A 56,829-nucleotide genomic window follows, 5' to 3' on the forward strand; every position below is an offset into this window, starting at 1 on the left:
CAACAGCGCCAGGCCGATGCCGGCGTCGCGCAGGAGCACTTTTGGCGACCAGCCCGTCAGCCGGCGCGTATCGATGGTTTCGCTGGCTTGTGTCTTTTCGAGTGCTTGCATCTTCAGTGCCTCGCCTGTTGCTGCTCGCCCTGGTAGGCATATTGCAGGATACGTTCTTCGGAGAATTCCGGCCGCGACAGTTCGCCGACGACGCGGTGCTGCGACATGACGATGATCCGATCCGATAGCGTCATCAGTTCCGGCAGCTCGGACGAGACGATCAGGAGCGCGAGACCACGTTCGGCAAATTGGCGAATGAGCGCATAGATCTCGGCCTTTGCGCCGACGTCGACGCCGCGGGTCGGCTCGTCGAGCAAAAGCACTTTCGGATTGCGCGCCAGCCATTTGGCGAGCACGACCTTCTGCTGGTTGCCGCCGGAAAGTGTTGCGGCATTCTTGGCCGGTCCGCCATATTTCAGCTTGAGCTCGGCGCCGAGCCTCTGTGTCACCTCGATCTCGGCTTTACTGTCGAGAATGCCTGCGCGCGAGACGTCCGACAGTGACGCGAGCGTCACATTGGCGGCGATCGGCATGTTGAGGATCAGCCCCTCCTCCTTGCGGTCTTCGGTCACAAAACCGATGCCGGCATTGATCGCCTCGCGCGGCGAGCGGAAGGAAACAGGTGCGCCTTCAAGGCGAAGCGCGCCGGAAAGCGGCAGTTCCGCTGCCGCGATCGCGCGCAAAAGTTCGGTACGTCCCGAGCCGACGAGGCCGGCGATCCCGAGGATCTCGCCCTTGTGCAATTGCAGCGAGATGCCTTCGGCATGCGGCGACTGCGGGTGGCGAAACTGGACGAGCGACAGCGCTTCTTCCGGCCGCGCCAGCGACACCATTTCGCTTGCCATCTGCTGTTGCAGCTTGCGGCCGACCATGGCGCGCACCAGTTCGTCCTGGTTGGTCTCAGCAATCGGCCGGGAGAACACGGTCTCGCCGTTGCGCAGCACCGTTACCCGGTCGCAAATGCGGAAGACCTCGTCGAGGTGATGCGAAACGAAGATGATCGAGACACCGCGGCTGCGAAGGTCATTTACGATCGTAAACAGCCGCTCGGTCTCGCGCGAGGTCAGCGTTGCCGTCGGCTCGTCGAGGATCAGGATGCGGCTTTGCGTCATCAACGCCCGCGCCACTTCGACAAGCTGGCGATGGGCGATGCCCAGCCGCTCGACCGGCCAGCGCACATCGATGTCGCTAAGCCCGATGGCATCGAGTGCGGCTCGTGCGCCAACGTTCATCTCCTGCCGTTTGACCACGCCGAAGGCGTTGCGCGGCAGATGTTCGATGAAGATGTTTTCCGCCACCGACAGATAGGGCAGCAGATTGAATTCCTGATGCACCACCTGCAGGCCATTGGCCTTGGCCTCGCGCGGCGTCGTCGGCGCGTAAGCGCGGCCGGAAAGGTTGATGGCGCCTTCGTCCGGGCGAACGATGCCGCAGAGCACCTTGATCAGCGTCGATTTTCCGGCGCCGTTTTCACCGATCAGGCCGTGCACTTCGCCCGGCTGGACGGACAGGCTGACGCCGTTCAGCGCCTTGGTACCGCCGAAAGCCTTCTTCACGTCGTGCAGCTCCAGGACCGGCGGCGTCAAAACGCCGGCCGCATCCGCGCGCACGGTTTCCACATTGATCATGATCTAGCCCTTTGAAATTCAGGCAGCCCGACAGAGAAGCGCTTTGCTTCGCCAAGACCGCTGTCCTGCCTAGGCCGCACCGGGCGTCGCCCGGCGCGGTTCGAAGCCGGCTAAGGGCTACTTCACGTCGTCCTTGGTCACGAGCTTGATGTCGGTCTTAACCCAGCCTTCGAGCTTGGGGCCGCCGGCAACGACGGCGAGCGCCTTGTCGATCGCGTTGGCCGCCATCTCGGAACCGAACTGGTCAACTGTTGCCAGCAGCTTGCCGTCCTTCAGCATGGGGGCAACAGCCGGCACGTTGTCAAAGCCGACGACCTTGATGTCGCTGCGGCCGGCAGCATCGAGCGCCTTGACCACGCCGATCGCCATGGAATCGTTGGCGGCGAGAACACCTTGAATGTCGGGATGTGCCGTCAGCATCGTCGAGAACACCGCATTCGCCTCTTCCGTTTCCCAATGGGCCGTGCGGGAATCGAGCAGATCGAGCTTGCCGGCGGCAATCGCGTCTTCAAAGCCGAGCTTGCGCTGCGCGGCGTTGTCAGCGCCCGGATTGCCTTCGAGGATGACGACCTTGCCGCCGTTGCCCAGATCCTTGGCGAGCGCATCGCCAACCAGCTTAGCGCCGCCGCGATTGTCCGGCCCGACGAAGGCGAGATCGACGCCGGCATCCTTCTTCGCCTGCTCGTCGAGTGAGACGTCGAAATTGACGACGACGATGCCGGCATCCATCGCCTTCTTCAGCGGCGCGACCATGGCGCGAGAGTCCGCCGGCGCAATGACGATCGCATCGACGCCCTGGGTGATGAAGTTCTCGACGCCGTTCAGCTGGCTCTCGAAATCGGTCTCGTTCTGCATGCCGATGGCCTTGAGCTCATAGTCGCCGCGCTTTTTGGCATGCGCTTCGGCCCCTTCGAGCATGTTCTTGAAGAAGTCGTTGGCAAGCGACTTCATGACCAGACCAACAACGGGCTTGTCGGCAGCAACAGCGATCGTCGGCAGCGCGGTGGCGACGGTAAGCGCGACGATGGATGCGAATCGGGAAAGTTTCATGGGTTCTCCTCCGGTGAAACGATGGTCCTCCAACCATCGATGAAACGTTTCATCGCGAAGTTACGCGAAAGCCGCTTCAAGCGTTAGAAGATCGAAACGTAACATCATTGTCAATATGAAACGTTTCATCATCCCACATTTTGTGCTGGCGGGCGCTACCGGTTCGCGGCATTCTCTGATCTAACAGGAGATGCGATGCCGGCTGCTCAAGGCGCCGACATTTGCCGTAAGATCTTGATCCGCTGCACGATTTCATCTGCTGCCGGTTCAAAACACGAGACTGGGAGCCAACCGTTTGAACCCGACGATCAAGGATGTTGCCCAGCGTGCCGGCGTTTCGGTCGGCACCGTTTCGCGCGTGCTTGCCAAGAACAAGACGGTGAACGAGGACATCCGGGTAAAGGTCGAGGCGACGATCGAGGCGATCGGCTACCGCCCGAACATCCTTGGCCGCAGCCTCCGGCTCGCCAAGACGGACATCATCGGCCTTGTCGTCCCTGACATTACCAACCCCTTCTTCGCCGAACTGGCCAAACACGTCGAAATGCTGGCCTCCGCCGAGGGCTATTCGGTCCTGCTCGCCAACACCCACGACGACCCGGAAGCGGAGAAGCAGCAGATCGAGACGCTGCTCGGCCGGCTTCCCGCCGGCCTGATCCTCGTCCCGGTCAGCAACAGCCTCGTCGACGGCCTGGTGGCCGGCACGCGGACGGTGACCGTCGACCGGCCCTTGAGCGGTCATGCACTCGTTGCCGTCGACAACCGGCAGGGCGGCTATCTGGCGGCAGACCATCTGCTCTCACTCGGCCATCGCCGGCTCGGCTATATCAGCGGACCGGGTACGACCGAAGTGTCGTCGGAACGGCGAGAGGGCTTTCTTCGCCGGCTCGAAGCGTTCAGGCAAACCCATGCCGGGGACTATGTCGCCCCGCAGATCGTCGAAGGCCACTTCGATTACCGGTCGGGCGAAGAGCTCGGCAAGCGGCTTTTGATGCAGCCCGCCGCCACCCGTCCGACGGCGATCGCCACCGCCAGTGACCAGCAGGCAATCGGCCTCTTGCGCGCCGCCGGCGACATGGGCGTGCGGGTGCCGAACGACCTGTCGATCGTCGGCTTCGACGACATCCCGCTCGCCTCGCTGGTGCTGCCGCGCCTGACGACCATCCGCCAGCCGATCGACGAGATGGCCCGCCTTGCGCTGGATGGCGTGCTCGGCAGCCACGCGCTGGAGGAGGAATACAAGCTGCAGCCGGTGCTGATGCGCCGCGGGTCCTGTGCCGCACCCTCAGGATCCTGACAACGGGTGCACGGCGGCAGGAGCGGCTGCAAAAATCCGCGCGGCTTTGCGGCAGCGCTGCACGCCAAGCTAGAGCCCGAACACCACCGCTCCTCCCGTGAGGCCGGCACCTGCCGCCGTCAACAGCAGATTTTCCCCGGCAACAAACGGCCTGGCCCGGTGCGCCAGCGAAAGTGACAGCGGGATCGTGGCCGCGGACGAGTTGCCATAGTCGGCAATTGTGCGCACCGTTCTTGACGGCTCGATGCCGAGGCGATCACAGACGGCGTCAAAGATCCGGGCATTGGCCTGATGCGGCACGAAGCGGCTGATCTCCACAGCAGCGCAGCCAGCCGCGTCCATGGCGCGCACAGCGCAGTCCGCCATCATCTCCACCGCCTGGGCGAACATTTCCCGCCCGTCGCGCATGGTCATCAGGACATCCTCGGCCGCCATGCCCGGCGAAAAAGGTTTGCTGCTGCCGCCGGCGGCGATCGAAATCAGGTCGTAGCGGCTGCCATCGGCTGCGAGATCGACACCGAGCAGCCCCGTTTTAGGATCGTCGGAAGGGGCAATGACGACGGCACCGGCCGCATCGGCAAAAAGCACGGCGCTTGCCCGCTCCGCCGGATTGATCCGGCGGCTGAGGATATTGGCGGCCACCACCAGGACCGGCTTTCCCTGTGAACGGACGAAACCGTCGGCAAGCGTCAGCGCGTAGAGAAAGCCCGAGCAGGCACCGGCAAGATCGATCGCGCCGGATTTGGCGAGACCGAGACGATAGGCGAGCAAGGGCGCTGAAGGCGGCAGCAGGTGATCGGGCGTCGAGGTCGCAAGCAAGGTCAGGGCGATATCGCTGCGCGGTATACCGGCATCATCGAGCGCCGCTGCCCCGGCGCCTGCGGCAAGCCCCGTCAGCGTCTCGCCGTCCTCGACCCAGCGTCGTTCGCGAATGCCGGTGCGCCGTTCGATCCAGCCGGGTTCCAGACCAAGCTTCGCCTCAATCTCGGCGTTGGCGACACGGCGCGCCGGCACCGCATGGCCGAAGCCTATCAGGCGTGACGATCGCGCGCCGCTCACGGCCGCCCCGCCGCAAACAGAGTTGCCGCCTCGTCGATGGCGTCGTAAGCCCGCCCCAGATCAGCCTCCGTGACGCAATAGGGCGGCATCAGGTAGATGACGTTGCCAAGCGGGCGGATCAGCAATCGGCGCTCGCGGAAAAAGGCGCGAAGCCTTGGCCCGACCTCGGAGAGGTAGCCGCCTGTCGGCACCCTGAGGTCAAGCGCGGCGATGGTTCCGGCCTGGCGGGCACCGCTGAACCTTGGGTCTCCGGCAAAGCGCGCCAGGAACCGGCGCTGCAGTTCGACCACGGTGTCGATGCGCGCGGACACCGGCTCTTTCGCCCACACCTGAAGATTGGCGAGTGCCGCAGCGCAGGCGATCGGGTTGGCGGTATAGGAGCTCGAATGAAAGAAGGTCTTGCGCCGATCTGCCGAAAGATGCGCCTCGAAGATCGCCACCGTGCAAAGCGTGGCAGCCAGCGGCAAGGCGCCGCCGGTCAGTCCCTTCGAGGTACAGAGAATATCCGGCGAAATGCAGGCTTGCTCGCAAGCAAACAGGCTGCCCGTCCGGCCCCAACCGGTCATCACCTCGTCGGCGATCAGCAGGCTGCCATGCCGTTCGGCGATCCGCTTCAACTCGGCAAGCACAGAAGCCGGGTAGGTCCTCATGCCGCCCGCGCCAAGCAGCAAAGGCTCGATCAACAGTGCTGCGACATCGCCTGCGGCGCAGAGCGCCGCGAAGGCATCGAGGGTCGCCTGTTCCTGACCCGGCTCCGGAAACGGCAGCCGGTCGACACTAAACAGCAACGGCGCGTAGGCGGCATTGAAAACACCGCGTTCGCCCACGGACATGGTGCCGATCGTGTCGCCATGGTAGCCATGTTCCAGCACGCAGATCCGGCGACGCGGCTGGCCCATATTGTGGAAGTAGCCGAGCGCCATTTTCAGCGCGACCTCCACTGCCGTCGAGCCGCTGTCGGAGTAGAACACGTGCGCGAGCCCGCCGGGGGCGATCTCGATCAACCCCTTGGCAAGCGCTTCGGCTGGCGCATGTGTATACTCGGAAAAGATGATCTGATCGTAAGCTTCCGTCGCTTCGCGGATCGCCTCCATGATGACGGGATGGCGATGGCCATGCGTGATCACCCACCAGGAAGAGATCGCATCGAGGATGCGCGCGCCGTCCTGATCGATAAGATCGGCCCCCTCAGTCCTTAAGATTTGCCGCATCGCCGGCTCCAGCGCATGCTGGGTGAAGGGATACCACACGGTGGCGTTTTTCATGCCGGCACCTCGCGAAAGTCGGTGATGTCGAAGTTTTCACGGAACGCCTGCCGCAGACGATCCGGCGTCAGGGGATCGAGCCGCGGCAGCCGCCCCAGCCGCCGAACGGCGCCCAGCTGTGAGATGACGGCCTCGCTGTCCGCCTGCTCATCGCCGATGAAGGCAACGCCGAAAACCGGGATCGCACGGCGAGCCAGCGCCTCGAGCGACAGCAGCGTGTGGTTGATGGTGCCGAGCCCGGTTCGGGCGCAGAGGATCACCGGCATTTGCCAGCGCGCAAAGACGTCAGCGTAGACTGTCCGCTCCGTGAGCGGCACCATGAGGCCGCCCGCGCCCTCGATGACGAGCGGCCGATCGACCGCGGGTGGCGAAAGCCGTTCGCACCGGATCTCGACGCCATCGATCCGCGCCGACAGATGCGGCGAGACGGGCGTGTTCAGCCGATAGACCTCCGGCAGAATACGGTCGGACGGGATACGGCCGAGGCGTTGCACGGTCTCGCTGTCGGTTTCCTCGTCGAGGCCCGATTGCACCGGCTTCCAGTAGCAGGCGCCAAGCGCATCGGTCAGCGCCGCTGAAAATATGGTCTTGCCGATGCCGGTATCCGTGCCGGTGACCACGAAACGGTGTGTCATGATCGCTCCTCTGCCATCGCGATCTTCAAGCGCTGCAGCATGCGTGCGATCATCGCCTCATCGACATTGAGCGTGATCGCCACTCGCAGCCGCGCCGTGCCTTCCGGAACGGTCGGCGGCCGGATCGCCCGGAGATCGAAACCCTCGGTCCGCAGGCGCGCGGCGATCCGGACGGCCCGATCGTTGTCGCCAACAAGGACCGGGAGAATTTGCGAGCCGCTGCCTTCGAACCCGAGCACTTCGGCCAGCATTCGGTTGGCGAAGGCCCGAAGACGATCGAACTCGGCCCGTCGCTCGGGCTCGTCCGCGACCATCGCCAGAGCCTCGCGGACGGCGGCAGCGATGAGAGGTGATGGCGCCGTCGAATAGATGAAACTGCGGGCGCGGTTGACGAGGTAGTCGCACAGAACAGCGCTCGCGCACACAAATGCGCCTGACACACCGAGGGCCTTGCCGCAGGTGTGCAGCATCACGACATTGTCTCGGCCCTCCAGCGCTGCCGTCAGACCGCGACCGTCGGGCCCGAACACACCGGTCGCATGCGCTTCATCGACGACCAGAAAGCCATCGTGCCGGTCCGCGAGCGCCGCAAGCGCGGGAAGCGGCGCCCGGTCGCCATCCATCGAATAGAGGCTTTCAACGGCAATCCACGGATGGCCGGTGCCTCCGCTGCCGCGCCACTTGCAAATCGCATCGTCGAATGCGTCGACATCGTTGTGGGCGACGGCCAGAGCGCGCGCTCTGCTCGCGGCAATGCCTTCATGCGCGCTCGCGTGAATGAGGGCGTCATGGACGATGATGTCGTCGCGCTGCGGCAATGTTGAAAACAAGGCCGCGTTGGCGGCGTAACCGCTGCCGAAGAAAAGCGCGCGTTCCGCTCCAAAGAACGCAGCCGCCTCCGCTTCCAGCATCTCGTGCTCCGCATGATTGCCACGCAGCAACCGTGAACCGCCTGACCCGACCGGCACGCCGCGCCCGATTGCAGCTGCCGTCGCCGCCTTGAGACGCAGCGAGCCGGCAATCGCCAGATAGTCGTTGGAGGTGAAGTCGATGCCGCTCGCGGCGATGAGTGCGCGGCGACGCCCCTTGCGATCGAGGCCGTGAAGCGTTTTCTCATAGTGGCTGAAGAGGCTCGCGGTCATTTGGCCGCGGCCTCCTTTTGCGCAAGCGCCATCGGCCTCAAACCGAGGCGGTGCAAGAGCGAGGCATCGTGGTCTTCTCCGGGATTGTCGGCGGTCAGCAGCGTCTCGCCGACGAAGATCGAATTGGCGCCGGCAAAAAAACAGAGCGCCTGCATCTCGTCGCTCATGTCGGTGCGGCCGGCCGAGAGGCGGACATCAGACGTAGGCATCAGGATGCGTGCAAGCGCAATGGTGCGAACGAAGTCGATCGGATCGACCGGCGCCGCATCGGCAAGTTTGGAGCCCGGAATGGGGATCAGCATATTGATCGGCACACTTTCGGGCGGCGCCGGCAGATTGGCGAGCGTCACCAGCATCGAGACCCGGTCGTCTGTCGTCTCGCCCATGCCTAAAATACCGCCGGCGCAGACCTTGATGCCGGCATCGCGGACGTTCGCCAGCGTCTCCAACCGGTCGGCAAAGCTGCGGGTGGTAATGATCTCGCCGTAGAAGCGTTCCGACGTGTCGACATTGTGGTTGTAGTAATCGAGACCGGCGTCTGCGAGCCGCTCGGACTGCTCAGGCGACAGCATGCCGAGCGTCATGCACGTCTCCAGCCCAAGCGCCCGGACGCCCCGGACCATGGCGACGATCGCATCCATGTCGCGTTCCTTCGGGCTGCGCCAGGCGGCCCCCATGCAGTAACGCGTGGCGCCACCGTCCTTCGCCTTTCGCGCCTCGGCCAGAACCCGCTCGACCTCCATCAACTTCGACGCCTTGAGCCCGGTCGGGTAATGCGCCGACTGGCTGCAATAGCCGCAATCCTCCGCGCAACCGCCGGTCTTGATCGATAGCAGACGGCTCATCTGGATGGCGTTTGGATCGAAATGCGCCCGATGAACGGAATGGGCGCGGAAGATGAGGTCGTTGAATGGCAGATTATAGATTTTCTGCGCCTCGGTCAGGCTCCAACCGATTTTTGTCGTTTCGACGGCCGCCAAGGCTGGCTCGATCGTCCTGTTTGCATCCAGCATGTTCCGTTCACTCCCCTGCTTGCGGCAAGCACTATCGATAGAATTTCATATTATCTATAATTTCTTTCGCGGCGATTGCGAGCAACCACCCAGCGGGGGAATTTATAAATCAACCCGCAATTAAAACGTGCATTCATATGACAGAACGAAGCGAAAGAGCAGTGAGAGCGCGGGGCAAGCGGATCGTCCAGATGCTCATTCGTTTTCGCAACACCCCGCGCAAGGCGCTGCAAATCGGCGCAATCACTGGCTTTCGGCATCCCAACAGGCTTGCGGATCACCGTTCTTTCGGCCATCCGGCGCCCGGTCCACAACATCAAAACACAACCATATTTAGCATCGACATTTTATAGATAATTTCGATTTTGGAGCGGCGCGTCCAGTGTTTACAACGGCACCTCTTGACAAGAACCGGTCCTGGCGCTCAGTTTGCAGCATTCACCAGGGGTGTCCCGACAAGGGGCTGAGATTCTGCTAGGCGTTTGCGCAGCGCAGTGACCCGTTGAACCTGATCCAGTTCATGCTGGCGTAGGGACGGTGCAGACATCGCTGCCGCAATCGCCGCATTTCGTGCGCGCATCGATCGGCAAGGCGTTCTTCCCTCCCTTCCGGTCCGTACTGGGTCTCCAACACTGGAGCCTCGGCATGCCTATCGCGACCCCGCCACCCTCACGCCGACGTCCCGCACGCCGCATGTGGATGCATCGATGAAGCGTATCCTCATCAAAGGCGCCGGCGTCGCCGGGCTGACATTGGCGCATGAATTGAGCGCCCGCGGCATCCAGGTGACAGTTACCGAGCGGCAGCCGGGGTTCGCAGGGGCGGCATCCTGGTTTGCCGGCGGCATGCTTGCGCCCTGGTGCGAACGCGAGAGCGCGGAGGAAGCCGTGCTGACGCGCGGCATCGGCGCGATAGACTGGTGGGACCGTACACTTCCGGGCGCAGTCTCCCGCAGCGGCACGCTCGTCATCGCTCCGCCGCGAGACGCGGCCGAACTCAAGCGCTTTGCCGCACGCACCTGCGGCTTCGAATGGCTTGACGCCGAGGCGATTGCGAAACTGGAGCCGGCGCTCGCCGGACGCTTCCAGCAGGCGCTGTTCTTTCCGGGAGAGGCGCATCTCGACCCGCGTCGGGCGCTTGTCCTGCTGCGGCAAAAACTGGCCGAGCGCGGCGTCAACTTCATTGGCGTGTCTGAGGACGACGGCGCACACGATCTGATCGCCGACTGCACCGGCGCGTCAAGCATCGACAGCATCAGCGGCCTGCGCGGAGTGCGGGGCGAAATGCTCTATCTTCAGACCGGCGAGGTGGCGCTGTCGCGACCGGTCCGGTTCATCCATCCGCGCATCCCGCTCTACATAGTGCCGCGCGGCAACGGTCTTTTCATGTGCGGCGCGACCATGATCGAAACGGCCGACGACGGACCGATTGCCGCCCGCTCGCTGATGGAGCTCTTGAACGCCGCCTATGCGCTGCATCCAGCCTTCGGCGAGGCGCGCCTCGTCGAAGCCGGAACCGGCGTCCGGCCCGCCTTTGCCGACAACCTGCCGCGCGTCACGCGCACCGGAAACACGATCACGATCAACGGGCTCTACCGTCACGGCTTTCTGCTTTCGCCTGCCATGGCTGCGGAAGCGGCCGACCTTGCCCTCGCCAGCGACCTGAAGGGAGATGCTGCATGAAACTGACCGTCAACGGCGAGGACCATGATCTCGCTGTCACCACGCTTGCCGAGCTCTTGGCCGCGCTCGACTTTGAAGGGGATTGGCTTGCCACCGCCATCAACGGCGAGCTGGTGCACCGAGCAGACCGGTCGGCACACCCGCTCAACGATCGCGATCGGATCGAGATCCTCTCGCCGATGAAGGGGGGTTGAGACATGCTGACGCTTTATGGCCAGGAACTGCGCTCGCGCCTGCTTCTGGGGACCGCGCGCTACCCCTCCCCCGCCGTGCTCGAAGACGCCGTTCGATCCTCCGGCACCGAGATCGTCACGGTATCGCTTCGCCGCGAAACCGCCGGCGGCCGCCAGGGCGGCGCCTTTTTCGAACTGATCCGTGCGCTTGGCGTCAACGTGTTGCCGAACACTGCCGGCTGTCATTCGGCGTCGGAGGCGGTGCTGACGGCCAAAATGGCGCGCGAGGTTTTCGCCACCAACTGGATCAAGCTCGAAGTCATCGGCCACCACGACACATTGCAGCCCGACGTCTTCGCGCTGGTCGAGGCGGCGCGCATCCTCAGCGCGGAAGGTTTTGAGGTCTTTCCCTATACGACCGACGATCTGGTCGTGGCCGAGCGCCTGGTCGAGGCGGGATGCAAGGTGTTGATGCCCTGGTGCGCGCCGATCGGCAGCGCCATGGGCCCGCAGAACGTCCCAGGCCTCAGAGCGATACGGGCGCAGTTCCCCGATATCCCACTGATCGTCGATGCCGGCATCGGTCGTCCTTCACATGCAACGACGGTGATGGAACTCGGTTTCGATGCGGTTCTGCTCAACACCGCCGTCGCCGGGGCGGTCAAGCCTGCCCTGATGGCCTCGGCCTTCGCACGCGCGGTCGAGGCCGGCCGCGAAGCATTCGAAGCCGGCATGCTCGAACCGCGCGATTTCGCCGTTCCCTCCACACCCGTCATCGGAAAGGCGGTATTTGCGTGAAACTCGATCCCTTCTACCTCATCGTCGACAGCGCGGACTGGATCGAGCGGCTGGTGCCGCTCGGCGTCAAGCTGGTGCAACTTCGTATCAAGGACCGCCCGGAAGCGGAACTGCGCCGCGAGATCGGCGCGGCCAAGGCAGTTTGCGACCTGCATGGCTGCCAGCTCATCGTCAACGACTACTGGCGCCTTGCGATCGAGGAAGGCTGCGACTTCGTTCACCTCGGGCAGGAGGATCTTGCCGAGGCGGATCTTGTCGATATCCGGGCCGCCGGACTGAAGCTTGGCCTCAGCACCCACGATGAAACAGAGCTGGAGACAGCCCTTGCCGCCAACCCCGACTACGTCGCGCTCGGACCGATCTACCCGACGATCCTGAAGCAGATGAAATGGGCGCCCCAGGGATTGCCGCGTCTTGCCGCCTGGCGCAACCGCATCCAGCCCCTGCCGCTTGTCGCCATCGGCGGGCTCAACATCGAACGGATTGCCGGCGTCTTCGAGCATGGCGCCGACAGCGCCGCCGTCGTCACCGATATCACGCGGAATGCCGACCCGGAGGGCCGGACGCGGGAGTGGATCGCAAGGACGGCCCCCTGGCGGCAAAACTGAACGCAGGCCCACGGCTCGCCCTCAGGCGATCGCCAGCTCCGAAAGCCGGGCCTGGCCGCGAGCCGTGGGTGCTCCCAACGCGTTCAGGAAACGACGGCGTTGTTACCTATGTCACGACGACGCAGCCGCTCGGCCAGCTCTGCGAAGACTTCCGTGCGCATCTTGCGCCGACGATGATCACCAAGGCCGCAGGGGGCGCTCGACGAGACAATCGCCCGTAATCTCGATTTTCGTTCAAGCCTGCGGCAGCGGACGGGCACCGGCGTCGAACCCGCGCCGGGCCGACAGCACGCCGGGGGCTGCGTCAATGTGCCTTAGCCATTGCAACCTCCAGTGCGTGAAGTGGGGGCGCGTCGGTAAGATTGGATTCAATCTTTTTGGGTAAGCTTCCGTTAGCTATTTCACACCTGTCGGCCGGCGATTGCCGTCGACCTTGTTTTGCGTACGGGTGCCCATGCGTCTTTCAGCTGCGACCGCGATCCTTTTTGCCGGCCTCATTGCGGGCTGCTCTTCCAGTTCGAGCCTGGACACCATCGCACCGCGGCCCTCCCGCGAAACGACCAGCTCCGTGGTGCTGTCGGCCGCACCGGTGCCCGCCGCCAATGTCGGTGCGAGGGTTGCGCCGGTAGCGCCGCCCCAGGACGTGCAGTCCGCACCGCCGCAGGAAATGCTCGCCTGGGCCGGCCCGGTTCCCGAGCCGGAAGCCTTCGCGCCCCAAGCCAATGCGACGACGACGATGGACACGCCCGTCCCTGGCGCGCGGCCGGTCGCCTTCGTGGCTCCGGCCAATCCGGTGACGCAGGCGATGCCGCAAAGCACGCAGGCGATGCCGCAAGGCACACCGGCAATGCCGCAAGGGCGCTCGCAGATCTACGGTCACCGTTTCCGTGACGCCAAGCCGATCAATTTCGGCCGCGCCAAGAATCCGCGCAAGATGGCAGTTCACGGCGTCGACGTGTCGCGCTGGCAGGGCGAGATCGACTGGCCGAAGCTGCGCACCCAGGGTGCGAACTTCGCCTTCATCAAGGCGACCGACGGCGGCGACCATCTCGACCCGATGTTCAGGAAGAACTGGCGCGCGGCCAAGGCGGCCGGCATGAGGCGCGGCGCCTACCACTTCTTCTACTGGTGCCGCACCGCCGGCGAACAGGCCGACTGGTTCATCCGCAACGTTCCGCGCGAACCGGGCGCCCTGCCGCCGGTCATCGACGTCGAATACAACGGCGAATCGAGCTGCAAGCGCCGCCTGTCGCCCGAGCGCGTACGTGAAAAGATGCAGGTCTTCATGGACAAGCTCGAAGCGCATTACGGCCAGCGTCCGATCATCTATACGGCACCGGATTTCTATAAGGACAACCTGCAGGGCGCGTTCCAGAAGTATCCGTTCTGGCTGCGCGCAGTTGCCCAGCATCCGTCCAAGGTCTACCCGAACCGCAAGTGGGTCTTCTGGCAGTATTCAGGCTCCGGTCTCTCGCATGGCGTCGACGGCAAGATCGACCTCAACGTCTTCCACGGCAGCGAAGCCGAGTGGCACAACTGGCTGGCGTCGCGCTGAGGCCGCGACCGGCCCTCACCGACCCTCGTCACGGCTGAGAAAAAGGAGCGTGCCGCCAAGCTCGGAGACAACGATCTGCCTCCTGTCCCAGACGAGCACGGAAACCGGCCGCGTCAGCCCGTCGAGGACAATTTCGCGGCGGCCGGTCGCCTCGTCGAACCGCAGCAGCCGGCCGCTCTCCGGCCGAAATCCTTGCTGCTGATCGTAGAGGCCGTGTTCAAGGATGAGCAATCGGCCTTCCGGGTCGAAGGCAACGGCCACCGGCGCGTTCAAGCCCTCGACATCCGGCCGCGGCGCCGCGTCCTCCCCTTTCTCCGAAATTGAAACGACCTTTCCGGCACCCGCCAGGAACGGAAAGCCGCCGAACAGGGTGACGACGAGGCGCCCATCCCGGAGCGCGATACCGGTCGGCACGGCGTCAACCTCGTAGCTGTCTTCGCCCTTGAACTCGGTTGGCGACAGCGTCTCCATCGCGGTCGCCTGTTGCCGCATGCGGCGGAAGCTCATAAGCGTCTGTTTGCGGCCATCGGCCCCAAGACGCTCCACGCTGTTTCGGGCAGAATCGACGACGTAATAGGCGTCGTCGGTCATGACGAGGTCGAACGGGTTCCAGAAATCGGCGCTGATGACGCGGCGCTCCCCGGCGCCATTGATGGCGACCAGCGCATGGTCATAGGGGCCCTCGTCAAAATTGGCCGGCGTCCACCCTTGAGCGACGATCAGGTCGTCACCGGCGCGCAGCACACGATAGGGGCCGGTCGGATCGCCGGTCACATCGAGGCCATGGGGAAAAGTTGGCCCGAACGCAACGAGTTCGCCACTCGGCATGCGCCGATAAAGCCGACCATTCACGAGATCGGTGACGAGAAGAGCGTCGCCGTCACGTGAAAGCCCGGCGAAGGCGGCGCCCGGCACGCGCACCGTTTCGAGCCTGTAGTCTGGCGCGACCAACGGCTCGGCGGCGGCGCCGACTGCCAGCAACAGAAAAGCCGTGGCGATCATCATTTGCCGGAATGCACGCATCGGAAGCCGCCATTGGCAGAGAACCGGAAGTCAGGATCATAGGCCAAACGATAGGTTGTCGTAAGATGCACCGGATCGCTGTTCCAGGACCCGCCCCGCAACACGCGATACGGCTTGGCGCCTGTGACTTCGGCCTTGGCCTCATAGGGCGCATAGAGGTCGCTGGTCCATTCCCAGACATTTCCGACCAGATTGAGTACCCCCTCACGACTGGCACCATCGGCGAAGGCCATGGCCGGCGCGGTCATCGCATAGCCGTCGCCGGCGTCGCCGGAGCAACAGGCCGTGGCACCCGCATTGACATGACGGTCCGTCGGCGCCGCGCCCCAGGGGAAAGCCTGACCCTTGGTTCCACGCGCCGCCCTCTCATATTGCTGCTCCGACGGAAGGGCGAGGCCGTAGTGGCGGCAAAAGGCGTCGGCATCCGCCCAGCTAACGCCGACGACAGGATGACCGTCCAAACCGAGAAGCGGATGGCCAGCATAGAAGGCCGAGCGATGACCCGTCGCGTCGACAAAGGCCCGATATTGACGGTTGGTGATTTCGGTGCGGTTGATGGTGAACGCACGACCCTGCAACAATCGGCGCGGGCGTTCGTTGACCGGGCCGTCATCGCTGCCGAAGACGAAGGGTCCGGCGGGAATTTGGACCAGCGGGTTGCCGGAGATCGGCCCGCTATCGGCGGCGACCGCCTCGGCCGCAAGCGTGATCGCCAGGACGGTCACCACCGCCCAAAGGTCAGAAGTCGACACGATGCTGCGTCTCACCATCGAAGAGAAACAACCGCTCAGGAGAGACCTTGATGCCGATCGGCTGGTCGATCTGGCCGGCGAAATTCTTGTCGGCGCGCAGGGTCAGCAATTGAGCGCCGAGCCGGAGGCTCACCAGCGTGTTCTCACCGGTAAGTTCGACAGAATAGATCGGCGCAACCAGATTGACATCAGGGTCCCCAGCGCCCGTCGCGTGTACATCTTCGGGGCGCACCCCGAGAACGGCGCGAGAAACGGTCGCCCGGCCGAGCCCGCCGGCCCGGAAGCCGGCATTTGTGAATACCCCGTCGTGCGCGTCCCCCGGGATCAGGTTCATCGGCGGAGAGCCGATGAACCCGGCGACAAAGAGCGTGCGCGGATCGCTGTAGATTTCCCGCGGCGTTCCGAGCTGCTCGATCACGCCCTTGTTCATGACCGCGACGCGGTGGGCCAGTGTCATTGCCTCGATCTGGTCATGGGTCACGTAGATCGTCGTGATCTGCAGCTCGTGCTGGAGATGTTTCAGCTCCGCGCGCATTTGTGTGCGCAGCTTGGCGTCCAGATTGGAAAGCGGCTCGTCCATCAGAAACACGCGCGGCGTGCGCACAATCGCGCGGGCGAGCGCGACGCGCTGGCGCTGGCCGCCGGAGAGTTCTTTCGGCAAGCGAGAGAGCATGGTCTCGAGTTCCACCCGGCGGGCGACTTCGGCGATCCGACGCTTGCGTTCCTCCGTCGGCACTTTGCGGATCTTGAGCGGGTAGCCGATATTCTCCTCGACGGTGAGGTGCGGATAAAGCGCATAGGACTGGAAGACCATGGCCACATCGCGATATTTCGGCAGGACGCCATTGATGCGTTCCGCATCGATAAAGATGTCACCCGATGTCGCCTCCTCGAGGCCCGCAACCATGCGCATCGTCGTCGTCTTGCCGCAGCCGGAGGGGCCAAGCAGCACGAGGAACTCCTTGTCCCGGACCTCGAGATTGAAATCGGTCACGGCGACGAATTCACCGAACTTCTTGGAGACATTGGTGAACGTGACGGACGCCATGGCCTTACCCCTTCACCGCCCCCAGGGACAGCCCGCGGACGAGATGCTTCTGAACGATGAACGCGAAAATGACGATCGGCACACAGGCCATGAAACCGGCAGCACTGATCTCTCCCCAATAGGTCTTGTATTGCGTCACCCGTCCGGCAATGCCGATCGGTAGCGTCTGCGACTGCTCGGTGAGCGTGATGATCAGGGAAAGCAGAAACTCGTTCCAGGAAATGATCAGACAGAAGATGGCGGTCGCTGCGAGCCCAGGCCGCGCGAGCGGCAGGGCGACATGCAGAAAGGCACCCCAGCGCGTATCGCCGTCGACGATCGCGGCCTCTTCCAGCTCGACGGGCAGGTCCTGGAAATAGCTCTTCATCATCCAGGTGGCAAACGGCAGGTTGAAGGCGGTGTAGGCGATGACGAGCGCCGACTTCGTGTTCAACATGTCGAGGGAGTTGAAGAACAGGTAGAGCGGGATGATGCTGACGATCGGCGGCATCATCCGCGTCGACAGGATCCAGAACGAGATCTGCTTGCGCCATTGCCAGGGATAGCTGAACCGCGCCAAGGCATAGCCAGCCATTGTGCCGAAGCCCACGGAAACGATTGTGGTTCCGACAGCCACGAGCAAGCTGTTCAAGGCGTAGCGCAGGAACGGCCGCTGGATGAACGCCTCGTCATAGTGCTTCAATGTCGGGTTCTGTGGCAGCCATTCGGGCGGCACGGCGAAGATGTCGATGTCGAACTTGAACGAATTCGCTGCGATCCAATAGACGGGAAACAGCGTCAGGATCAGCGCGACGAGGATCGTCAGATAGGCAGACAGGCGGATCAGCGTTTCCCGGATGCGGCTGCGTGTTCTGATCGTCGCCATCGTCGCCTCACTCCGCCAGTCGCATGCGTTTCATGAACCAGGTGCTGAGAACGATCGTCACGAACAGCACGAAGAGCGAGATCGCCGCGGCGTAGCCGGGGTCGGCGAAGCGGTAGGCGACCTGGTAGATGTACAGGCTCAAGACCTTGGTCCGGTCTGCCGGCCCTCCCCCCGTCAGGATGAAGACCAGATCGAAAAGGCGCAGCGCATCCATGACGCGCAAGAGCAGGGCAATGGCGATGACCGGTTTGAGGAAGGGCAGCGTCAGGTCCCAGAATTGCCGCCAGGACGAGGCGCCGTCGAGTGCTGCGGCCTCGTAGGGCTCGACCGGAAGGCTTGCCAGCCCCGCCAGCATCAAGAGGAAGATGAACGGCGTCCACTGCCAGACGTCGGCAACGATGATCGAAAACATCGCGAGGTTCACGTCGCCCGCCCATGCCTGCAATGGCAGGCCGAGACGGAACATGATTTCGTTGAGCACGCCGAACTGTGGCTCGTAGATGATCTTCCAGGTGATCGCGACGGCGATCGGCGGCAGCATCATCGGGATCATCAGAACCGTCTTCAGAAAGGTCAGGCGCCGGATGAACCTGTCGAGCAGCAGCGCCAGGCCGAGTCCGAGCAGGAATTCGAACGTCACCGCCACGATCGTGAAAACCACGGTGTTGCGAAGCGCGACGTGAAACTGTGCATCGGTGAGCAGTCGGACGAAATTTCCGGGACCGACGAACTCCCAGGGAAGGTCGGGGTTCGGACTGATCCGGTGGACGGCCGCATAGAACATGTAGAGACTGGGGAAGATCGTCAGCGCCAGCAGGATGAGCATGGTCGGGGCGAGCATCAGGTAGCGCAGGTGACGTTCCGCCCAATGCTCCAGGCGACCGCCCGGTTGAAGCTCAGGGATCTGTGTGCCGCTTGCGGTCCTTGCCATTCCCGAGATCCTCCTCACCCGAAGCGCGAGACCGCCGGATTGCCACGTCCCACCGATGGCGGCTGATGCGAACGGGGCCGAGCCACGTCCGCACCAGACCAGCGATTACTTGAGGCCGGTGATCTGCTCGACCGCCGCCTGGGAGTTCTTCAGCGCCTCCTCCGGGGTGATCGTGCCCGCGACCGCCTTGGAAAGCTCGATGCCGAAGGCATTTTCGATCTCCGGCCATTTCGGATGGCGCGGCCTTGGCGTCGAAGCCTGGATCGCCTCCATCAGCACCGGGTAGTGGCGGAATTTCTCCTGCTTGGTCAGATCCGCATCGGTGAAGACCGACGCCCGGACCGGCGGATTACCGCGCTCGGCGGAGATCTTGATCTGCTCGGGCGAAGTCGCCCAGACCATAAAGTCGAAGGCCTCCTGTTTGTTCTTGGAAGCCGACATGATGCCCATGGTCCAATGGCCGATTTCGGAGCTGCCCGGTTTTGTGCCGGCCGGGATAGGGCTGTAGGAAATCTTGCCGACCATCTTCGATTGGCTCGGATCCTCGAAGGTCGCAACCCAGTTTGGCCAGTTGATCGACGAGGCGGCGGTGCCGGCGGCGAGCGCCGTGCCAACCTCGTTGGCGTTGTAGCTCTCGATCCCCTTCGGAGAAACGTCGCGGAGCGCCAAGAATGTCTTCATGGCGGCCGCGCCTTCCGGCGTATCGATCGTCACCTTCGTGCGGTCCTCGTTGAACATGTTGGCACCATAGGACCAGAAGATCGGCATGAAGTCGGCCACGACAGGATTGCCCTGGCCGCCGCGGAAGACATAGCCGAAATAGCGACCGCCGCCGTCCTTGGTCAGCGTCTGGCTCGCCTTCAAAACGTCATCCCAGGTCTTGGGTGCGTCGACGCCGGCCTCCTTGTACTTGGCCGCGTCATAGAAAAACATCTGGGCATTTCCCACATAGGGCAGGCAGACATAGGGGCCTGTGTTGTAGGGATTGCGGCAGATCGCCAGCGATTTCGACAGGAAGTCGTTATCCGGGCCTTCCATGCCCGCTTGCTTGAAGTATGGCGTCAAATCCTCCAGATGTCCGTTCTCGGCAAAGAATGGAATCCACGGGTCATCCATGAGGATAATATCGAACACGCCGGATTTGGTTGCCCCTGCATTGGCACCCTGTTCGAATACATTGGCATAGGGCGCCTGGACGATCTCCACCTTCGTCCCCTTCATCTTGGAGTAGTCGTCGGCAGCGGCTCTCAGGCCGTCACCCTCGCTGCTCGATGGCACGAGGACCGTGAAATCAGCCCATGCGGTTCCGCTGATCGCAAGCGCGGACGCCGCGGCAGCCAAGACGAGAAACAGTTTGCGAACCATTGCACACCTCCCGTTTCGAGTTGCAGGTCAAAGGCACACTTCGCGGGTGGGCCTGACCTCGTCCGGCATGGTGGAGACGCGCCTCGACTTCCACAAACCATTCGACAGCAAGATGAAACGGAGGCCGGCATCTCCACTGGGCCGGTATTGCTCCCGCGATGAGATTACCACATCGGCGGCGATAATCAGAGAGGTTGCATTAGTAATTACTGTTATTTGAGATTCGCCGAGCGGCGGAGAATCGAACAAGCCCCGGAACAAGACGTTCCGGGGCTCGATCGCAGCTTAGCCGGGAGAAAGAGCTAAGCCGCCTGGACCTTTTTCGAGACGCGCGCCCATTCCGGGATCCAGTCGCGATGCGCGACGAGCAGATCGTCGACGAGCGACCAGATCTGGTCGAGATCGAGCTCGGCTGCCGTATGCGGATCCATCATCGCGGCGTGATAGAGATGCTCGCGGTTTTCGGTCACGAGCGCCTGCACCGTCAGTTCCTGGACGTTGATGTTGGTGCGGATCAGTGCGGTCAGCTGCGGCGGCAGGTCGCCGATGAAGGTCGGCTGGATGCCCGAGGCGTCGACCAGGCAGGGAACTTCGGCCGCGCAGTTTTCCGGCAGCGAGGTAATGCAGCCATTGTTCCTGAGATTGCCGTAGATGACGGAGGGCTCGCCGGTCCAGACCGAGTTCATGATCGAGGAGGCGTATTCGTGGCTCTCGGCCACTTCGATCGTCTCGGCTTCCTTGAAGGCGGCGGCCTGCCCCTTCCAGCGCTCGATCTGTTCGACGCAGCGCTTCGGATATTCGTCGAGCGGGATGCCGAACTTCTCGATCAGATCGGGGCGACCGTCCTTGATGAAATAGGGCGTGTATTCGGCGAAGTGCTCCGAGCTTTCGGTGACGAAATAGCCGAGCCGCGTCAGCATTTCGTAGCGGACCTTGTTCGGGCAGCGGGGGTTCCAGTGGCTGGGCTTCGGGAAGCGTCCCTCGCGGTAGCCGCGCACCAGATCCGGATAGAGATTGCGGAAGCTGCCGTCGGCCTGTTTGTGCTCGAAGGTCAGGTAGAAGGCCATGTGGTTGATGCCGGCGGCGCGGTAGCGGATCTCCGACACCGGGATATCGAGGTCGCGCGCCAGCTCAAACGCCGTGCCCTGGACGGAATGGCAGAGGCCCACTTGCCGGATCGTCGGGAACTTCTCGGATATCGCCCAGGTGTTGATCGCCATCGGGTTGACGTATTGCAGGAGAATGGCGTTCGGGCAGACCTCAAGCATGTCCTCGCAGATTTTCCAGAGATGCGGCACGGTGCGAAGCCCGCGCATGATGCCGCCGACGCCGAGCGTGTCGGCAATCGTCTGACGCAGACCGTATTTCTTCGGCACCTCGAAATCGGTGACCGTGCAGGGTTCATAGCCACCGATCTGGAAGGCGACCACGACGAAATCAGCCCCTTCAAGCGCCTTGCGCTGGTTGGAATGGGTCTCGATCTTTGCCTTGACGCCGAGCGTGCGCACCAGCTTGCCGGCGACGATTTCGCTTTCGCCAAGGCGTTGCGCGTTGACGTCCATCAGCGCGATGGTGGCGGCCGACAGCGACGGCCGCTGCAAAACGTCGCCGATGATGTTTTTCATGAAGACGGTGGAGCCGGCGCCGATGAAGGTGATCTTGGGTTGTCTGGTCATGGATTGCCTCTGCTTTCTAGCGATCATGCTGCCACATCGAAGGCGGCTCTCACGAGCCTTTCGGTGTAGGCGGTCTTGGGATTGGAAAGGATTTCGCTCACCGGCCCCTCCTCGACTATTTGGCCGTGCTGCATCACGACCACCCGGTGGCAGAGCGCACGCACGACCTTGAGGTCATGGGAGATGAAGAGGTAGCTCAGCCCCCGCTCGTCCTGCAGCTTGCGCAAGAGTTCGATGATCTGGGCCTGGACGGAAAGGTCGAGCGCCGAGGTCGGCTCGTCGAGCAGGATGAATTCCGGCTCGAGCGCTACCGCCCGGGCAATGGCAATGCGCTGGCGCTGGCCGCCGGAAAATTCGTGCGGAAAGCGCGACAGGATGTTGCCGGGCATGCCGGCGGCGACAAGCGCATCCACCACCCGGTCGAGCCGTTCCTTGCGGTTCTGACCGATGCCGTTGACCACCAGCCCCTCCTCGATGATCTGGCCGATCGACATGCGCGGATTGAGCGAGGCGAACGGATCCTGGAAGACGATCTGGATGCGCGAGCGCAAGGGGCGCATCGCGGTCCTGTCCTTGTCGTGGATCGGGATGCCGTCGAAGAAGATCTCGCCCCCGTCGGCGTTGAGCAGCCGGATCAGCGCCTGGCCGAAGGTCGTCTTGCCCGAGCCGGATTCACCGACCAGCCCGAGCGTCTCGTGCTTGCGCAGATTGAGGCTGAGCTTGTCGACGGCGACGAGTTCGGAGAACTCGGACCGGAACAGACCGCCCTTCTTCAGCATGAAGGAAACCTTCACATCCCGCCCGTCAAGCATGATCGGTGCGTTGTGGGGCAACGGCTTGGCAGCGCCCGAAGGCTCCGACGAGAGCAGCCGTTTCGTGTAGGAATGCATCGGGTTGGCGAAGAGCGCCGCCGTGGTGTTGTGCTCCTTCACCTCGCCGTATTGCATGACGTAGACGTAGTCAGAGAACTGTCGCACGACCGTCAGGTCGTGGGTGATCAGGATCACCGCCATGCCGAGCTCGCGCTGCAGGTCGCGGATGAGGTTCAGGATCTGCGCCTGCACGGTGACGTCGAGCGCCGTCGTCGGCTCGTCGGCGATCAGCACATCAGGATCGTTGGCGAGCGCCATGGCGATCATTACCCGCTGGCGCTGGCCGCCGGAGAGCTGGTGCGGATATTGATTGAGGCGCAGTTCCGGGTCCGGGATCTTCACGTGACGCAAAAGTTCAAGCGCCCGTTCGGTTGCCGCCCGGCGGCTGATCCTGCGGTGCGCCCGGATCGCCTCGATGATCTGGGTACCGACCGTATAGACCGGATTGAGCGAACTCATCGGCTCCTGGAAAATCATCGCAAGACGGTTTCCCCGCAAACCCCGACGCTCGCGCGGCGAGAACTTCAAGACGTCCTTGCCGTCATACTCGATGCGCGATTGCGGAGCGATGGTGGCACGCTTCGACAAAAGCCCCATGACACTGCGCGCCGTTACCGATTTGCCCGAGCCGGACTCGCCGACGATGGCGATGGTTTCGCCACGGTAGAGCTGGAAGGACACGTCCTTCACCGCCTCCACCGTGCCGTGCTCGACCTTGAAACGAACAGCGACGTTGCGTGCGTCGATGATCGGTCGACCGGTTCGTTCGGAAAGGTCCTTTCGTTCAGTCGGAGCGGCGGCGAGGACGTCGATTGTCTCTGTCATGATGCGTCCTCCTCAATAGGGATCGATGGCGTCGCGCAGGCCGTCGCCAAGGGCATTAAAGGCGAAGACTGTGACGAGCACGAAGGCGACCGGCGACAGGATCCAGGGATAGGACCCGATGACGGAATAGGTTGACGTGTCCTGCAGCATCAGCCCCCAGGAAATCAGCGGCGGCTTGACCGCAAAGCCCAGGAACCCGAGGAAGGATTCCAAGAGCACCACCTGCGGGATCGAGAGCGTGACCGCGACGATCACATGGCTCATCACGTTCGGCAGGATGTGCTGGAAGATGATGCGCCGATCGCTGGCGCCGACGGCGATGGCGGCCCGCACATAGTCGATACGGGCAAGCGCCAGCGTCTTGCCACGCACCTCGCGCGACATCTGCGCCCAGCCGAGCGCCGACATGACGATGATGACGAAACCGAGGAAGACATTGGTCGGTGCCGTCACCGGGATCAGCGAGGTCAGCGCGAGATAGAGCGGCAGCTGCGGGAAGGCGAGCACCAGTTCGACGAAGCGCTGCGTCCAGACATCAAAGCGACCACCGAAATAGCCGGACGCCATGCCGACGGTGGTGCCGACGACGGTGACGATCGAGACGACGATCAGTGCGATCATCAGCGAGATGCGCGACCCGACGAAAATCCGGGAGAGCACGTCGCGGCCGAACTTGTCAGTACCGAGCAGGTGCACGGCTGTGCCGTCGACCGCACCGAACAGATGTCGCTCGGCCGGGATCAGGCCGAAGAGACGGTAGGGCGCGCCCTTGACGAAGAAGCCGAGGATCTGCGGATTGTCGTAATCAGGGCCGATGATCGGCTGGAAGGTGATCGGATCAAGCTCCGTGCCTTCGCTCAAGCGGTAGCTGCGCGGCGGGAAGACAAAGTTGCCGTCCTTGTCCGTGACGCTGATCGCCTGCGGTGGCGCAAAGGTGACACCGGTGGCCTTCGGATCGACCGGCGACAGGAAGTCGGCAAAAACAGCCATGAAGATCAACAGGCCGACGAGAACAAGCCCGAGCATGCCGGTCCAGGACCGCTTCAGCCGGCGCCAGACAAGCGCCTGGTAGCTTTCATTGTGCTGCTCGTGCTTCGGTTCGACGGTGAGCGGAAGGGTTGTCTCAATCTCGACAGTCATGCGGGGGCTCCTCCCAGGCGCACGCGCGGATCAAGGGCCGCGAGCAGCAGATCGGCGATGATGTTGCCGAGGATCAGGGTTGCCGACAGCACCAGCATGAAGGTGGCGGTGACATAGACGTCACCCACCCACATCGAGCCGACGATGGCGGGACCGACGGTCGGCAGCGCGAAGATGATCGCCGTTTCAATCTCACCCGTCAGCATGTAGGGCAGCACGACGCCCTGATACATGATCAACGGATGCAGGGCGTTCGGGACAGCGTGGCGCATGACCACGGCACCTTCGCTGAGGCCCTTCGCTCGCGCCGTCTCGACATACTGGGCGTTCAGTGTGTCGAGCAGATTGCCGCGCATCACCCGCATATTGTAGGCGAGGCCGCCGAAGGTGGCGATCGCCACGACCGGCCAGACATGTTTGACGAGGTCGACGAACTTGCCCCAGGACCAGGGCGCGCCGCCGTAGCGGGCCGAATGGAAGCTGTTGATTTCGCTCACATTGAAGTGGAAGACGAGCATGTAGACGATGATCAGCGCCATCAGGAAGCGCGGCACCGTCATGCCGAGAAAGGCAACCGTCGAAAGCAGGCTGTCGATCCAGGAATATTGCCGCGTTGCAGCGATGATGCCGAAGGAAATGCCGATCACGGACGCGAGGATGTGGCAGACGAGTGCCAGGACCAGCGTGCGCGGCAGGCGCTCGCCAACGACGTCGGCCACCGGCTTGTTGTAATAGAGGCTGTGGCCGAAATCGCCGCGCGTCAGAATGCCGGTCATCCAGTTGACGTATTGCACCGCCATCGGCCGATCGAGGCCATGTTCCTTGCGATAGGCCTGCGCCTGGGCTTCCGCTTCCTCATAGGATGCGCCGCCCTGGTTGATCAGCTGTGAGCGGATGTAATCGCTGTAATCTCCGGGCGGCGCCTGGATGATGGCAAACGTCGCTACGCTCAGCACCAGGAGCACCGGAATGGCAGAGGCGATGCGGACAAGCAGAAACCTGAACATGCCGTTTCCTTCTGTCGGTTGGGGTGATGGAGCGCTCCTCCGGCCGACTGCCGGAGGAGCGGACCGGCATCAGTTGCTGAGGCCCTTCTCGCCGGGCTTACCCGGCAGCTGATCGGCGAAAAGCTCGAAGTCCCCCTGCTTGTCGGCGGCGACGAACAGGCGCTCGCGCATGATCGTGTCTTCCGCCCAGTTGAACATGAAGATCGGCGCACCCGTCGGAACGTTCGAGAAGCGCTTGTTGATGATCAGTGCGCCCGGGTATTCGGTAAGCCCGATCGTATCGAGGTTTGTCGTCGCGATCTTCTGGTACTGCTTCATCAGTGCGACGCGTTCGGCGTTGTCGTTGCTGGCAATGAACTTGTTGATGGTGTCGACAAGCTCCTGTTCGAACGGCATCAGATCGACCTGTCCGCCTTCAGGCGCGCGGTGGTGCCAGCTGGTGCGCGGACCCGTTGCCCCAAGCTGCGGCGTGTTCTGTACGACGGAGGCATATTCCGGTCCATTTCGGTGGACCATCCAGTCGAAGCGGCCGGCATAGTTGGCCGCATCACGCTGTTTGCCGTCGAGGGAATTCAGCACGACGCGAAGGCCGAGCTTTTCCATCTGGCCGATGATGCCTTCAGCAAGGTTGCGGTCGGTCGCGTAGCTGTTGTCGATCAGAAGCACGATCTCGACGTCACGGCCGCCAGCCTTGTCGGCTGCGAAATTGACGAAGCCGTTGCCATCGGTGTCCTTGAGCCCAGCCTTTTCGAGCAGGGCTTTCGCGCCGTCGAGGTCAAAGGGGTAGTAGACGGTCGACTCCCGGTCATAGAAGCTGGTGCCGGAGGAAAGCCCGCCCGGATAGATCGCCGTGAACGGACCCTTGACCAGCGCTTCGCCGAGCTTCTTGCGATCGACCGCCATGGTCACCGCCTTGCGGAAATCCTCGTTGCGGTTGAGCTCGCGCACGGCCTGGGCCCGCTCATCCGGCTCGCCCCAGCCATTGGCCGAGAAGTTCATGTGCAGATTGTAGCCGATAAGCCGCGGGCCGAAGGCAAGTCGGGCGGGTGCGGTATCCTGGGCAGCACGCTTCAGCGATTCGACGAAGTTTTCCGGTTGCTCCAGGTTGGACAGATCGGCGGAGCCGGCGATTGCCTGCACGTCGCGGTCGGCCCAGGTCGAGAGCTTGTAGTGCAGTTCGTTGATATAGGGCAGCTGGTTGCCGGCCTCGTCCACCTTCCAGTAGTAGGGGTTGCGGCGCAGCACGATGATGTCGTCGGGGCGATAGGCGACAGGCACCCAGGCGCCCATGACCGGAATGTTCATATATTCCGGCGGGAAGGCGTTCTTGTACTGGTCGTAGGTGGTGCCGGCATATTTCGGGTGCTTGGCTTTGAGAATATGCGACGGGCCGGGGCAGAAGGTGCCATAGGCCATGGCATAGAGGTGCTGGCGCGGGAAGGCCTCCTTGAAGGTCCATTCGACCGTGTACTGGTCGATCTTTTTCAGCGTCGTCCCGATGCCGAAGGTCTCGGGCGTCGCACCGTTCAGCGGAGATACGTTCGGGTCGAGGACATTGTCGTCCCAGTAGAACATCACGTCCTCGGCATCGAAGGCGTCGCCATCCGACCACTTGGCGCCTTCGACCAGATGCATCGTCAGCTTGTGGCCGTCGGCGGACCAGTCCCAGCTCCTGGCGAGATTCGGCAGCGGTTCGACGTCGTTCGCCTCCACCTGGAAGAGCGGCGCGGTGCGGGTCAGGCATTCGGACATGCCGATGTCGATGCCGCCCCAGCCCTGGCTCTGGCCGGCCGAGTAGTTCCAGCCTTCCGGCCGGCCGCCAATCACGTGACGCAGCGTGTCGCCATAGACGCCGACGCCATCGGGCATGTTGCCGGTCTTGAAGACCATCGGCTCCTTCGGCAGACGCTCGGCGACCGGCGGCAGCTTGCCGGCCTTGACGTATTTCTCGGTGATCCAGGCCGGCTCCTTATATTCCGGCAGCGCCTTGAACTCGGCGATCGAGTCGCGCGGCACATAGGTGATCTTGCCCTGGGCCGGGAACGGCGGCTGCTCGGGCACCACGGTCGGATCGGACGCCGCCGCGTTAACGGCGAAGGTCGAAATACCGACGAGCAAAAGGCTCGCCATCTTCGTCAGTCTGTGGCTGGTCATTGGCTCAGATTCTCCCTCTATTCGCCGCGCCGAAGCGTGGCCTCCTCCTTGAATGTCAGCAGTCACGGCAGCCTGGGCCCGCGTCTCCTCACGCGAATTGGGCTGCATTCGCTCAGCCGGCGGCGCGGGCCGCCTGGCGTTCGGCTCGCAATTCGTCGAGCGAGCGCACCGGACGGCGCGCAGCGCCGTTCCAGTCGCGAGTCTTGACGGTCGAGCGGCTCAAGCGCTCCTTCGCACCGTCGATGGCATGGGCGTATTGCGGCAGCCACTGGCCTTGCGCGACGACCATCTCGTCAACCATCTGCCAGACCTCCTCCGGCGTGCAGATCGCGCCGACCAAGGGGTCGTGCAGCATTGCCAGCTTCAGAAGGTCGAGATCGCCGGTAACGGCGGCATGCACCGACATGCGCTGGACGTTGATCGATGAGAGGCAGGTGGCAGCGCAGGCTTCGGGAAGGGTGATGCCCGAGACCATGTTGATGCCGAAGCGATCGACGAAACCGGGGGATTCGATGATCGCGTCAGCGGGCAGATTGCTGATGACGCCGTTGTTCTTGACGTTGAAATGCCCGCGATAGACCCGGCCGGTTTCCAGCGCTTCCAGGATGTGGCTCGCATGTTCGTTCGAGCGCTTGCTGGGATCGAGCGGCCTTCCGGCGGCTTCCAGGAACTGCGGAAACTCCGTCTCGAACCAATTGCGAGTTTCCGTCGAATACCTGAGGTAGCCGCCAGTCTCGCCGTGGATCCAGTCCGACATGTCGATCCAGCGGCCGATTTCTTCCGGCCGCTTGCGATACCAGGGCAGGTATTCGGAGAGATGGCCGTTGCTCTCGGTCGAATAGACGCCGAAGCGTTTCAGCACATCGATCCGGAGTTTCTCCTGCTTGGAAAACACCGGATGCGCCTCAAAAGCGGCGACGAGTTCGTCCTTGCCTATTCTGCGGCCCTTGAGCCTGACATCGACGAACCAGGTCTGGTGGTTGATGCCGGAGCAGATGTAGTCGAGTTCGCCCTCGCCGGCGCCAAGGATTTCGGCGATCTGCTCGCCGCCATGCTGAACGCCGTGGCAGAGGCCGACGGTATCGACCTTGCCGTATTCGATCGCCGCCCAGGTGTTCATCGCCATTGGGTTGGCATAATTCAGGAACTTGGCACCCGTCTCGGCGACCGCACGGATGTCGTTGCAGAAGTCGAGGATGACCGGAATGTTGCGCTGGCCATAGAGGATGCCGCCGGCGCAGATCGTATCGCCGACGCATTGGTCGACGCCGTATTTCAGGGGGATGCGGATGTCATCGGCATAGGCTTCGAGGCCGCCGACGCGAACGCAGCTGATGATGTAGCGGGCGCCTTCCAGCGCCTTTTGCCGATCGGTCGTCGCAGTCACCTTCGTCGGCAGGCGATTGACCTTTACGATCCGGTCGAGGATCGCCTTGATCATCTCCAGATTACGAGCACTGAGGTCGGTCAGCGCAACCTCGATATCGCGCAGTTCCGGCACGGCGAGAATGTCGGTGAAGAGCTTCTTGGTGAAGCCGATGCTGCCGGCGCCGATGATGGCGATCTTGAAACTTGCCATGTCCTCTTACTCCTCCTGAACCGCCCGCGACGCACGCGAAGGGTAAAATCAATTCAAAATTCCAAACGCACCGTCTGCACAACTTCAGCGCAGATCTGACTTTCTATTGGACTAGATTTGCCGACTGTTGCGCAGTTGGTCGTCATTATGTGTATAATCACCGACCCCGCCAGAGCGGTATTGTGCTTTCATGGGTAATTTTATGCTGCAAGATTTGATCGACAATGGCCCTGTCATGCGCACCGTCTCCCTGCCGCGGGGACGCCAGAGCCTGCACACGATGCCGACCAGCACCGGCTATGAAATCCGCACCAACGCCACCTATGACTGGGACGGAAGAAAACGCGGCAACACGCCCTTCACCGTGCTGCAGCACACGATCGCCGGCGCCGGAAACCTGCGCTACGAGAACCGCAGCTATCGCGTGCGCGAGAGCGAGACCTTGCTTCTGCTCGTGCCGCACAATCATCGCTACTGGCTGGAAGACGGCGGGCGCTGGGAGTTTTTCTGGATCTCGATGAATGGCGACGAGGCGCTGCGCATCCACCGCGCCATTCTTGCCGTCGCCGGCCCGGTCTTGAAGCTGCAGCCGGAAACGACCGAGCATCTGGCCGATTGCAGCCTGCGGCTGATCCGCGGCGGCGAGACGCCGGGGCGGGCGTCTGCGATCGCCTATGAAGCGGCGATGGCGCTTTATGACGACGTCTTCGGCTCGCATCCGGTGTTCAGCCACGAGCACAGAACGATGCAACGTGTCGTCGACCACATCATGAACAATCTGCAGAGCCCGCTTCCGGTCGAGGAACTGGCGCGCGTCTCGGGCCTGAGCCGCGCGCATTTCTCACGCGTCTTTGCCGCCAGCGAAGGCATGGCACCGGCCGAGTACGTCTTGCAGAAGCGCTTGCAACGCGCGGTAAAATTGCTGACCAAGACCGCGAGCCTGCCGGTCAAGGAAGTGGCGATCCTCTCGGGCTTCGAAGACCCGAACTACTTCGCCAAGGTCTTCCGCCGCTCTTTCGGCTTGAGCCCCACCGAGTTCCGCACGACCGGCATGTATGCGAGCGTGCCGGCCGGTTCGGTGGAGCAATCGACCGACACGCTCCAGGAACCGGCGGTGTAGGTCCCGGCGCCTGGCCCGGAACCTTGGCCTCAGCCGGCCAGTTGTTGGCGAAACGCCGGCGTTCTTGGAAAAACCCCGCCAAGGTCGGCATGCATTGCCCGCGCGATCACGTGGAAGTCACGTTCGCTGATGGCGAGATGGCCGAAACGAAGCTTCTGATCCCAGCTTCGGTTGCCTTCGGCAAACTCCAGACTGTCCAGCCACGGGCGGACCGGAGCCTCCATACTGTCGGCCCAGTCGATATCGCCGCGATGCGGGGCGACGCCGCCCATGGCAAAAAAGTAGGGTGGACGCTCCTTGACCACACCGATGGCCGTAAAACAGGCGAGCCCGGCTCTGCCGTTGAAGGCGGCGTTGGGTGAATAGCCGATGAAGCCGTCACCCGCCTTCATCCGCGTCAACGCCTGGACGTTGCCGTAGTCATAGCCGAAGCGCGAGAAGCCACCGTCCGGCGTATGCTGCAGATCATCACCGGAAACCGCGCCGATCCAGAAGTTGCGCTCGCCCGGCCTGCTTCCACCGCCCATCTGAAAAACATCCTGCGCCGACATCGGTCATCCCTCGATCTCTGATCATGGGAACACTCTACGCGCGACCCCTGCCAGATTCTGTCAGCATCGATTGACCCCTATGCCGGCCCTCGTCACATCCCCTGCAGCGCCCCGCATTCACGCGTGCAAGCGCCGCGATATCAGTTGCCCGAACCCGGCGAGACCGGCTGCCATTCGCCGAACAGGGTCAAGCCTGCCGCCTTGGCGAGCGCAGCCGACGCATGGTTGTCAAGCTGGCAGCGGTACTGTGGTGACAGTGAAGTCGCCTTCGCCTTGAACGACGTTGCCATTCGCAAACGTCGCCTGCCAGTAATTGGTAATCTTTGGGGGAAAGGACATGCACGCAACCTTTCGGAACAGGCGCACAAGCGCTTACCGCCGGGAGTGAAACGCGCCTGAATTGGACAAACTAATCAATTAATTAAACAACGGGATCGAGTTGCCGGAAGGCAGTGGCGCAATAAAGGCCGCACAAAGCAAAAGCGCCCGCAGGAGATGCAGGCGCTTGGGCAATTTTATCAGTCTGGTAGGTCGCCTTAGCGGGCGAAGGCCGTGCGTGCGACGCGGTCGATGTCGGCGCGTTCGATGCCGAGGTCGCGCAGTTCGCGGTTCGACATGCGGCCCAGCTCGGTGACCGTCTGACGATACTTGCGCCAGTTGTTGATGGAGCGTGCGATGTTCATTTGATCCCCCTTTCAATGGGCTTTCGAAGCCTGGCAGCCAGTCCGTGGCGCCTCGTTTCGCTTCGATGAACACCTTATAGCTGAGGCCTTTGGTAAGTTGCAGCGCTCAAAACTCAGCGCTCCCATGTGGCAAATGCATGGGTCGCGGCAACAACCTGTGCACGCATACGCGAATACCAGCTTCGCGCAACAACAGCCGCAGAAACTGTTGATCCCGACGACAGAGACAAGTATTTCTTTTGTCGACAAAGGAATCCGAGATGACCGATATCGACACTGACAACAGCCCCATCCCCGAACGCAAGCGCGGCTCCGGCGTGAAGATGGTCTATGACCTCCTGCGCGACGAGATCCTCGACCTGGTGCTGCCACCCGGCAGCCCGATCGACGAAGTGCAGCTCGCCGAACGCCTGAAGATGTCACGCACCCCGATCCGCGAGGCGCTGGTCCGGCTTGCCGGCGAAGGGCTGATCGACACGCTGCCGAACCGCTCGACGATGGTCGCCAACATCGACTTCCTCAACCTGAACCCGTTCTTCGACGCGCTGGTGCTGATGTACCGCGTCACGACACGGCTTGCGGCACAGAACCACCGCCCGGAAGATCTCGCTGTTATCCGCGGCTTCCACGAGGACTATGCGGCGGCGGTAAAATCGCGCGACGCGCTGACGATGATCGCCACCAACGCCGCCTTCCACGCGGCGATCGCCGAGGCCGGTCGCAATCCCTATTTCACCAGCCTGTTCCGCCGGCTGCTGGACGAGGGGCGGCGCATCCTCAGGCTTTATTACCAGTCCTACGAGGAACAGTTCCCGCAGCGCTTCGTCGACGAACACGCGGCGATCATCGCCGCGATCGCGGCGCGCGACATCGAGGCGGCCGACCGTCTCGGCAAGGCGCATGCGGAGCAGATCGTCGAGCAGGTGCAGAAGCTTTTTGCCCGCAACAACAAGCTCGACATCGCCCTCTAGCGGCTTTTGTATTTTTCTTGTCGACAAATAAAATACAAACGGCTATTGTCTGGATCAAAGGCAGGTAGGCGCGTGCCGCCAAGGCGCTCACCGCCTGCCGAGGAACAAAGCCGAGAGGAGTTTCAAATGAAGGCTCAGATTTTCACTGGCGTCATCCCGGCGCTGATGACCCCTTGCAAGGAAGATCGCACCCCCGATTTCGACGCGCTGGTGCGCAAGGGCAAGGAATTGATCGCGCAGGGGATGTCGGCCGTCGTCTATTGCGGCTCGATGGGTGACTGGCCGCTCCTGACCGACGCGCAGCGCATGGAAGGCGTCGAGCGCCTGGTCAAGGCCGGCATCCCGGTTATCGTCGGCACCGGCGCCGTCAACACCGCTTCGGCCGTTGCCCATGCGGCGCACGCCGAGAAGGTCGGCGCCCAGGGCCTGATGGTCATTCCGCGCGTCCTGTCGCGCGGCTCGGTCGTCGCCGCCCAGAAGAACCACTTCAAGGCCATTCTCTCGGCCGCCCCGAGCCTGCCGGCCGTCATCTACAACAGCCCCTATTACGGCTTTGCCACCCGCGCCGACCTGTTCTTCGCACTGCGCGCCGAGCATCCGAACCTCGTCGGCTTCAAGGAATTCGGCGGTGCTGCCGACATGCGCTATGCGGCCGAAAACATCACCAGCCGTGACGATGGCGTCTCGCTGATGATCGGCGTCGACACGGCCGTGTTCCACGGCTTCGTCAACTGCGGCGCGACCGGTGCGATCACCGGCATCGGCTGCGTGCTGCCGAAGGAAGTCATCCACATGTGCAACCTGTCGCGTGCCGCCGCCGAAGGCGACGTCGACGCTCGCCAGCGCGCACTGGAACTGGAACAGGCGCTCGCCGTGCTCTCCTCCTTCGACGAAGGCCCGGACCTCGTTCTCTACTTCAAGCACATGATGGTGCTGAAGGGCGACAAGGAATACACGCTGCACTTCAACGAGAGCGACGTGCTCTCCGACAGCCAGCGCGGCTATGTCGAAGCCCAGTTCAAGCTGTTCAACAGCTGGTACGCCGAGTGGAGCAAGCTCCCGGGCGCCGTGCAGAAGTACAAGGCCTGAACCTCAGTTGACCACCCTTTACAGCGCCGCGCCTATTCAGGCGCGGCGCTGTAAAGTCAGTGTCCCAGCGCTGTCTTATTCTGGATGATCGACGTCAGCTGCTCGGCACAGATCTTCAACGGTGCCACGGACTGGGATGCTTTTGCCATCGCCATCGCACCGGAGTAGGTTGCCACGACCAGGGTGGCTAGGGCCTCAAAATCGAAGTCGCGAACGGGAGCCGCACGAAGGTCGGCCCGCAGCTTGTCAGCGATCGCGGTCCTCCAGCGTGTGAAGATCGCCTCGATCGCGGCTTGGAAATCCTCGTCCTCACGCGACAGTTCAAGTGCGAGATTGTTCAGCGGGCAGCCCGAGACACCCCCCTTCCGCTCCAATTCGGAAATAATGGCCGCGAATACCGCCTGGATGCCATCGGCCGTCGTGGCCGCAAGCTTGACTGGCGTGATCCAGGTCAACTCGACGGCTTCTGCCACGCGATCCTGAATAACAGCGAGGCCGAGGGCCTTCTTGGTGGGGAAGTGATGCGCGAGCGCTCCGCCGGTAACGTCCGCATCGCGTTTCAGGTCATGCAGGGCACTGGAATGATAGCCGCGGGTCGAGAAGGCAACGTAGGCCGCATCCACAAGCCGCTGCCTCAGACCTTGCGGATCGTTCATGCGCCGATTTGGCGAGGTAGGTCGCTCCGACATGGGTTATTTCCTTTCCTCCAAGTTATAGCAGGTTGACAAAACAGGACAACTGCCCTGTACTGCAAACAGGATGACCGTCCTGTTTCGTAGGGGATACCCATGTCTTTATTCACAATGAGCGAATCAATGCCGCGGGCTGCGCGCGATACGACCAACTCGATCATTGAACTGCGGCGTTATCGGCTTCGACCGGAATCCAGGGAGACGCTGATCGAGCTGTTCGACCGCGAATTCATCGAGTCCCAGGAAGCCCAGGGAATGAGCGTGATTGGACAATTCCGCGACCTTGATGATCCCAATAGCTTCGTATGGCTAAGAGGCTTTAGCGACATGCCGTCCCGCGCAGCAGCGCTGAACTCGTTCTATACAGGCCCGGTGTGGGCCGCGCACCGCGACCAGGCGAACGGCACGATGATAAATTCGGACAACGTTCTGCTGCTGCGGCCCGCGTCGCCTGATGCCGGCTTTGGGCCATTACCCGTCACACGCCCCGCGTCTGACACAGGCGATGTACAGCGCGGCCTTATGGTTGCTACGACCTGTTATCTCGCACCACGCACGGGCGACGAGTTTGCCGGATTCTTTGAGACCGTTATCAAGCCGCATCTGGAGCGAGCCTCGGCCGTCGTGCTGGCCGCTTTGGTCACCGAGCAGAGCCCGAACACGTTCCCCAGGCTGCCTGTCCGCGAAGGGGAGACAGTCTTCGTCTGGTTCTGCGCTTTCCCCAGTCTGGCTGCGTACGAGAGCCATCTCGCCGAGCTTGCACAATCCGAGACCTGGACGACAGAGGCCGTTTCGGAGATGGGGCGGCGGACGTGGAGGCCGAACGAGGTGTTGCGCCTAACGCCAACAGCGCGATCACTACTGCCGTAATTGCATTATGTCGGACACCGCATTGGCGAGTCTTCCTCCGGGGTCATAGAGGATTCCTGACGATTGCTGCCGGATGTCCGTTCGATAAACCCGAACACCAGCAGAATCTGAAAATGTGGAACCGGAGCAACCGGTTCCACATTTTGGTCAAGACTTGGTCCGCGAGGGCCTTTCGTTTTGCCGAATGCCGGAAGGACCGGATGCCCCGTGATTTTTAAGCCACGGCATCCAGCCCAAGCGCATGAAGGCGGTCGAGCTGCTCCATCTCAGCTGTGTTGAGCACGATGCCTTCAGCTTCTGACTTGGCACGCGCCACGAAACGGCGCTGCGACGGCAGGCGGGCGCCCTGGCCGACGATCGCCTCGAACAGCACTTCGGCGCGGGCAAACGGATTACCCGGGCGGCCGGCCGCAAATTTTTCCGGCGAGAAGGCGACGATCAGTTCGCCGTGGAAAGGCGCAAGCGTCGTCGTGCCGAGATAGTCGAGCACTTCCGGGCTCGTCAGGTCGCCGATCATGATGCCGGCGAGAAGCTCGACCATCGTGCCGATCGCCGAGCCCTTGTGGCCGCCGAAGGGCAGCATGGCGCCGGCGAGCGCCGCCTCCGGATCGGTCGTCGGGTTGCCCTCGGCATCGATCGCCCAGCCCTCGGGCAGCGGTTTGCCGGCGCGGCGGTGCAGCTCGATCTCGCCGCGCGCGGCAACCGAGGTCGCGAAGTCGAAGACGTAGGGCGGCTTGCCTTCGCGTGGCCAGCCGAAGGCAAACGGGTTGGTACCGAGCAGCGGCTTGTTGCCACCGGTCGGCGCGACCGTCGCATAGCTCGGGCACATGACGAGGCCGGCGAGGCCTTCGCCGGTCAGGCCTTCCACTTCCGGCCAGAGCGCCGAGAAATGGGTGCAATCATTGATGACGAGAGCGGCAATCCCCAGAGAACGGGCACGCTCGGCGAGCGCCGGCAGCCCGAGCTCGAAGGCCGGGTTGGCGAAGCCGCCCTTGGCGTTGACCTTGACGATTGCCGAGCCCTCCTGCACGTCGAGCTCCGGCACCGCATCGGGCTTCACCTTGCCGGCTTTGACCGTCCTGAGCGCCCCTTCGATACGGTAAATGCCGTGCGACTTGCAGGCATCGCGCTCGCCGGCGACAATCACGCGAGCAAGTGCGCCTGCCTGAACGCCGTTGAGGCCCGCCTTGCGGAAGATCGCTTCGACGCGCTCGAAAAGCGCTGCGATCGTCAGGGTGTTGGTCTCGCTCATCTCTCTCCCTTTTCGTAGATGCGCCTGACAGAGCCAGTCAGACGATTGATGTTCTGCATACATATAGTATACAAAGATCCGACAAGTGCAATTCAGCCATGATCTCCTCTGCCACAAAAGGCAATCCGGGATCGAACGAAAGGATCGCAAGATGGCCTTCACCCCCAAAGGAAAACACCTGGTTGCCGGCGAATGGCTCGACGGAGCCGGCACCTTCGCCTCGGCGCCCGCTCATGGCCCGGTCCATCAGTTCGCCACGGGTACCGTCGATCTGGTCAACCGCGCCGCAGAAGCCGCCGAAGAAGCCTTCCTCAGCTACGGCTATTCAACCCGCGCCGAGCGCGCCGCCTTCCTGCGCGCCATTGCCGACGAGATCGAGGCGCGCGCCGAGGCGATCACCGAGATCGGCAGCCAGGAAACCGGCCTTCCGGAAGCGCGCCTGCAGGGCGAGCGCGGCCGCACCACCGGCCAGCTCCGGCTTTTCGCAGACCACATCGAGAAGGGCGACTATCTCGACCGCCGCTTCGACGCCGCCCTGCCCGAACGCCAGCCGGCGCCGCGCCCGGAGATCCGCCTCATCCAGCGGCCGATCGGCCCGGTCGCCGTCTTCGGCGCCTCGAATTTCCCGCTCGCCTTCTCGACCGCCGGCGGCGACACCGCTGCGGCCCTTGCCGCTGGTTGCCCGGTGGTCGTCAAGGGTCATTCGGCCCATCCTGGCACCGGCGAGATCGTGGCGCAGGCTGTCGAAGCGGCCATTCGCAAGACCGGCGTTCACCCGGGCGTCTTTTCGCTGATCCAGGGCGGCAACCGCCAGGTCGGCGAAGCGCTGGTGCAGCATCCGCTGATCAAGGCCGTCGGCTTTACCGGTTCGCTCGCCGGCGGCCGTGCGCTCTTCAATCTCTGCGCCGCCCGTCCCGAGCCGATCCCGTTCTTCGGCGAGCTTGGCTCGGTCAACCCGATGTTCCTGCTGCCGGAAGCGCTGAAGGCGCGCGCCGAGGGTCTCGGCCAGGGCTGGGCCGGCTCGCTGACCATGGGCGCCGGCCAGTTCTGCACCAATCCCGGCATCGCCGTGGTGGTCGAAGGCGCTGACGCCGACCGCTTCACGGCGGCAGCTGTCGAAGCGCTCGGCAAGGTCGCGCCGCAGACGATGCTGACCGACGGCATCGCCAAGGCCTATCACGACGGCCAGGCGCACTTTGAAAGCCGCAACGCCGTCAAGCCGCTGCTGACGACCGAATCCTCCGGCCGCTCTGCCTCGCCGAACCTGTTCGAGACATCAGGCGAACAGTTCCTCGCCGATCATGCGCTCGGCGAAGAGGTCTTCGGCCCGCTCGGCCTCGTCGTGCGTGTCGGTTCGACCGGCGAGATGGAACAGCTTGCCCGCGGCTTCCAGGGCCAGCTGACGACCACGATCCACATGGACAACGGCGATCTCGAAACGGCCCGCCGCCTGCGCCCGATTCTCGAGCGCAAGGCCGGCCGCGTGCTGGTCAATGGCTTCCCGACCGGCGTCGAGGTAGTGGATTCGATGGTCCATGGCGGGCCCTATCCGGCCTCGACCAACTTCGGCGCCACCAGCGTCGGCACCATGTCGATCCGCCGCTTCCTGCGTCCCGTCTCCTACCAGAACATGCCGGAAGCCCTGCTGCCCGAGGATTTCCAGGGCTAACGCGAGATGAGGAAAAGTGCGGGCGGCCTCCCGCCCTCATCCCGCCCTCACTGATGAGTGACGACAGATCGCTGCGCAAGCATCCCATTTGGCGAAACAAATGGGATGCTTCGGCGCGTTCTGCGTTATGATGATATACTTTTTGTATACTAATTGTATTTTTCTATTGATTTACGCTCTCTAAAACGGAATAGTGCCTCAGCCGTCAAACGGCACTCATTTCAGGGAGAGAGATAATGAAGACTTCGGTGCTCGCGCTCGGCCTCGTTGCGGCCGCAGCTCTGACCAGCCAGGCCCATGCCGACAAGCTGGATGACGTGATCGGCTCGGGAACGCTGCGTTGCGCAGTCGTGCTCGACTTCCCGCCGATGGGTTCTCGCGACGAGAACAACAACCCGATCGGTTTTGACGTCGACTACTGCAACGACCTCGCAAAGGCACTGGGCGTTACCGCCGAAATCGTCGAAACCCCGTTCCCGGAGCGCATTCCCGCTCTGATGTCGGGCCGTGTCGACGTTGGTGTTGCCTCGACTTCGGACACGCTTGAGCGCGCCAAGACCGTCGGCATGACGATCCCCTACTTCGCCTTCGAAATGGCTGTCACCGCCAACGAGAAGTCGGGCGTCAAGTCCTTCGAGGACATGAAAGGCAAGGTCGTCGGCGCTACCGCTGGTACCTTCGAAGCGATCGCTCTCGAAAAGCAGGTCAAGGAATGGGGTGCTGGCGAGTTCCGCCCGTACCAGACCCAGGCCGACGTGTTCCTCGCGCTGAGCCAAGGCCAGATCGACGCAACGGTATCGACCTCGACGGTCGCCCAGGCCAACGTAAAGGGCGGCAAGTTCGCCGGCATCTCGGTCGTCGGCAAGGCTCCGTTCGACACCGACTACGTCGCGCTCTTCACCAACCGCGAAGAATACGGCTTCGTCAACTTCCTCAACCTTTTCATCAATCAGCAGGTCCGCACCGGCCGTTATGCTGAGCTCTATGAAAAGTGGGTTGGCGGCGAACTGCCCGACCTTACGGCAAAGGGCGTATACCGCTAATATGCCGTCCATCTGGCGGCGCGAAGTGTAGCTTCGCGCCGCTATTCGTTTCCGAAGAGGTGAGACGAAACATGTTCAGTTATACCTTCCATTGGAACCAGGCGCTGAAGGCCCTGCCGCAGATGCTCGATGGAGCGCTGGTCACCTTGCAGGTGGCTCTGCTCTCGATGGTCATCGGCCTGGCGCTGGCGCTGGCGCTCACGGCCTGCCGCCTGTCCGGCAATCGCATCCTCGGTGGCTTCGCCACCGCCTGGGTCGAGATCGCCCGAAACACGCCGGCCCTGTTCCAGATCTATATGGCGCATTTCGGCCTCGGCAATTTCGGCATCCATTTGAGCCCCTATACGGCGCTGCTCGCCGGGATCGCCTTCAACAATGCCGGCTATCTCGCGGAGAATTTCCGCGGCGCGCTCAAGGCCATTCCGGATACCCAGACACGCGCCGGCCGGTCGCTGGGCATGACCCCGGTACAGGCCTTCCGCTACATCGTGCTGCCGCAGATGCTGCGCATCGCTTTCCTGCCGGTTACCAACCAGATGGTCTGGGCAATCCTGATGACGTCGCTCGGCGTTACCGTCGGCATGAACACCGACCTTGCCGGCATCACCCAGGAGCTGAACGCCCGCTCGTTCCGCACCTTCGAGTTCTTCGCGATCGCCGCGGTGATCTACTACCTGATCGCCAAGGCCGTGACGCTGGCAGCACGCCTGCTCGCTGCGCGCATGTTCCGCTACTAAGGAGAGGTGAGAGATGTTCAATACCGCCCTCACCCTCGCTGATCTCGGCTTCCTGCTGCAGGGCGCCCTGATGACGCTGGCAGTCACCGCCGTCTCGGTCACGGCCGGAACCGTGCTCGGCATCATCTTCGGCGTCGTGCGCAACCAGGTCGGCCCCTATCGGGCCGCACCGCTCACCTTCGTGCTCGACATCTTCCGCTCGGTGCCGCTGCTGATCCAGCTGGTCCTCGCCAACGCTTTCCAGGCGATCGCCAAGCTTGGCTGGGCGCCGTTCACGACATCCTGCGTGGTGCTGTCGCTCTATACGGCCGCCTATTGCACCGAGATCGTGCGCGGCGGCATCTCGTCGGTGCCGCCGACGACGCGCCGTGCCGCCCGCTCGCTCGGCATGACCTGGTGGCAGGACATGCGCTACATCGTGGCGCCGCTTGCGACCCGCGTTTCGTTGCCCTCCTGGATCGGCCTGACGCTCGGCGTCATGAAGGACTCCGCCCTCGTCCTCTGGCTCGGCCTGATCGAACTCTTGCGCGCCTCGCAAGTGCTCGTCACCCGCCTGCAGGAACCGCTGCTGATCCTGCTGATCTGCGGCGCCATCTACTTCCTCATCAGCTTCCCAATCGCCCGGCTCGGCGGTTACCTTGAAAAACGGTGGTCCAATGATTGAGATCCAAAACGTTCGCAAATCCTTCGGCTCGCTGGAGGTTCTCAAAGGCATCGACCTCACCGTCAACAAGGGCGAAGTCGTGACCGTCATCGGCGGCTCCGGTTCCGGCAAATCGACACTGCTCACCTGCATCAACGGCCTCGAGCCGATCGATTCCGGTCGCATCGTCGTCGACGGCACCGAGGTCCACGCCAAGTCGACGGACCTCAACAAGCTGCGCGCCAAGGTCGGCATCGTCTTCCAGCAGTGGAATGCATTCCCGCACCTGACCGTGCTTGAAAACGTCATGCTGGCGCCGCGCAAGGTGCTCGGTCTCTCCAAGGAGAAAGCCGAGGAAATCGCCGTCAAGCAGCTCACCCATGTCGGCCTCGGCGAAAAGCTCGGCGTCTATCCGACCCGCATGTCGGGCGGCCAGCAGCAGCGCATGGCGATCGCCCGCGCCCTTGCCATGTCGCCGGAATACATGCTGTTTGACGAAGTGACCTCGGCACTCGACCCGCAACTCGTCGGCGAAGTGCTCGACACGCTACGCATGCTGGCGTCTGAAGGCATGACGATGATCTGCGTCACGCACGAAATGAAGTTTGCCCGCGAGGTCTCCGACCGCGTGGCCTTCTTCCACAAGGGCGTGATGGCCGAGATCGCACCGCCGGAAGCGCTCTTCGGCGCGCCGAAGGATCCGGAACTGCAAAAGTTCCTGGCAGCGACGCACTGAGCCGATCATGAAGGATGCAGCTCAGCCCGACGTCATCGTCATCGGCGCCGGCGTCGTCGGCCTTTCCGCGGCCATCGCCGTCCAGGCACGGGGACTTTCCGTCACCGTGCTCGACCGGGAAGGCCCGGCGGCAGGCGCCTCGGCCGGCAATGCCGGGGCATTCGCCTTCACCGATATTCTGCCGCTTGCCTCGCCGGGCATCCTGAAAAAGGCGCCGAAATGGCTGCTTGACCCGCTCGGACCCTTGAGCGTTCCGCCGGCTTACGCGGCGCAGATCGCGCCGTGGATGTTCCGCTTCTGGCGCGCCTGCTCGCCGAGCCGCGTCGCGCATTCGACGGCGGCGCAAACGGCGATCATGGACCTCTCCAAGGCCGAGCTGGAACCCTTCCTTTCCGCCACCGGCACGCTGCCGATGCTGCGCAAGGAAGGCAATCTTCAGGTCTATGAGAGCGACGCCGAACTGAAGGCGTCGCTTCCCGGCTGGAAGGCGCGCGCTGAACACGGCATCGAATTCCGCCATATGGGTGCCGCCGAAATGGCCGCGATCCAGCCCGGCATCGCATCGCGCTTCACCTGCGGCACGTTTACGCCCGGCTGGTACTCGATCGCCGATCCGAAGCTCTACACCTTGGCGCTTGCCGACCATTTCCGCGCCAAGGGCGGCACGATCGAACGGGCCGAAATCACGGCGCTGAAGCCGATCGGCGGCGGCGTTGAACTGACGACCGCGGATGGCGAGACGCGACGGGCCGGCCAGGTCGTGCTTTCGGCCGGCGCCTTCTCGCATCAGGTCGCACGCTCGCTCGGCGAGCGCATCCCGCTCGAAACCGAGCGCGGCTACAACACGACACTGCCCTCGAACGCCTTCGATCTGCGCACCCAGGTCACCTTCGGCGGCCACGGTTTCGTCGTGACGAGGCTTACGACCGGCATCCGCGTCGGCGGCGCCGTCGAACTTGGCGGCCTGAAGCTGCCGCCGAATTTCCGCCGCTCGGAAGCCATGCTGAAGAAGGCGAAGGCCTTCCTGCCTGGCTTGAAGAGCGAAGGCGGCGTGCAATGGATGGGCTTCCGCCCGTCGCTGCCCGACAGCCTGCCGGCAATCGGCCGGGCCCGCGCAACCGAGCGGGTGATCTACGCCTTCGGCCACGGCCACCTCGGCCTCACCCAGTCCGCCGGCACCGCCCGGCTCGTCGCCGATCTCTTGACCGGTCACCAGCCGGCCATCGACATAAAATCCTTCTCGCCGCAACGTTTCTGACAGGGCTTTCACCATGGCCAACCACACCTTCTCCTGCATCGACGGCCACACCTGCGGCAACCCGGTCCGCCTCGTTTCCGGCGGCGGGCCGCGGCTGGAAGGCGCGAACATGCTGGAGAAGCGGGCCCACTTCCTGCGTGAGTTCGACTGGATCCGCACCGGCCTGATGTTCGAGCCGCGCGGCCACGACATGATGTCGGGCTCGATCCTCTATCCGCCGACGCGGCCCGACTGCGACGTCGCGGTGCTCTTCATCGAAACGTCAGGCTGTCTACCGATGTGCGGTCACGGCACGATCGGCACCATCACCATGGCGATCGAGAACGGGCTGATCACCCCGCGCGAACCGGGCAAGCTTTCGATCGACGCGCCGGCCGGCAAGGTCGATATCACCTATCGCCAGGAAGGCCGCTTCGTCGAGGAAGTACGCCTCACCAACGTGCCCGGCTTCCTTTATGCCGAGGGGCTGACGGCGGAGGTCGAGGGCCTGGGTGAAATCGTCGTCGACGTCGCCTATGGCGGCAATTTCTACGCCATCGTCGAACCCCAGAAGAACTTCCGCGACATGGCCGACCACACGGCCGGCGAACTTGTCGGCTGGAGCCCGAAGCTGCGCGCCGCACTCAACGCCAAGTACGAGTTCGTGCACCCGGAACACCCGGAAATTAAGGGCCTCAGCCACATCCAGTGGACAGGCAAGCCGACGCAGGCCGAAGCCCATGCCCGAAACGCCGTGTTCTACGGCGAAAAGGCGATCGACCGCTCGCCCTGCGGCACCGGCACCTCGGCGCGCATGGCGCAGCTTGCCGCCAAGGGCAAGCTTGGGGTTGGTGACGAGTTCGTGCATGAATCGATCATCGGTTCGCTGTTCAAGGGCCGCGTCGAGGCGGCGACCAAGGTCGCAGACCGCTACGCCATCATCCCGTCGATTGCCGGCTGGGCCCGCATGACCGGCATCAACACCATCTTCATCGATGACCGCGACCCCTTCGCCCATGGATTTGTCGTAAAATGACCCAGACGATCTTCGCCCGCAGCATCCTTTCCGGCTCCGCCGATGGCCCCATCATCGCCACCGAGGAGGCGCTGAGCTTCTGGGGCGGGGTCGATCCGGCAACGGGCCGGGTGATCGACGTGCACCACCCGCTGCACGGCCTCTGTCTGACCGGCGGCATCCTGATGATGCCGTCGAGCCGCGGCTCCTGCACCGGTTCGGGCGTGCTGCTCGACATGGCGCTGACGGGCCGCGCACCGGCAGCACTCGTCTTCTGCGAGGCCGAGGACGTGCTGACGCTGGGGGCGCTGATTGCGGCAGAGATGTTCGGCAAATCCTTGCCGGTGCTGCGTGTCTCGCGGGACGCCTTCAAGGCGCTGTCGCAGGCAAAGACGGCGCGGATCAGCAATACGACAATCGAAGCCGATCCCCTGACGATCAACGTCGAACCGCCGGCGACGGCCGCACTCGACCTGACCGAGAACGACCGCGCCATGCTCGATGGCCGCGACGGCGTTGCGGTCCAGCAGGCGATGCGCATCATTGCGGCGATGGCAGCACAGCAAGGGGCGGAAAAGCTCCTCGACGTCGTCCAGGGCCATATCGACGGCTGCATCTATGCGAGCCCGGCCAACCTCACCTTCGCCGAGAAGATGGCGGATATGGGCGCCAAGGTTCGGGTACCGACGACGATGAACGCGATCTCGGTCGACCGCGCCAACTGGAAAGCGCAGGGCGTGCCCGAAAGCTTCGGCGATCCGGCCGCACGGCTTGCCGACGCCTATGTGCGCATGGGCTGTCGCCCGACCTTCACCTGCTCGCCCTATCTGCTCGACAGCGCGCCGAAATCCGGCGAAGCCATTGCCTGGGCGGAATCGAACGCCGTCATCTTCGCCAACACCGTGCTTGGCGCCCGCACGGCGAAACACCCCGATTTTCTCGATCTCTGCATCGCACTGACCGGACGTGCGCCATTCTCGGGCGTCTATCTCGACGCGCCGCGCAAGGCGAAACGCGTCATCGACGTCGAACTTCCCGACGCGATCGACGATGCCTTCTGGCCGCTGATCGGCTACCTCGCCGGCAAGGCCGCGCCCGACCGTATTCCGCTGTTGCGCGGTGTTGCATCCGCCCGCCCCTCGCGCGACGACCTCAAGGCCCTCTGTGCCGCCTTCGGCACCACCTCCGCATCGCCCATGCTGCATGTGGAGGGCGTCACGCCCGAAGCGGAAGGCGCTGCCGCCGAGGATGCCGACCGCACGACGATCACGCGCGCCGACATGACTGATGCCTGGTCGCTCCTGAACGAAGGCCCTGCCGAAGTCGAGCTCGTCGCCATCGGCAGCCCGCATGCCTCGCTGGAGGAATGCCGGGCACTCGCAGCCGCATTCGACGGCCGTAAGCGGCACGACAATGTCGCCGTCATCGTCACCGCCGGAAGAGATGCGATCGCCGCGGCGCGGGACGAAGGTCTTCTTTCGCGGCTGGAGGCAAGTGGCATCCAGGTCTTGCCGGATCTCTGCTGGTGCTCGATCTCCGAGCCGGTCTTCCCGACGAAGACCCGGGCGCTGATGACCAATTCCGGCAAATACGCCCATTACGGCCCCGGTCTCTCCGGCCGCGCCGTCCGCTTTGGCAGCCTTGCCGACTGCGTTGAAGCGGCTCTGACCGGTCATGCTCCGGCGCGCCTGCCGGCGTGGCTTTCCTGAAGGAACTCGACGGCACGGCAACGACAGCAAAGCCCGTTGCCGTGGTGCCAGATCAGGCGCCGCGCGGCGGCGCCGTCGAGGCGCGCGGAACGAGATGGCAGGCAAGCTCCACCCGCCGCGGTGGCGCCGGAATGCCCGAGAGCGTGTCGCGCAGAAGATCCAGCGCGACCGAACCGATCTCACGCATCGGAATATGCATCGTCGTCAGCGGCGGATTGAGGAAGGCTGCCTGCGGCAGGTCGTCCATGCCCATGACCGAAACGTCGCCCGGAACCGAGAACCCCTTCTGCTGGATACCGAGCATGGCGCCGACGGCGAGGCTGTCCCCCGCAGCAAGCACCGCCGTAAAATCCAGCCCACGTTCCGAAATCCGCTGGGTCAAAGCCTGTATCGCAAGCTCCGGCAACCAGTCCTCGACGGTGACGAGCATGTCATCGGTGGCGGGAAGGCCTTTCGCCAGCAACCCGTCGCGCCAGCCCTCGTAACGCCGCTCGATCGTGCGGCGTCCGGGCCGCATCAGAAACAGGATGCGCTCGTGGCCGAGCTCGATCAGATGGTCGGTCGCAAGCCGCGCGCTCGAGCGGTTGCAGGGCGTGACACTCGATAGCCGCATATAGGGGTCGTCGCTGTTCAAGAGCACCACCGGTTTCTCGAAGCCGCGGGTCGCGGCGATCATGCCCTCGTCGTCTATGGTGAGAAACAGAAGCCCGGCAACCTGTTCGTCCGCCTCTGCCTCGGCCAGCACCGCCAGCTCCTCGCTACGGTCCGCGATCGGCCGCGTGACGATTTCGAGATCCAGCGCCTGGGCCCGCTCCTTCAGCCCCTCCAGCACGTAGTGGGTGAACTGGTTGCGCACATAGTCGATCATTGCGGCACTCGACGCCGCCACGATGACCTTCTGACCGGCGACTGCCGTCGGGATTACGTAATTCGCGTTCTTCGCCGCCTCCAGCACGCGCTGGCGGATTTCCGCACGCACGCCTTTCTCGCCGGCAAGCGCCCGCGATGCGGTGCTTAAGGAAACCCCGCAGGCCTCGGCGATATCTTCCAGCCGAACACGCTTGCTCTTCTTGCCGCGTTTGCCCGGCAGCGGTTTTGCGATCATCCGATCCTCCGTCGCCACAATATTGGGAAAAATTTTCATGTTGCGCAAGAAAAAACGTCATGCCTTTATCTCCGACAAGAAAGCCGAGGGAAGAGCGGCTAAGGAGGAGGAACGCCATGGGCCTGAATGCCCACGACATTCGCACGGGTCTCGATCGTCTTGTCGGCGGCATGACCGGTCTGAAGCATGACGGTCGGTTCGATGAGCCGAACCTCGACGGCACCGCGGGCGACTACATCAGCTTCGACAGCTGGGAATGGCCGCAAGGCGTCGGCCTCTACGGTCTGATCAAGCTCTGGCTGTTCACTGGCCGCGATGACATCCGCCAGCTCATCGAAGGCTGGTACGAAGGGCGGCTTGCCGCCGGGCTTCCTGAACTCAACGTCAACACGACCGCGCCGATGCTCGGCCTCTCGGTGCTCTGGGCCAAAACCGGAAACCCGCGCTGGAAGCCGTTGCTCGACGACTGGGCGAACCGGGTGATCGCCGAAATGGGCCGCACGCCCGAAGGCGGCTTCGAGCATCATGTCTCCGACAAGGTCAACGACAACGAACTCTGGGACGACACACTCTATATGGTCGCCCTGTTCCTTGCCTCCTACGGCCAGGCCAGCGGCCGGCGCGAACTCGTCGACGAGGCCTCACGGCAGTTCCTGGTCCACACCCGCTATCTTGCCGACACCCAGTCGGGCCTCTGGTTCCATGGTTGGACCTTCGACGGCCGGCACAATTTCGCCCGCGCCCGCTGGGCCCGCGGCAATGCCTGGATCACCGCCGGCATGCTCGATCTTTTCGACCTCGCCGAGATCGCCGCTCCGGTGAAGGAATTCCTGCGCGGCGTGCTCATCACCCAGGTCGAGGCGCTATTGCCGCTGCAGACAGCGTCCGGCGCCTGGCGCACGCTGCTCGACGACGCGACCTCCTATGAAGAGATCTCGGCGACTGCGGGCATCGGCTATGGCCTGCTCAAGGCTTATCGCCTCGGCTACGGCACGCCGGCCTGGCGCAACGCCGGTCTCAGGGCGCTTGAAGCCGTGATGCGCAACATCGACGAAAGCGGCACCGTGCTCAACGTCTCCTATGGCACCCGCATGGGCCACGACCTGCAATTCTATAAGGACATCCCCATTCAGCCGACCGGCTACGGCCAGGCACTGGCAATCCTGTGCCTTTCCGAAGCCCTGCAGCATGTCGGTGCGGAAGGACAGGCAGCATGACGATGAAGGTTCTCTACGGGGCCAATCCCGAAGACATCAAGACTTATGACACGGCGCGGCTTCGCCGAGAGTTCTTGATCACAGATCTCTTTGCCGAAGACGCGGTAAACTTCACCTATACCCATGTCGACCGGCTGATCCTCGGCGGCGCCATGCCGAAGACGAAGAGCGTGACATTCGGGTCCGGCGCCGAAATCGGTACGCCCTATCTGCTTTCGGCGCGCGAGATGGGCATCGCCAATCTCGGCGGCACCGGCACGATCGTGGTCGACGGCAAGAGCTTCGTGCTCGAGAACCGCGACGTACTCTATGTCGGCCGCGGCGCCAAGGAGATCGTTGCTTCGAGCACATCCGCCGACCGGCCGGCCCGTTTCTACATGAACTCGGTGCCCGCCGGCGCCGACCTGCCGCACCGGCTGGTGAAGAGGGCCGAGGCAAAGGCGCTCGAACTCGGTGACGTCAAGCGTTCCAACAAGCGCCGCCTCGTCATGTACATCCATCCGGAAGTCATGCCGTCCTGCCTGCTTCTGATGGGCATCACCGACCTTGCCGAAGGCAGCGCCTGGAACACCATGCCGCCGCATGTGCACGAGCGGCGGATGGAAGCCTATTGCTACTTCGACATGGCGCCGGAGGACCGGATCGTCCATGTGATGGGCGAGCCCGAGGAGACCCGGCACCTGATCGTCGCCAATGGCGATGCGGTACTTTCTCCCGCCTGGTCGATCCATATGGGCGCCGGCACCGGGCCCTATGCCTTCGTCTGGGGCATGACCGGCGAGAACCAGGAATACAACGACGTCACCCCCGTAGCCTTGGCTGAGCTGAAATGAGCGATACGATTTTCCATCTGAAGAAGAGCCTCGTTCCGGGGCAGGCCATCGGCTACTGGCAGCTCGGCACGATCGCCGAAGAGCGTTTCGACGTGCCGGATCAGCCGATGAAGGGCGAGATGGACCCCTTCTTCTTCCTGACCAAGCACAAGAACTTCATCCCGCACGAATATCCCTGCCGGACGATCTTTGCCGAAAGCTATCGCGGCAAGCGGCCGGAGGTGCGCGGCACGTTTGAAGCCACGCGCTGGTGGCTGCCCTTCGGCTCGCAGCGGCTCGACCTTTCCGGGTTCTGGTTCCGGCCGACGCGACTTGCCACCTGGGCCCGCACCTCGATCGAGGCGGAAACCGCCGGCACCGCCAAGATCCGCCTCGGAACCTGCGGCGGCGCAGTCGTCTTCCTGAACGGCGCCGAGATCGGCTGGATGGCGCCCTATAGCCGCAATCTCGAGGCCAAGGCGGAATTCGAGCTGCCGCTTCAGGCCGGGCTCAACGAAATCACGATCTTCTTCGACGACCTTGCCGAACGCGACGCGCGTTACTTCTTCCAGTTCGACTATCTCTCCGGGCCGGTCGCCCACGTGGCGCTGCCGGTCCCCTGCGCCAGTGCGGCCGCTGCCGATATCGAGACCGCGCTCGACGGCATGCATTTCGACCGCACCGCCTATTTCGAAGGTGACATCACGCTTCTCTTCGCCGCCGCCCTGCCGCTCGACGTCAAGGTCAATGTCGCGGTCGAAGGCGATTTCATGTCGACCGAGCGCTTCGACCACGACTTCGTGCTGAAGGCCGGCGACAAGAGGCTGGTGATCGGCCCATCCGAGGACACACCGGCCGACTTCCGCCATTTCCGCATCACGCTCGATGCCGACGGCTTCGTCGCGTCGCGCTCGCTCGGCGTCGAGATCTGCCATGCCGGCCGGCAAGGAAAGCCACCGGAAACGCTGGTTTCCCGCATCAACGAGACCCTCGGCGAGATCTCCGGCTTCTCGGAACGCGACACGGTGCGCGCCTTCGCACGGCTTGCCAGTGGTCGCGGCGGTGCAGATACCGACGCAATGATCGAGGAAATCCTGCCCTCGATCGAGGATTGCCACGACTGCGCCGACTTCTCGCTGGTGCCACTGATCTGGTCGCGCACCACCTGGGGCAACGATATCGGCGGAAAGACGCGTGAGCGCATCGACCAGGCGATCCTCGGCTTCCGCTACTGGATGGATGAGCCCGGCAACGACGTGCAGTGGTACTTCTCCGAGAACCACGCGCTGCTGTTCCACACCTCGGCCTATCTCGCAGGCCACCTCTTCCCGGAGGCAACCTTCCGTCGCTCGGGCCGCAAGGGAAGCGAACAGAGCGCCGTCGGTGCGGCCCGCGTTCGCGCCTGGCTCGACCACTTCGAAGCCTGGGAAATGGCCGAATTCAATTCCGCGCCCTATTTCCCGATCGATCTCAAGGGCCTGACGGCGCTGGCGGCACTCTCGCCTGATGCCGACATCGCCGAACGCGCCAAGAAAGGTATCGTGCGGCTCTGCGAGATCATTGCCCGCTCGGCCCATCACGGCATGGTCACGGCCGCCCAAGGCCGCTCCTACGAGCACACGCTGTGCGCCGGTCGTTCGCTGGAACTTTCAGGTGTTGCCCGCCTGCTCTGGGGCAAGGGCTGGTACGGCCGCCGCGTGCACGCTCTGCCGCAGCTTGCCGTCTGCCTGCGCGACCATGGCCTGGTGGTGCCGGAGGCGCTTGCCGCGGTCGCCTGCCATGAGGATGAGGCAGCCCATCAGGAATGGCGCTTCGCCCAGGGCGAAAACCGCTTCGCGGCACTCTACCACTACAAGGGCCGCCATTTCGCCATGGGCTCGGCGGCGCATTATCGCTGGAACGAATGGGGCTATCAGGAAACGGTGCTGCACCTGCGCCTTGGCCAGCGCCCCGAAGCGGCGATCTGGATCAACCATCCCGGCGAAACCATTCAGTTCGGGTACGGCCGGCCATCCTATTGGGGTGGTTGCGGCACCCTCCCTCGTGCCCACCAGTACAGGGGGCTGGCCGTACTCGACTTTGCGACCGTCAGCGAGCAACCGGATTTCACCCATGCATGGTTCCCGGTCGCCGAATTCGACGAGAGCAGGGTCAAGGGCAGACACGCGTTGGCGCGCAGCGGCCGCGGCGCGGTTGTCCTGATCGGCGGAAGTGACCTGACATCGGTCACCGACGGCCCGTCGGCCAATGCGGAGCTGCGCCAGTTCGGTCAAAAGACGTGCTGGATCGTGCGGGTCTGCGAGGCCACTGATCTCTCGGGCGTGGAAGCCAGATTTGCTTCGCTGTCGGTGGAGGAGACCGGGGACGGATCTCTTGTCATCGACGATCCCGACTATGGCCGCGTGGTGTTCCGCAGCGACGGTGCGACGGAAGCCGAAGGGCGCACCATCGTCGCCAAGGATTTCACGGTCGCTGGCGAGGTTACCATGCTCGCCGCCGGCTAGCGGACAAAGAGTTGCGCCGGCCGGGAGAAGCCGGCGTCAGCCCAAACGAGCGGGAGGACGCTCGTCAACGGACAAGAGGAGGAAGTCAATGAAGAAGACCAGAACGATGCTCGCGGCGCTTGCCGTCGGGCTGTTGACGTCGACGGCGGCAATCGCCGGCGACGTGCGCATCATGTGGTACTCCGATGGCGTCGAAGGCGAGGTGCTCAAAGACCTGCTCGACCGCTTCATGAAGGAGAACCCCGGGATCAACGTGATCCTCGACAACGTCTCCTACAGCGTCGTGCGTGAGCAGCTGCCGGTGCAGCTCGAAGCCGGAAACGGCCCGGATATCGCCCGCGTCACCAACCTGAAGGCTCAGAGCCAGCACTGGCTCGATCTCAGGCCGCTGGTCGCTGACGCCGCCTACTGGGACGAGAATTTCGGCGCGCAGGCCGACTGGATGCGCCCCGACGGCTCCAACCAGATCTCCGGCTTCATGACGCAGATCACCATTGCCGGCGGTTTTGCCAACAAGACGCTGTTCGATCAGGCCGGTATCGCCATCCCCGGCAAGGATGCGACCTGGGACGACTGGGCCAAGGCAGCAAAACAGGTCGCCGAAAACCAGCAGGTGCCTTTCCCGATGGCACTCGACCGCTCCGGCCATCGCTTGAGCGGCCCGAACCTTGCCTATGGCGGCAACTACGTCGGCGCCGACGGCAAGCCGGCGCCGCTCGACGACGGCACGAAGACCTTCCTGAAGACCTTCGTCGGCTGGGTCGCCGACGGCACGATGAGCAAGGACGTCTGGGTTTCGGCCGCGGGCTCCACCTATCGCGCCGCCGCCGACGATTTCATCAACGGTCAGCTCGTTTACTACTATTCCGGTTCCTGGCAGGTCCCGAACTTCTCGACGAAGATCGGCACCAACTTCGACTGGGTGGCGACCGGCAGCCCCTGCGGCCCGACGAACTGCACCGGCATGACCGGCGGCGCCGGTCTGGTTGCGGTGAAATACACCAAGAACCCGAAGGAAGTCGCCAAGGTGATGGATTACCTTGCCAGCGAGCCTGTGGTGAAGGAGTTCTCCGAACGCACCCTGTTCCTGCCCGCGCATAAGGGCGTTCTTGCCAAGGGGCTGGACTTCAAGACCGATGACGCCCAGGCGAAAGCGGCACTCAACGGCTTCGTCGAGGCGGGCAAGTCGCTTTCCGACGCGGCGCGCAAGCTGCCCGGCTGGCTCTGGTCCGACACTTTCTACGGCGCGCTCGTCACCCGCGTCAGCCAGGCGGCTGCCGGCGAGATGACAGTCGACGAGGCGTTCACGCGCATCGACTCCGATATCGCCACCAAGGTGAAAGACAGCGGCAACTGATCCGGGCGATCGATGCCCGGTTTCCGACGGCGTGACGTATCATGCCGTCGGATCAGCCGCCGAGACAGCGGTAAGCATTAGCTTACTTATTGCTGACATCCGGCAAGCAGCGCTTGCCCGTCTCTTGCGGGCAACAAATCACAATCCGGCGACGATCGTTGCGCGACAAAGCGCGACCGATGGCGAGGTAGCAAACGATGAAGGCAGATGTTCCAGGAGGAGGCGGAGGCTCCGGCCTTGGCGAAGCGGCCATGGTGCCCGTGCGCCTGCTGATGGGCGCCATCGACGCGCCGCTGCGCTGGGTCCAGCGACGGCTCGGCATCGGCGGCATGGCGACCTTCTTCCTCATGCCGAACATGCTGATCTTCGGCATTTTCGTGCTGCTGCCGTTCTTCATCAATTTCGCCTATTCCATGACCGGCGGCACGGCTCTGTTTCTTCCCGACCGGAGCTTCGTCGGCGCCGAGCAGTACCAGCGGCTCTTCGACTGCGCCAACTACACCGACCCGAACAGCTGCGCCGAGGATACGTTCTGGACCGCCGTCGGCAACACGACGTGGTTCGTGTTGCTGCAGGTCAGCCTGATGATCCTGTTCTCGCTGGTCACAGCGCTGATCCTCAATCGCGACCTGTTGGCGCGCAGCTTCTGGCGGGCAGTGTTCTTCTTCCCGGTGCTGCTTTCACCCGTGGTCGTCGGCCTCATCTGGAAGTGGATCCTGCAGCGCCAGGGCCTGCTCAATTTCGGCCTCTACAGCCTCGGCCTCGAACCGCATACCTGGCTCAACGACCGCAACTGGTCCTTTGCCGCGACTGTCGGCGTCTCGATCTGGGCGCATATGGGTTTCTACACGCTGATCCTGCTGGCCGGCCTGCAGGCGATCCCGAAGGATCTCTATGAGGCAGCCGAGATGGACGGCACCAGGCCTGCGCGCGCCTTCTGGCGCATCACCCTGCCGCTCTTGATGCCGAACCTGCTGGTCGTCGTCGTGCTGGTGCTCATCCGCGCCGTGCAGATCTTCGACGAGGTCTATGTGCTGACCGGCGGCGGCCCGGGCACCAGCACGCTCTATCTCACCCAATACATCTACGAGACCGGCTTTGCGACGCAGTTGCGCAACCCGGGCCTTGCCGCGGCCGCATCGATCCTGATGGGCGTCGTGCTGGTGATCCTGACATTGGTGCAACTTGGCCTTGGCCGCAAAGGCGAGAACAAGGGAGGCCGCAAATGAGCCGTGTCGCCGAATTCATCTTCCGCCGCCGCGGCCGCAACGGTTGGCACTGGACCGATATCGTCACCTGGGCCTGGCTCATCGGTGGTCTTTTCATCATGTTCGGCCCGGCCGTCTGGCTCGTCGGTTCATCCTTCAAGTCACCGGCAGCCCTTGCCGAGTTTCCGCCGACGATCATGCCCTATGTGACGCAGAAGGCGACTATCGAAGGTTACGACAAGCCGCTCGACCTCTACGAGGTGACAATGCCGGATGGCAGCAAGAAGGTGCTCGCCGAGGTGCGGCGCATCGGCATCGTCGCCCAGATGGTGGCACCCGACAAGCCGACCGAGATCGTCAAGGTCAAGATCGCCGAGCGCACGCCGGTGCGCACCATGTCCTTTGCCACCTCGAACTACAGCGAGCCCTTCACCCATTTCGACTTCGTCCGCTATCTCTGGAACTCGGTCTTCGTCACGGTAACGGCGACGCTGATCACGCTGATCGTCAATTCGATGGCCGCCTTCGCGCTCAGCAAATACGAGTTCCGCGGCCGCACCTTCGCCATGCTCCTGATCCTCGCGACGCTGATGGTGCCGCTGTCGGTGATCATGGTGCCGCTCTATTCGATCGTCTCGGCGCTTGGGCTGTTCAACAATCTCTGGGGCGTGATCCTGCCCACGGTGGCAACACCGACCGGCGTCTTCATCCTGCGGCAGTACATGCTGACCATTCCCGACGAGCTGATTGATGCCGCGCGTATGGACAAGGCGTCGGAGTGGCAGATCTACTGGCGCATCATCCTGCCGCTGACGGCGCCGGCGCTCGCGGTGCTTGCGATCTTCTCGGTCGTCTGGCGTTGGAACGACTTCCTCTGGCCACTGATCGTGCTGTCGCGCAAGGAACTTTACACGCTGCAGGTGGGCTTGAGCATCTATTCCGGCGAGCTGAACGTGCAGTGGCATTTCATTCTCGCCATGACGGTCGTGACCATGATCCCGGTCGTGCTGGTCTTCATCTTCCTGCAACGCTTCATCACCACCGGCATCGCCGGCACCGGACTGAAATAAGGGGGCACCCATGGGCCACATCAAGCTTACCAATGTGACCAAGTCGTTCGGCGCCGTCGACGTGCTTCATGACATCAACCTGGAGATCAGAGACGGCGAGTTCGTCGTCTTCGTCGGGCCATCAGGCTGCGGCAAGTCCACGCTTTTGCGCATGATCGCCGGGCTTGAAAAACCGACCGGCGGCGAACTTTCGATCGACGGCAAGGTCGTCAACGACGTGCCGGCCGCCGACCGCGGTCTTGCCATGGTCTTCCAGTCCTACGCGCTCTATCCGCATATGAGCGTGCGCCAGAACCTCGCCTTCGGGCTGGAAAACACCCGCATGCCGAAGGCGGAGATCGCCGAGCGTATCGGCGAAGCCGCGCGCATGCTCGAAATCGAGCCCTATCTGGAGCGCCGCCCTGGGCAGCTCTCCGGCGGCCAGCGCCAGCGTGTCGCGATCGGCCGCGCGATCGTGCGTCGGCCGGTTGCCTTCCTGCTCGACGAGCCGCTGTCGAACCTCGACGCGGAACTGCGCGGCTCTACCCGCGCCGAACTCGCGGCGCTGCACGCGCGTCTTTCGGCAACGATGATCTATGTGACGCATGATCAGGTCGAGGCGATGACGCTCGCCGACCGCATCGTCGTCTTGCGCGCCGGCCGCATCGAACAGATCGGCACGCCGCTGGAACTCTACAACAAGCCGGCCAACCGTTTCGTTGCCGGCTTCATCGGCTCCCCGCACATGAACTTCCTTGAAGGCACGCTCGAGCAAGCGGGCGCCGGGTCGGCGGTCGCGACGCTGAAGGGCGGCCACCGGCTGCAGGTTCCGATCTCGGACGGCGCGGCTGTAACCGGATCGCCCATCACGCTCGGCGTCCGGCCGCAGCACATCACGCTCGGCGCCGGCGACAGTGGCATTCCGGCAAAGATCCGGCTCGTCGAGGCGCTTGGTTCCGAAACGGTGCTGCACGCCGATGTCGCCGGCCAGAAGATCCTGGTCGTCGCTCCCGGCCAGCATGATCTCGCGCCGGGCGCCGACGTCAGGTTGTCGCTCGCCGCCGCCCCGATCCACCTTTTCAACGACAGGGGGCTTCGCCTTGAACGCGCTGTTTGATCTCACAGGCAAGACCGCCCTCGTCACCGGCGCCCGCACCGGTCTCGGCCAGGGCATGGCCTTGGCACTGGCGCGGGCCGGCGCAAACATCGCGGCCATCGGCTCGTCGCCGATGCCGGAGACGGCGGCCCTGGTCCGGGAAACCGGCGTGCGCTTCCACGAACAGACGGTGGACCTCTCCGAGCCTTTCAATGCGGCCAATGTCGTTGCCGGGGCCGCTGCCGCGCTCGACGGCGTCGATATCCTCGTCAACAACGCCGGCATCATCCGCCGCGCCGACCTGCTCGATTACTCCGAGGAGGACTGGGACAGCGTGCTCGACGTCAACCTGAAGGCGGTCTTCATGCTGTCGCAGGCGGCCGCCAAGCACATGGTCTCGACCGGGCGCGCGGGGCGGATCGTCAACGTCGCTTCCATGCTGACCTTCCAGGGCGGCATTCGCGTGCCGGCCTACGCCGCCTCCAAGCACGGCATTGCCGGCCTCACCAAGGCGATGGCCAATGAGCTGGCGCCGCGCGGGATTACCGTCAATGCGATCGCCCCCGGTTACATGGCGACCGACAACACCGAAGCGCTGCGCAACGACCCGGATCGTAATGCCCAGATCTCCGCACGCATCCCGATGGGGCGCTGGGGCACGCCGGATGATCTTGCCACCGCCGTGCTTTTTTTCGCCGCACCCGCTTCCGGCTACGTCACCGGCACAGTCCTGCCCGTCGACGGCGGCTGGTTGGTTCGCTAGGCCGCTCCCGTGCCTATCTCGGTCGCCCGTCTTCGCACGCTTCTCGGGTTCGTCGAAACCGAACTCTCCCTTGAGGCGTGCGAGACGGAGGAATGTGGCTCCCACATTGTCGAAAGGCTGCGCTTCCGCAGCCGACGCAGCGGAGCTGAAATCCGCGGTTTGCTGACGCGACCACCCGGCGGCGGCGGGCCCGGACCGGCGATCCTCTACGCCCACGCCCACGGCGGACGTTACGAGATCGGCGCCAGCGAACTCCTCGATGGCCGACCGGCGCTGCTCGGCCCTCCCGGGCCATTTCTCGCGGAGCACGGTTTCGTCACGCTTTGCTTGGACATGCCGACGTTCGGCGAACGCTCGATCGTCACCGAAAGCGCCGCGACGAAGGCGGCGCTCTGGTATGGCCGCACCCTTTTCGGCCAGATGCTCGCCGAACAGCAGGCAGCGCTCACATGGCTTTCGTCGCGCGACGACGTCGATGCCAACAGGATCGGCATGACCGGGATTTCGA

At 63.5% G+C, this 56,829-nt stretch carries 54 protein-coding genes and 1 riboswitch (2 of these 55 running past the window's edge); of the genes, 27 read left to right on the forward strand and 27 right to left on the reverse strand.

Translation table 11 applies throughout. From position 1 onward, the window contains the following. The 3 genes from BBX50_RS26095 to BBX50_RS26105 all read right to left on the reverse strand — a co-directional run. Positions 1-111, reverse strand: the 5' end (the start) of a protein-coding gene (locus BBX50_RS26095; RefSeq protein ID WP_244513169.1) for an ABC transporter permease. It extends 903 nt beyond the left edge of the window; the window shows 111 of its 1,014 coding nt (coding positions 1-111); its start codon is at positions 109-111; its stop codon lies beyond the left edge, outside the window. Positions 112-113: 2 nt separating this feature from the next. Further along, a complete protein-coding gene (locus BBX50_RS26100; protein WP_065778193.1) occupies positions 114-1,679 on the reverse strand; it encodes a sugar ABC transporter ATP-binding protein in 1,566 nt (521 codons plus the stop codon). Between the two features lie 117 nt (positions 1,680-1,796). Next, the gene (locus tag BBX50_RS26105) at positions 1,797-2,729 is read right to left on the reverse strand and encodes a sugar ABC transporter substrate-binding protein (RefSeq protein WP_065778194.1); all 933 of its coding nucleotides are present in this window, start codon (positions 2,727-2,729) and stop codon (positions 1,797-1,799) included. 295 nt (positions 2,730-3,024) lie between these two features. On the opposite strand from BBX50_RS26105, the gene BBX50_RS26110 reads away from it, so the two are divergent. Further along, positions 3,025-4,026, forward strand: a complete 1,002-nt coding sequence (locus tag BBX50_RS26110; protein ID WP_065778195.1) for a LacI family DNA-binding transcriptional regulator — start codon at positions 3,025-3,027, stop codon at positions 4,024-4,026. A gap of 69 nt (positions 4,027-4,095) precedes the next feature. On the opposite strand, the gene BBX50_RS26115 is transcribed toward BBX50_RS26110, so the two are convergent. Genes BBX50_RS26115 through BBX50_RS30150 form a run of 6 tightly spaced genes read right to left on the reverse strand, consistent with a single transcriptional unit; the run spans position 4,096 to position 9,436 of the window. After that, complete coding sequence (locus BBX50_RS26115) at positions 4,096-5,085, reverse strand: beta-ketoacyl-ACP synthase III (RefSeq protein WP_065778196.1); 990 nt, start codon at positions 5,083-5,085, stop codon at positions 4,096-4,098. Further along, complete coding sequence (locus BBX50_RS26120; RefSeq protein WP_065778197.1) at positions 5,082-6,350, reverse strand: adenosylmethionine--8-amino-7-oxononanoate transaminase; 1,269 nt, start codon at positions 6,348-6,350, stop codon at positions 5,082-5,084. Before BBX50_RS26120 ends, BBX50_RS26115 begins: the two co-directional genes overlap by 4 nt. After that, positions 6,347-6,985 carry a dethiobiotin synthase gene (bioD, locus tag BBX50_RS26125; RefSeq protein ID WP_065778198.1) on the reverse strand — a complete coding sequence of 213 codons (639 nt, stop codon included), beginning with the start codon at positions 6,983-6,985 and terminating at the stop codon, positions 6,347-6,349. Before bioD ends, BBX50_RS26120 begins: the two co-directional genes overlap by 4 nt. Continuing rightward, complete coding sequence (locus BBX50_RS26130) at positions 6,982-8,127, reverse strand: 8-amino-7-oxononanoate synthase (protein WP_065778199.1); 1,146 nt, start codon at positions 8,125-8,127, stop codon at positions 6,982-6,984. Before BBX50_RS26130 ends, bioD begins: the two co-directional genes overlap by 4 nt. Next, positions 8,124-9,140 carry a biotin synthase BioB gene (gene bioB, locus BBX50_RS26135; protein ID WP_065778200.1) on the reverse strand — a complete coding sequence of 339 codons (1,017 nt, stop codon included), beginning with the start codon at positions 9,138-9,140 and terminating at the stop codon, positions 8,124-8,126. The genes BBX50_RS26130 and bioB overlap by 4 nt, the downstream gene beginning before the upstream one ends. A 50-nt stretch (positions 9,141-9,190) precedes the next feature. Beyond that, positions 9,191-9,436 (reverse strand): hypothetical protein, encoded by a 246-nt coding sequence (locus BBX50_RS30150; protein WP_139108394.1) that lies wholly within the window; start codon positions 9,434-9,436, stop codon positions 9,191-9,193. Between the two features lie 137 nt (positions 9,437-9,573). Then, a riboswitch (TPP riboswitch) is annotated at positions 9,574-9,693 on the forward strand. 154 nt (positions 9,694-9,847) lie between these two features. Between BBX50_RS30150 and thiO the strand changes: the two genes are divergently transcribed. From thiO to BBX50_RS26160, 5 genes are all read left to right on the forward strand, one after another. Next, positions 9,848-10,822: a glycine oxidase ThiO gene (thiO, locus tag BBX50_RS26140; RefSeq protein WP_065778201.1), complete on the forward strand. Its 975-nt coding sequence runs from the start codon at positions 9,848-9,850 to the stop codon at positions 10,820-10,822. Next, positions 10,819-11,016: a sulfur carrier protein ThiS gene (thiS, locus tag BBX50_RS26145; protein ID WP_065778202.1), complete on the forward strand. Its 198-nt coding sequence runs from the start codon at positions 10,819-10,821 to the stop codon at positions 11,014-11,016. Before thiO ends, thiS begins: the two co-directional genes overlap by 4 nt. Positions 11,017-11,019: 3 nt before the next feature. Further along, positions 11,020-11,793, forward strand: a complete 774-nt coding sequence (locus BBX50_RS26150) for a thiazole synthase (protein ID WP_065778203.1) — start codon at positions 11,020-11,022, stop codon at positions 11,791-11,793. Beyond that, positions 11,790-12,401: a thiamine phosphate synthase gene (locus BBX50_RS26155; protein ID WP_065778204.1), complete on the forward strand. Its 612-nt coding sequence runs from the start codon at positions 11,790-11,792 to the stop codon at positions 12,399-12,401. The genes BBX50_RS26150 and BBX50_RS26155 overlap by 4 nt, the downstream gene beginning before the upstream one ends. Before the next feature lie 454 nt (positions 12,402-12,855). Beyond that, positions 12,856-13,956, forward strand: coding sequence for a GH25 family lysozyme (locus tag BBX50_RS26160; RefSeq protein ID WP_065778205.1), 1,101 nt, complete (start codon positions 12,856-12,858; stop codon positions 13,954-13,956). Between the two features lie 15 nt (positions 13,957-13,971). Here BBX50_RS26160 and BBX50_RS26165 read toward each other — a convergent pair whose 3' ends face one another. From BBX50_RS26165 to BBX50_RS26220, 12 genes are all read right to left on the reverse strand, one after another. Continuing rightward, entirely contained in the window at positions 13,972-14,979 is a 1,008-nt protein-coding gene (locus BBX50_RS26165; protein WP_065778206.1) for a ScyD/ScyE family protein, read from the reverse strand. Then, positions 14,958-15,695, reverse strand: a complete 738-nt coding sequence (locus BBX50_RS26170) for an SUMF1/EgtB/PvdO family nonheme iron enzyme (protein WP_065778317.1) — start codon at positions 15,693-15,695, stop codon at positions 14,958-14,960. Before BBX50_RS26170 ends, BBX50_RS26165 begins: the two co-directional genes overlap by 22 nt. A 22-nt stretch (positions 15,696-15,717) precedes the next feature. Then, positions 15,718-16,779 carry a sn-glycerol-3-phosphate ABC transporter ATP-binding protein UgpC gene (gene ugpC, locus BBX50_RS26175; RefSeq protein WP_065778207.1) on the reverse strand — a complete coding sequence of 354 codons (1,062 nt, stop codon included), beginning with the start codon at positions 16,777-16,779 and terminating at the stop codon, positions 15,718-15,720. Positions 16,780-16,783: 4 nt separating this feature from the next. After that, positions 16,784-17,644 (reverse strand): carbohydrate ABC transporter permease, encoded by an 861-nt coding sequence (locus BBX50_RS26180; RefSeq protein WP_065778208.1) that lies wholly within the window; start codon positions 17,642-17,644, stop codon positions 16,784-16,786. A gap of 7 nt (positions 17,645-17,651) precedes the next feature. Beyond that, a complete protein-coding gene (locus tag BBX50_RS26185; RefSeq protein WP_065778209.1) occupies positions 17,652-18,575 on the reverse strand; it encodes a sugar ABC transporter permease in 924 nt (307 codons plus the stop codon). Positions 18,576-18,680: 105 nt separating this feature from the next. Further along, positions 18,681-19,940 (reverse strand): ABC transporter substrate-binding protein, encoded by a 1,260-nt coding sequence (locus BBX50_RS26190; RefSeq protein WP_065778210.1) that lies wholly within the window; start codon positions 19,938-19,940, stop codon positions 18,681-18,683. Positions 19,941-20,242: 302 nt separating this feature from the next. After that, positions 20,243-21,616 (reverse strand): alpha-glucosidase/alpha-galactosidase, encoded by a 1,374-nt coding sequence (locus tag BBX50_RS26195; protein ID WP_065778211.1) that lies wholly within the window; start codon positions 21,614-21,616, stop codon positions 20,243-20,245. A 23-nt stretch (positions 21,617-21,639) separates the two neighbouring features. Continuing rightward, positions 21,640-23,313, reverse strand: a complete 1,674-nt coding sequence (locus BBX50_RS26200; RefSeq protein ID WP_065778212.1) for an ABC transporter ATP-binding protein — start codon at positions 23,311-23,313, stop codon at positions 21,640-21,642. 12 nt (positions 23,314-23,325) lie between these two features. Continuing rightward, positions 23,326-24,453, reverse strand: a complete 1,128-nt coding sequence (locus BBX50_RS26205; protein ID WP_065778213.1) for an ABC transporter permease — start codon at positions 24,451-24,453, stop codon at positions 23,326-23,328. Then, on the reverse strand, positions 24,450-25,460 hold the full coding sequence (locus BBX50_RS26210) for an ABC transporter permease (protein ID WP_065778214.1): 1,011 nt from the start codon (positions 25,458-25,460) through the stop codon (positions 24,450-24,452). Before BBX50_RS26210 ends, BBX50_RS26205 begins: the two co-directional genes overlap by 4 nt. Before the next feature lie 69 nt (positions 25,461-25,529). Further along, complete coding sequence (locus BBX50_RS26215; protein WP_065778215.1) at positions 25,530-27,614, reverse strand: ABC transporter substrate-binding protein; 2,085 nt, start codon at positions 27,612-27,614, stop codon at positions 25,530-25,532. Between the two features lie 112 nt (positions 27,615-27,726). Then, positions 27,727-29,193 (reverse strand): alpha-glucosidase/alpha-galactosidase, encoded by a 1,467-nt coding sequence (locus BBX50_RS26220; protein ID WP_065778216.1) that lies wholly within the window; start codon positions 29,191-29,193, stop codon positions 27,727-27,729. Positions 29,194-29,383: 190 nt separating this feature from the next. Between BBX50_RS26220 and BBX50_RS26225 the strand changes: the two genes are divergently transcribed. After that, the gene (locus BBX50_RS26225) at positions 29,384-30,313 is read left to right on the forward strand and encodes an AraC family transcriptional regulator (protein WP_065778217.1); all 930 of its coding nucleotides are present in this window, start codon (positions 29,384-29,386) and stop codon (positions 30,311-30,313) included. A 29-nt stretch (positions 30,314-30,342) separates the two neighbouring features. Here BBX50_RS26225 and BBX50_RS26230 read toward each other — a convergent pair whose 3' ends face one another. From BBX50_RS26230 to BBX50_RS26235, 3 genes are all read right to left on the reverse strand, one after another. Continuing rightward, the gene (locus BBX50_RS26230) at positions 30,343-30,840 is read right to left on the reverse strand and encodes an EVE domain-containing protein (protein ID WP_161490879.1); all 498 of its coding nucleotides are present in this window, start codon (positions 30,838-30,840) and stop codon (positions 30,343-30,345) included. Positions 30,841-31,004: 164 nt separating this feature from the next. Continuing rightward, positions 31,005-31,154 (reverse strand): hypothetical protein, encoded by a 150-nt coding sequence (locus tag BBX50_RS30155; protein WP_201723527.1) that lies wholly within the window; start codon positions 31,152-31,154, stop codon positions 31,005-31,007. 246 nt (positions 31,155-31,400) lie between these two features. Next, a complete protein-coding gene (locus BBX50_RS26235) occupies positions 31,401-31,547 on the reverse strand; it encodes a DUF1127 domain-containing protein (RefSeq protein ID WP_064817045.1) in 147 nt (48 codons plus the stop codon). A 260-nt stretch (positions 31,548-31,807) separates the two neighbouring features. Here BBX50_RS26235 and BBX50_RS26240 point away from each other — a divergent pair, with 260 nt between their 5' ends. Together BBX50_RS26240 and BBX50_RS26245 are read left to right on the forward strand one after the other, a co-directional pair. Further along, positions 31,808-32,518, forward strand: coding sequence for a GntR family transcriptional regulator (locus BBX50_RS26240; RefSeq protein ID WP_065778218.1), 711 nt, complete (start codon positions 31,808-31,810; stop codon positions 32,516-32,518). Positions 32,519-32,644: 126 nt separating this feature from the next. Further along, on the forward strand, positions 32,645-33,607 hold the full coding sequence (locus BBX50_RS26245; RefSeq protein WP_065778219.1) for a dihydrodipicolinate synthase family protein: 963 nt from the start codon (positions 32,645-32,647) through the stop codon (positions 33,605-33,607). Positions 33,608-33,663: 56 nt separating this feature from the next. Here the strand turns inward: BBX50_RS26245 and BBX50_RS26250 are convergent, their stop codons facing one another. Next, entirely contained in the window at positions 33,664-34,263 is a 600-nt protein-coding gene (locus BBX50_RS26250) for a TetR/AcrR family transcriptional regulator (RefSeq protein ID WP_244513170.1), read from the reverse strand. A gap of 132 nt (positions 34,264-34,395) precedes the next feature. Here BBX50_RS26250 and BBX50_RS26255 point away from each other — a divergent pair, with 132 nt between their 5' ends. Continuing rightward, the gene (locus BBX50_RS26255; protein WP_244513171.1) at positions 34,396-35,169 is read left to right on the forward strand and encodes an NIPSNAP family protein; all 774 of its coding nucleotides are present in this window, start codon (positions 34,396-34,398) and stop codon (positions 35,167-35,169) included. 214 nt (positions 35,170-35,383) lie between these two features. Here the strand turns inward: BBX50_RS26255 and BBX50_RS26260 are convergent, their stop codons facing one another. Next, positions 35,384-36,421 (reverse strand): Ldh family oxidoreductase, encoded by a 1,038-nt coding sequence (locus tag BBX50_RS26260; protein WP_065778222.1) that lies wholly within the window; start codon positions 36,419-36,421, stop codon positions 35,384-35,386. Between the two features lie 151 nt (positions 36,422-36,572). On the opposite strand from BBX50_RS26260, the gene BBX50_RS26265 reads away from it, so the two are divergent. The 8 genes from BBX50_RS26265 to BBX50_RS26300 all read left to right on the forward strand — a co-directional run bounded on the left by BBX50_RS26265 (position 36,573) and on the right by BBX50_RS26300 (position 45,210). Continuing rightward, positions 36,573-38,090, forward strand: coding sequence for an aldehyde dehydrogenase (NADP(+)) (locus BBX50_RS26265; protein WP_065778223.1), 1,518 nt, complete (start codon positions 36,573-36,575; stop codon positions 38,088-38,090). Between the two features lie 236 nt (positions 38,091-38,326). Continuing rightward, a complete protein-coding gene (locus BBX50_RS26270) occupies positions 38,327-39,133 on the forward strand; it encodes a transporter substrate-binding domain-containing protein (protein WP_065778224.1) in 807 nt (268 codons plus the stop codon). 71 nt (positions 39,134-39,204) lie between these two features. Continuing rightward, complete coding sequence (locus BBX50_RS26275; protein WP_057251921.1) at positions 39,205-39,870, forward strand: amino acid ABC transporter permease; 666 nt, start codon at positions 39,205-39,207, stop codon at positions 39,868-39,870. Positions 39,871-39,883: 13 nt separating this feature from the next. Beyond that, the gene (locus tag BBX50_RS26280; RefSeq protein WP_065778225.1) at positions 39,884-40,534 is read left to right on the forward strand and encodes an amino acid ABC transporter permease; all 651 of its coding nucleotides are present in this window, start codon (positions 39,884-39,886) and stop codon (positions 40,532-40,534) included. Continuing rightward, positions 40,527-41,249 carry an amino acid ABC transporter ATP-binding protein gene (locus tag BBX50_RS26285; protein WP_065778226.1) on the forward strand — a complete coding sequence of 241 codons (723 nt, stop codon included), beginning with the start codon at positions 40,527-40,529 and terminating at the stop codon, positions 41,247-41,249. The genes BBX50_RS26280 and BBX50_RS26285 overlap by 8 nt, the downstream gene beginning before the upstream one ends. 7 nt (positions 41,250-41,256) lie before the next feature. Then, on the forward strand, positions 41,257-42,507 hold the full coding sequence (locus tag BBX50_RS26290) for an FAD-binding oxidoreductase (protein WP_065778227.1): 1,251 nt from the start codon (positions 41,257-41,259) through the stop codon (positions 42,505-42,507). Between the two features lie 13 nt (positions 42,508-42,520). Then, on the forward strand, positions 42,521-43,522 hold the full coding sequence (locus tag BBX50_RS26295; RefSeq protein ID WP_065778228.1) for a 4-hydroxyproline epimerase: 1,002 nt from the start codon (positions 42,521-42,523) through the stop codon (positions 43,520-43,522). Beyond that, a complete protein-coding gene (locus BBX50_RS26300) occupies positions 43,519-45,210 on the forward strand; it encodes an aconitase X (RefSeq protein WP_065778229.1) in 1,692 nt (563 codons plus the stop codon). Before BBX50_RS26295 ends, BBX50_RS26300 begins: the two co-directional genes overlap by 4 nt. A gap of 52 nt (positions 45,211-45,262) precedes the next feature. On the opposite strand, the gene BBX50_RS26305 is transcribed toward BBX50_RS26300, so the two are convergent. After that, positions 45,263-46,315, reverse strand: a complete 1,053-nt coding sequence (locus tag BBX50_RS26305) for a LacI family DNA-binding transcriptional regulator (RefSeq protein ID WP_065778230.1) — start codon at positions 46,313-46,315, stop codon at positions 45,263-45,265. A gap of 116 nt (positions 46,316-46,431) precedes the next feature. Between BBX50_RS26305 and BBX50_RS26310 the strand changes: the two genes are divergently transcribed. The 9 genes from BBX50_RS26310 to BBX50_RS26350 all read left to right on the forward strand — a co-directional run. Beyond that, on the forward strand, positions 46,432-47,532 hold the full coding sequence (locus tag BBX50_RS26310; RefSeq protein WP_065778231.1) for a glycoside hydrolase family 88 protein: 1,101 nt from the start codon (positions 46,432-46,434) through the stop codon (positions 47,530-47,532). Further along, complete coding sequence (gene kduI, locus BBX50_RS26315; protein ID WP_083213813.1) at positions 47,529-48,365, forward strand: 5-dehydro-4-deoxy-D-glucuronate isomerase; 837 nt, start codon at positions 47,529-47,531, stop codon at positions 48,363-48,365. Before BBX50_RS26310 ends, kduI begins: the two co-directional genes overlap by 4 nt. Then, positions 48,362-50,848 carry a hypothetical protein gene (locus BBX50_RS26320; protein WP_065778232.1) on the forward strand — a complete coding sequence of 829 codons (2,487 nt, stop codon included), beginning with the start codon at positions 48,362-48,364 and terminating at the stop codon, positions 50,846-50,848. The genes kduI and BBX50_RS26320 overlap by 4 nt, the downstream gene beginning before the upstream one ends. Before the next feature lie 88 nt (positions 50,849-50,936). Continuing rightward, positions 50,937-52,205 carry an ABC transporter substrate-binding protein gene (locus BBX50_RS26325; protein ID WP_065778233.1) on the forward strand — a complete coding sequence of 423 codons (1,269 nt, stop codon included), beginning with the start codon at positions 50,937-50,939 and terminating at the stop codon, positions 52,203-52,205. Positions 52,206-52,402: 197 nt separating this feature from the next. Next, complete coding sequence (locus tag BBX50_RS26330) at positions 52,403-53,434, forward strand: sugar ABC transporter permease (RefSeq protein ID WP_065778234.1); 1,032 nt, start codon at positions 52,403-52,405, stop codon at positions 53,432-53,434. Further along, positions 53,431-54,483: a carbohydrate ABC transporter permease gene (locus BBX50_RS26335; protein WP_065778235.1), complete on the forward strand. Its 1,053-nt coding sequence runs from the start codon at positions 53,431-53,433 to the stop codon at positions 54,481-54,483. Before BBX50_RS26330 ends, BBX50_RS26335 begins: the two co-directional genes overlap by 4 nt. A gap of 10 nt (positions 54,484-54,493) precedes the next feature. Next, positions 54,494-55,579 (forward strand): sn-glycerol-3-phosphate ABC transporter ATP-binding protein UgpC, encoded by a 1,086-nt coding sequence (gene ugpC / locus BBX50_RS26340; protein WP_065778236.1) that lies wholly within the window; start codon positions 54,494-54,496, stop codon positions 55,577-55,579. Further along, positions 55,563-56,321, forward strand: a complete 759-nt coding sequence (kduD, locus tag BBX50_RS26345; RefSeq protein WP_065778237.1) for a 2-dehydro-3-deoxy-D-gluconate 5-dehydrogenase KduD — start codon at positions 55,563-55,565, stop codon at positions 56,319-56,321. The genes ugpC (BBX50_RS26340) and kduD overlap by 17 nt, the downstream gene beginning before the upstream one ends. A 9-nt stretch (positions 56,322-56,330) precedes the next feature. Continuing rightward, positions 56,331-56,829 carry the 5' portion of a dienelactone hydrolase family protein gene (locus BBX50_RS26350; RefSeq protein ID WP_065778238.1) on the forward strand. The gene runs 401 nt beyond the window's last position, so the window shows 499 of its 900 coding nt (coding positions 1-499); the start codon lies at positions 56,331-56,333; its stop codon lies off the right edge, out of view.

The sequence above is a fragment of the Ensifer sp. LC11 genome, from assembly GCF_001695835.1.
Taxonomy (GTDB): Bacteria; Pseudomonadota; Alphaproteobacteria; order Rhizobiales; family Rhizobiaceae; genus Ensifer.

Coding starts and splice junctions, on each gene's coding strand:
- BBX50_RS26100 (WP_065778193.1), bottom strand. CDS start 1,679: ATGATCAATGTGGAAACCGTGCGCGCGGATGCGGCCGGCGTTTTGACG.
- BBX50_RS26105 (WP_065778194.1), bottom strand. CDS start 2,729: ATGAAACTTTCCCGATTCGCATCCATCGTCGCGCTTACCGTCGCCACC.
- BBX50_RS26120 (WP_065778197.1), bottom strand. CDS start 6,350: ATGAAAAACGCCACCGTGTGGTATCCCTTCACCCAGCATGCGCTGGAG.
- bioD (WP_065778198.1), bottom strand. CDS start 6,985: ATGACACACCGTTTCGTGGTCACCGGCACGGATACCGGCATCGGCAAG.
- BBX50_RS26130 (WP_065778199.1), bottom strand. CDS start 8,127: ATGACCGCGAGCCTCTTCAGCCACTATGAGAAAACGCTTCACGGCCTC.
- bioB (WP_065778200.1), bottom strand. CDS start 9,140: ATGCTGGATGCAAACAGGACGATCGAGCCAGCCTTGGCGGCCGTCGAA.
- BBX50_RS30150 (WP_139108394.1), bottom strand. CDS start 9,436: ATGGCCGAAAGAACGGTGATCCGCAAGCCTGTTGGGATGCCGAAAGCC.
- thiO (WP_065778201.1), top strand. CDS start 9,848: ATGAAGCGTATCCTCATCAAAGGCGCCGGCGTCGCCGGGCTGACATTG.
- thiS (WP_065778202.1), top strand. CDS start 10,819: ATGAAACTGACCGTCAACGGCGAGGACCATGATCTCGCTGTCACCACG.
- BBX50_RS26150 (WP_065778203.1), top strand. CDS start 11,020: ATGCTGACGCTTTATGGCCAGGAACTGCGCTCGCGCCTGCTTCTGGGG.
- BBX50_RS26160 (WP_065778205.1), top strand. CDS start 12,856: ATGCGTCTTTCAGCTGCGACCGCGATCCTTTTTGCCGGCCTCATTGCG.
- BBX50_RS26165 (WP_065778206.1), bottom strand. CDS start 14,979: ATGCGTGCATTCCGGCAAATGATGATCGCCACGGCTTTTCTGTTGCTG.
- ugpC (WP_065778207.1), bottom strand. CDS start 16,779: ATGGCGTCCGTCACGTTCACCAATGTCTCCAAGAAGTTCGGTGAATTC.
- BBX50_RS26180 (WP_065778208.1), bottom strand. CDS start 17,644: ATGGCGACGATCAGAACACGCAGCCGCATCCGGGAAACGCTGATCCGC.
- BBX50_RS26185 (WP_065778209.1), bottom strand. CDS start 18,575: ATGGCAAGGACCGCAAGCGGCACACAGATCCCTGAGCTTCAACCGGGC.
- BBX50_RS26190 (WP_065778210.1), bottom strand. CDS start 19,940: ATGGTTCGCAAACTGTTTCTCGTCTTGGCTGCCGCGGCGTCCGCGCTT.
- BBX50_RS26195 (WP_065778211.1), bottom strand. CDS start 21,616: ATGACCAGACAACCCAAGATCACCTTCATCGGCGCCGGCTCCACCGTC.
- BBX50_RS26200 (WP_065778212.1), bottom strand. CDS start 23,313: ATGACAGAGACAATCGACGTCCTCGCCGCCGCTCCGACTGAACGAAAG.
- BBX50_RS26205 (WP_065778213.1), bottom strand. CDS start 24,453: ATGACTGTCGAGATTGAGACAACCCTTCCGCTCACCGTCGAACCGAAG.
- BBX50_RS26210 (WP_065778214.1), bottom strand. CDS start 25,460: ATGTTCAGGTTTCTGCTTGTCCGCATCGCCTCTGCCATTCCGGTGCTC.
- BBX50_RS26215 (WP_065778215.1), bottom strand. CDS start 27,614: ATGACCAGCCACAGACTGACGAAGATGGCGAGCCTTTTGCTCGTCGGT.
- BBX50_RS26220 (WP_065778216.1), bottom strand. CDS start 29,193: ATGGCAAGTTTCAAGATCGCCATCATCGGCGCCGGCAGCATCGGCTTC.
- BBX50_RS26225 (WP_065778217.1), top strand. CDS start 29,384: ATGGGTAATTTTATGCTGCAAGATTTGATCGACAATGGCCCTGTCATG.
- BBX50_RS26230 (WP_161490879.1), bottom strand. CDS start 30,840: ATGGGCGGTGGAAGCAGGCCGGGCGAGCGCAACTTCTGGATCGGCGCG.
- BBX50_RS30155 (WP_201723527.1), bottom strand. CDS start 31,154: ATGGCAACGTCGTTCAAGGCGAAGGCGACTTCACTGTCACCACAGTAC.
- BBX50_RS26235 (WP_064817045.1), bottom strand. CDS start 31,547: ATGAACATCGCACGCTCCATCAACAACTGGCGCAAGTATCGTCAGACG.
- BBX50_RS26240 (WP_065778218.1), top strand. CDS start 31,808: ATGACCGATATCGACACTGACAACAGCCCCATCCCCGAACGCAAGCGC.
- BBX50_RS26245 (WP_065778219.1), top strand. CDS start 32,645: ATGAAGGCTCAGATTTTCACTGGCGTCATCCCGGCGCTGATGACCCCT.
- BBX50_RS26250 (WP_244513170.1), bottom strand. CDS start 34,263: ATGAACGATCCGCAAGGTCTGAGGCAGCGGCTTGTGGATGCGGCCTAC.
- BBX50_RS26255 (WP_244513171.1), top strand. CDS start 34,396: ATGTCTTTATTCACAATGAGCGAATCAATGCCGCGGGCTGCGCGCGAT.
- BBX50_RS26260 (WP_065778222.1), bottom strand. CDS start 36,421: ATGAGCGAGACCAACACCCTGACGATCGCAGCGCTTTTCGAGCGCGTC.
- BBX50_RS26265 (WP_065778223.1), top strand. CDS start 36,573: ATGGCCTTCACCCCCAAAGGAAAACACCTGGTTGCCGGCGAATGGCTC.
- BBX50_RS26270 (WP_065778224.1), top strand. CDS start 38,327: ATGAAGACTTCGGTGCTCGCGCTCGGCCTCGTTGCGGCCGCAGCTCTG.
- BBX50_RS26275 (WP_057251921.1), top strand. CDS start 39,205: ATGTTCAGTTATACCTTCCATTGGAACCAGGCGCTGAAGGCCCTGCCG.
- BBX50_RS26280 (WP_065778225.1), top strand. CDS start 39,884: ATGTTCAATACCGCCCTCACCCTCGCTGATCTCGGCTTCCTGCTGCAG.
- BBX50_RS26285 (WP_065778226.1), top strand. CDS start 40,527: ATGATTGAGATCCAAAACGTTCGCAAATCCTTCGGCTCGCTGGAGGTT.
- BBX50_RS26290 (WP_065778227.1), top strand. CDS start 41,257: ATGAAGGATGCAGCTCAGCCCGACGTCATCGTCATCGGCGCCGGCGTC.
- BBX50_RS26295 (WP_065778228.1), top strand. CDS start 42,521: ATGGCCAACCACACCTTCTCCTGCATCGACGGCCACACCTGCGGCAAC.
- BBX50_RS26300 (WP_065778229.1), top strand. CDS start 43,519: ATGACCCAGACGATCTTCGCCCGCAGCATCCTTTCCGGCTCCGCCGAT.
- BBX50_RS26305 (WP_065778230.1), bottom strand. CDS start 46,315: ATGATCGCAAAACCGCTGCCGGGCAAACGCGGCAAGAAGAGCAAGCGT.
- BBX50_RS26310 (WP_065778231.1), top strand. CDS start 46,432: ATGGGCCTGAATGCCCACGACATTCGCACGGGTCTCGATCGTCTTGTC.
- kduI (WP_083213813.1), top strand. CDS start 47,529: ATGACGATGAAGGTTCTCTACGGGGCCAATCCCGAAGACATCAAGACT.
- BBX50_RS26320 (WP_065778232.1), top strand. CDS start 48,362: ATGAGCGATACGATTTTCCATCTGAAGAAGAGCCTCGTTCCGGGGCAG.
- BBX50_RS26325 (WP_065778233.1), top strand. CDS start 50,937: ATGAAGAAGACCAGAACGATGCTCGCGGCGCTTGCCGTCGGGCTGTTG.
- BBX50_RS26330 (WP_065778234.1), top strand. CDS start 52,403: ATGAAGGCAGATGTTCCAGGAGGAGGCGGAGGCTCCGGCCTTGGCGAA.
- BBX50_RS26335 (WP_065778235.1), top strand. CDS start 53,431: ATGAGCCGTGTCGCCGAATTCATCTTCCGCCGCCGCGGCCGCAACGGT.
- ugpC (WP_065778236.1), top strand. CDS start 54,494: ATGGGCCACATCAAGCTTACCAATGTGACCAAGTCGTTCGGCGCCGTC.